The sequence below is a fragment of the Flavobacterium sp. P3_A6 genome, assembly GCF_056403035.1.
On record NZ_JBFUGG010000003.1, the window covers coordinates 346,030 to 403,700 of the forward strand.

Sequence of the window (57,671 nt, forward strand, 5' to 3'; positions counted from 1 at the left end):
TAATAAACCAGGAGGAATGCCAATGCCTATCATAGTTCAAATAACTTATGAAGACGGAACGGTAGATAATTATAAATATCCAGCACAGATTTGGAGGCAAAATAATGAAACAGCAAAGAAAGTATACGCTACTTCAAAAGCAATAAGACAAATTCAGATTGATCCAAAATTAGAAACTGCAGATATTGATGTGACCAACAATTCATGGCCAAAAGGGGAAGCAAAATCAAAGTTTGATTAATTAAGAATGCGATATTAAATTTCTAAGACGCTATGTTTCTATGATTTTGAAAGCTAATAAAGCTTAAAGTCTTAGAAACTTAGAGTCTTAGTTGCTTTTTTTAAGACAATTTTAAAAGACAAAGTTTTAAATTTTAATATCTTTGCTTTTTAAATTCAAAAAATATGTTTGGAATAGGAGGAGGCGAATTAGTTTTTATTTTGTTTATCGTATTGATGCTTTTTGGTTCCGATAAAGTGCCCGAAATGGCGCGGACAATGGGTAAAGCGATGGCACAGCTTAAGAATGCAACCAATGATATCAAAAGCGAAATCCAAAAAGGAGCCGAAGCCAATGGTTTTGATCAAAAAACCTTAAATGATTTAACAGGAGGCATTAATTCCGAGATCAGCAAAGCCAAAAACAGTATTTTGGGCGATACTTCAAATACATTCAACGGAATTACCGATACATTCACTTCCGAATTAAATAAAACCAATGAAAGTTTAGTGAGTGGTACAACAAATCCAGATGGTTCCTCAATTTTGGAGGATATAACTGGGCCAGTAAAACGTCAAATGTAATGCTCGAAAAAATACTTTCGCTAGATACCCAATTATTTATTTATCTTAATGGATTAGGATCCGAGACCTATGATGGGCTTTGGCTTATTATTACTAAGCAGGTCAATTGGATTCCTTTTTTTCTGCTATTGTTTTACCTTATTTATACCAGACTAGGACTGAAGAAGACGGGTTATTTACTGCTTTTCGTTGCTGTTTTAGTATTGGCTACAGATCAAATTACTAATCTGTTTAAATATTCCTTTCAACGAGCAAGACCTTGTAATAACCCCGAAATAAACACCATTATTAGAGTTGTTCAATCACGCTCCTCTTTTAGTTTTTTCTCAGGGCATGCGGCCAATACCATGGCGGTCGCTACATTTTTATTTCTTATTTTTAAAAATCAGTTCAAGTATTTTGGACTGCTGTTTCTTTGGCCATTAATCTTTGCTTACAGCCGTATTTATTTGGGACTGCATTATCCGTTAGACATTCTTTCAGGGTATCTGTGCGGATTAATCACGGGTTATCTTATGTATAAAGGATACCAATGGGCGATTAGAAATAAAAAAATTTAAGAAGAGTAAAGTTATAATAGTAAGAATCTGCAATTTGACTTAAAGCACCCTGCTTACAGTTAATCCATCACGAATAGGCAATAAAACCGTTTCTACTCTTGGGTCTTCTTTGAGCAGTTGATTGTATTCTACCAGTATTTTGGTACTGATGTCGTTGGGATGTATGGGTTCTAAAACTTTACCGCTCCATAACACATTATCCGATAAAATAATGCCTCCCTTATTCATTTTTGGCAAAATCATTTCAAAATAGTTGAGGTAATTTTCTTTGTCGGCATCGATAAAAACCAAATCAAATTTCAAATCCAGATTAGGAATAATGTCAATGGCTTCGCCAAGGTGCTGTACAATTTGTTTGCCCCAAGGTGATTTGTCAAAATGTTTACGCTGAAAATCAACTAATTCTTCCTTGATGTCAATTGTGTGTAACTGTCCATTTTCTTGCATGCCTTCGCATAAACATAAAGCCGAATAGCCAGTGTAAGTTCCGATCTCCAGAATGTTTACAGGCCGAATCAATTTGGAGAGCATGCTTAAAACTCTGCCTTGAAAATGCCCGCTTAACATTCGCGGCAATAATATTTTTTGGTAAGTTTCTTTATTGAGCGCAGCCAGTAATTCGGGTTCTTTTTCTGAATGCTGTTCGATATAATCTTCTAAATCTTGTGAAATGAAATGCATTTTTTGCGTTGTTGAAATTTGCCACAAAGTTATTCATTTAGCATTTATAAAAAAGGAGTTGTATTTGATTTTGAAGAAGAAATTGGATTCGGTTGATTACTTACAGAGTCATTTGATAATATTTTTTTAATCAAAGCCATTCTAAAAACAAAAATACAATATGCATTTGTCTTTAGAATTCGTAATTGCGAAAAGGGATTATTTATAATTTATACAGAACGAAATGAATAACAAACTCATTTTTTACTTTGATGACACCACCCATCTTTGTTGGCGGTTCCAGTCCTATATCAGTAAATTTTACTGCCACAGTTCCTTCGAGTGATTCTTTTGTGTTGGTTAAATTAAGGTTTTGGTATGAAAGTGTTTTGTCAGTTATGCGAAAATTCAAACTGCACTTGTAGTTATTTCCGGAAGGTTTGATGTTGGTTATCGTAACTGTGCTTTTTGGGAATTTGGCCACTTTAATGGTGGTTTTTAGATCTTTATTCATGATTCTATTGCCACAATCAAAATTATCAGTTGAGATTTCGGACTTTAAACTGTTTTTTGTAGCCGAGTTTAAAAAAATAGTGTCTCTGAAAGGATGGGGACAGTTGCAGTTGTATTTGCCTATAGTTGAGTTTCCCAGAATTTCTATTTTTATCTGGTTGATTATTATAGTGTTTGTGTCGGCAAATAAAGAAATAGGTCTAGCACTTCCTAATAAAAGGAAAAGTGCTAAACCCATAACTGTTAATATTATTTTTTTTATCATATTAAAAAGTGATGGCTGCTTCAAACATGACTCCGCTGAAGTTACCGCCATATAAGTCATTTAAACTACTGCCGCTGTACTGGGCGTAGTCAGAATAGTTTTGATTTGTATAGGCTAATTTAGCAATAATATTTTTAGTCATAAACCATCCTAAACTGGATTCGAATCTGTTTACGTTAACTTTATCAGTTGCGTTAGATAATTTTCCGGACACGATATTATATCTTCCGCCAATATAAAATTGTTCAGTATTTCCAAAACGATATACTAAATCGGCAGCGTATTGGTCTACTTTACGGGTTTCGTCACTTCCTTTATGATCACCACCGCTAGTAAATTCAAGAGTTCCGAAAAATTCTAATCCTTTATATTTTATAAAAGGGTTAATCATGAATGCAGTGTACCAGTTTGAATATCCAGGACTGAATCTGTCTGTGGTGGCATTTGTGGCTGGGTCAAAGTTATTTGGAACAGGAACCGCGTTATAATTATAGGCTTGGTGTGACATAACCCCAAAATAACGGCTGCCAGCTCTGTCTGATCCCCATGGATTTGAGCTCATGTTTGCGTTGTGATTGTATGATCCAGTAATTCTTACTCTCAAATCTTTGTCTAATTGTTTGTCATATCCAAGTTTAGCCAATATTGTTGGGCTTACCGTTGTATTCGGATCTGGAGGGGTTGGAGTTGCAGAGCCAAGCACAAACTCGGCAACACCTTGATTTAATTTACCGTTTGTAATTCCTAGCATACTTACTATGCCGTCTCTGTTATAATATACTTCCATTCCCATGTCTGTTTGAAAGGAATCCATGATATTGGCTTCAATAAAAGGATTTAGGAGTGCATTACCATTGTCGGTTCTTCTAAAATGAGAATCACCATAGTTGTTTTCCATTTGGCCGATTTTGATGAAGGTGTATCTCATTATGTCCTCTAAGAATCCTTTTTGGATGAAATCCAGTTTGTCAATTTGTAAATAACCGCCTTTTACCCAAGTTTCATTATGGTGTCTTGAAGAAAGGTAAAGATCGAGATTCACACGTACTCCGTCTGCTAATTGAACTCCAAAAACCAAGTTGGCGGCAGGTAAGTTGAAGTTGTTTTCTAAACCATTAAGTCTGTAATTTGTAATTAATGCACCATTGGAAGCTGTGTATGCACCTTCTTTTTGGTCGTTAAATGATTTTAGCCCTTGGAACTGCATCGCAAATGCACCGCCTAAATCTACACTCATGCCTTCATATTCAATATTACCTTTCTTAACGTCAAACACATTCAATCCGTCTTTGCTTTTTGGTATCTGATTTTGCATTTTTCTAAAAGATACTTGCTGTGCATTAACCGCCACAAGAGATGATGCTCATGCTAATAAGAATACTGTTTTTTTCATAGTTGGCTATTTAAAGTTCAAGTTAAATTTTAATGTCAAATTTTCTCCTGTTTTTATAGTTCCAAGCATAGCTGTTGGCGATTTCATGTCAAAATCTTTGAAGGTTATTTTATTAGACCCTTGTAAATTTATTATTCCGTTGGTTAGGAATATTTTAACTTGGGTCTTTAGTTCTTTGTTTACGCCAGCAATGCTATAGGTTCCTGTTAGATTCCAAGTAGTCTCATTTACTTTTTCGGCAGATTTTAAAACATATTTGATGTTTTTGTTTTTGTCTGATTTTAAAGTTTCATAAGCAATTTTATCCATTTTAGCCTTCTCGCTTTTTATCGTTTCTACAGGTAGTGTAATGCTAATGCTTTTAATAGCAGTTACTTTAGAATCAGTTACGATAAAATTGGCTGTTCCGGTTTTAGATTCGGACTTCATTTCCCAATCATGAAAGGTTGAAGTTCCTGCTACAGAAAAATTTGTTTTAGCGTCCAGAGTATAATTTTTTTGGGCATTTACAGTCAAGATGACTCCAAAAACTGCTATGGCGGTTGAAATTTTTTTAAAAAGTGTTTTCATGATTTTTAAAATAATTAAGTTAGAAATTGAGTTGAAAATATTGTTTAGTTTATAAACTTATCAAATTAACAAATAGAAGCGTTCATGATAAAATTCGAAAGCATAATCCTGTTAATACAAATAAAAAAAATATATTTTATAAAAAATGTAATTCTTCAGCCAGTATTTGTTTTGAAATAATTTTTTATGCTCTCTTATGAATTCTAAAAATAAGAATGACGCTTAAAAATACAATTGTTGTATTGTTATTAAAATGTAATTATATTTTACTTTCAGAAGTTAAAAACATAATTTTACTTTTGGTTTATCAAAAAAAATGATTTGAATATTTTTCTTGATAAGAGTTTCATTTTAATTAATCCGATATGAGGGTTTGTTTTTTCGGATTAGGATTGAAGTAAAATTAATAAAAGAAATGTTAAAAAGTAAAATGTAGTTATAATATTGCTAAATATTTTCTGGGTTTTTAACATTTTTGATCTTTTTTTAATTTTCAGTTTCACCGATTTGCCAGATTTTGTAAAAAAGAGCGAAGATTTTAATATCTAAAATTGTTATAATTAAAATACTATGTGCTAAAGACTTATGATTTTTTGAGATATGCCATTGAAATATTTTGGAGAATTTGCTTTAGAAGGTCAAGTTTTGCAAAATAAGATATGTTTTAAATAACTGTTTTAAAACAAAAAAGTCCTAATAAAAACTTTTGTTTCAATCAGGAGCTGGTAAGAAATAAAATGAAAGATAAATCGAATTATAAAGTATGCAGATTGAAATGAATCACAAATTCATCCTTTACTTTTATAATACCACCCATTTTTGTTGGAGGCTCAAGTGCAATGTCCGAAAAATTTACTGCTACAGTACCTTCTAAAGATTGTTGGGCAGTTTTTAAAATCATATTTTGATAGGAAAGAGTTTTGTCGGTTATGCGAAAATTCAAAACGCATTTATAATTGGTTCCAAATGGTTTTATGTTGGTAATGGTTACGGTGCTTCTTGGGAACTTGGTTGCTTTAACGGTAGTTTTAAGGTCTTTGTTCATGATTCTGTTGCCACAATCAAAATTACTCATTGAAATTTCAGATTTTAAACTGTTTTTAGTATTTGAATTTAAATAGATGGTATCTCGGTATGGAAAAGAATTGGAACAGCTGTACTTGCCTATTGTAGAATTTCCAAGTATTTCTATTTCGAGTCTGTCAATAATGATAATGTTTGGTTCAATTAATGAAGAAATGGGTTTAGCACTTCCTAATGAAAGGAAAAGTGCCAAACCCATTATTGTAATTACTAATTGTCTCATTTGTTAGAATGAAATGCCTTATTAGAATGAAATTGCTGCTTCAAACACTAGGCCGTTGAATTTACCTCCATAAAAATTATTGGCGTTTCCAGTAGGCACGTTTCCAATAAATTGTGTGTAATCTCTATAGTTTTGATTAACATAATCTAATTTTGCTACAATGTTTTTAGTCATGAACCAACCAATGCTTGATTCAAATCTGTCTACAGTAACTTTTTTTGCATCTGCATTAGCCAGTTTCCCAGATACAGTATTGTATTTTCCGGCGATATAGAATTGTTCTGTTTTTCCAAATCTGTAAATAACCTCTCCAGCATATTGGTTAGCAGTACGCTTGTCGTCAACACCTGCTTTATCTCCTCCCGAAGCTAGTTCGGCAGTTCCAAAGAATTCAAGGCCTTTGTATTTTACAAATGGGTTGATCATGATTGAAGTAGCCCAGTTTTTGAAGTTAGGGTTGAAGGTTGCTTCTGGTGTGGAAGTTGAATTATAACTGCCAGCAACATCAACACCGTTATTTTTATAAGCGTTATTGTTTAATACACCCCAAAAACCAAATCCCGATCTAGAAGATGAATATATATTTGAGTTACCCAAGTTTGCATTATGGTAGTAAGAACCTGTAAGTCTAACTCTCAAATCTTTGTCGATTTGTTTGTCATAACCAAGTTTGGCCAATATTGTTGGGCTAACTGCCGTATTTGTATCAGGACCAGCAGTATAAAAAACTTCTTGTGTGCCTTGATTTAAATTTCCATTTGTAGCACCCAACATGCTTACCAATCCGTTTCTGTTGTAATATACTTCAATACCCATCTCAGTACTGAATGCATTCATGATGTTGTTTCCAACGAATGCATTTCTAAGTGTGCTGCCGTTGTCGGAACTTCTAAAGTGAGCATCACCGTAGTTGTTCTCCATTTGTCCGATTTTAATTGTAGCGTATTTCATGATATCTGCAAGGAAGTATTTTTTGATGAAGTCTAGCTTGTCAATTTGTAAATATCCACCTCTTGCATAAGTATCATTGTGGTGTCTTGAAGCTAAATAAATATCTAGATTTACTCTTACACCATCAAACAATTGGGCTCCAATAGTCATATCAGCTGCTGGAAGAACGAAATTATTTTCAGTATTCATTAATCGATATCCTGTAATTTTTGAAGGTGCCGGAAAATTTGCAGGCTGGTCATTGAACGAATTTATTGCCTGGAAATCCATATTGAAAGCACCTCCTAAATCAACGCTGATTCCATTGAATTCTTTATCGTCTTTTTGTACATCAAAAACGTTGATTCCATCTTTGCTTCTTGAAATTTGATTTTGCATTTGCCCAAATGATACTTGAGCGTTTGCTGCGGCCATGGTTAATAGACCTGCGGCTAAGAAATAAATTTTTCTCATGGTTATGGTATTTAATTAAAATTTAAGTTGAATTTTATTGTTAAGTCTTCTCCTGTTTTTATTGCTCCAAACATGGCCGTCGGAGATTTCATGCCAAATTCGGCGAATTTTATTTTGTTTGATCCCTGTAAGTTTACTGTTCCGTTTGTAACAGTTGTTTTTACTTGTGTTTTTAATACTTTGGAAACTCCTGCAATGGTATAGGTGCCGGTAAGATTCCAAGTAGTCTCATTTACTTTTTCAGCAGATTTTAAAACATATTTGATATTTTTGAATTTGTCAGTTTTTAAAGTCTCATAAGCTACTTTATCCATACTCTTTTTTTCGCTTTTAATGCTTTCAGCTGGTAGAGTAATATCGATGCTGTTAATATCTGTTAATTTTGAATCGGCCACGGTAAGATTCGCTGTTCCTGTTTTTGAGGCTGATTGCATTTCCCAATCATGAAGTGTTGAAGTTCCAAGTACTGAAAAATTTGTTTTTGCGTCTAAAGTGTAACTTTTTTGTGCGTTTGCTGATAGGACCATTGCAAGTAATGCTATTGATGCAATAATTGTTTTAAGTGTTGATTTCATAATTTTTCTTTTAAAATAATTGTAATAAAGCATTTCTGTTAACATTTAGATTTTGTATCAAAATCGTTTCTTTATTTTTACTTATACAAATGTATTACGGAATCGAAGCTAAGGATATGATAAAAATCATGTTAATCGAAGTATAAAAATTGTATTTTTCTTAACGATACGGCATAATTGCTAATTATATCGTTTTCTTCTTATTTTTTTTCTTCTTATTTTTAAATGATTAAAATTGCTAACTGCCTGTGTATATGGGAGTTTAAGGTCTTTTAGTGCGTTTGGAACAAAAAAGACATTATTGTCCTTTATATGAATTTTAATCAAGCAGACTTTTTTTGATTTTTTTTGATTTTTTTTTTGTTTTGATTCCAAATTGTATTGTATTTCCTGCATAAGCCTTTAAAGTAAATCAACTGTTTGTTTTTTAACATTTTAAGTTATCGATGTGATTTTTTAGGCATGATTCAAATGAAATTATAAGACATAGTTTTATTGAGGAATCGGCAGATAGATAAAAAAAGTTTAAAAAGGATAAACAGTATTTGAATAGCGTTAATTTAAAATTTTGTTATCAAAACAACATTTCAACAAATAGTCACTAAATTTGCGCCATGCAAATTGAGAAAAAAGACATACGGGCATTATCCAAAGACCAGCTGAGAGATTTTTTTGTAACTAATGGTGACAAAGCATTTCGAGGCAATCAAGTTTATGAGTGGTTATGGAGCAAGGGGGCACATAGTTTTGAGGATATGACCAATGTGGCCAAAAGTACCCGCGCCATGCTGGAAAATCATTTTGTTATTAATCATATCAAAGTGGATACGATGCAGCGCAGTGAAGACGGAACGGTTAAAAATGCCGTTCGGTTACATGATGGATTGGTGGTGGAAAGTGTCTTGATTCCTACCCAAACCAGAACTACAGCTTGTGTATCGAGTCAGGTAGGTTGTAGTTTGGATTGTAATTTTTGTGCTACCGCAAGGTTAAAGCGTATGCGTAACTTGGAACCCGCCGAAATTTACGACCAAGTTATTGCCATCGATAAAGAAAGCAGACTCTATCATAATCATCCTTTGTCAAATATTGTTTTTATGGGAATGGGAGAGCCACTCATGAATTACAGTAATGTTTTGAAGGCTATAGAAATGATTACTTCTCCAGAAGGATTGGGGATGTCTCCAAAACGCATTATGGTTTCGACTTCGGGGATTCCTAAAATGATAAAAAAATTGGCTGATGATGAAGTAAAATTCAAATTAGCAGTTTCGTTGCACTCCGCCATAGACAGCATTCGTTCCAGAATCATGCCGTTCAGCGAAAATTTTCCTTTAGCCGATTTACGTGAAGCGTTGGAATATTGGTACCGAAAAACAAAGTCCAAGATATCTTATGAGTATGTAGTTTGGAAAGGAATCAATGATGATAAAGCTTCGATTGATGCCTTAGTAAAATTCTGCAAATATGTTCCCTGTAAAGTTAACCTGATTGAATATAATCCAATTGACGACGGAGAATTTCAGCAAGCTTCCGAAGAATCGATAAATGCGTACATAAAAGCACTGGAAGCCATCGGGATTGTGGTAAAAGTGAGAAGAAGCCGTGGTAAGGATATTGATGCGGCCTGTGGACAATTGGCCAATAAAGAAGCTTAGATGTCCAACTGACAAATGGTGATAATGCATCTGAACGGAAATAACAATAATTTAATTACACTTAGAATAAATGATTGACGTTTTTTTATTTAAAATAGTATATTTGGCATTCAAATGAATATCACTACACAAATAAAACAGCCAATAGTTAATGAAATGGAACTTTTTGAAAAAAAGTTCTACGAATCGATGACTTCTAAAGTGGCACTTTTAAATCGTATTACTTACTACATTGTCAATAGAAAAGGAAAACAAATGAGACCTATGTTTGTTTTCCTGATGGCAAAAATGGTATCCAAAGGAACTGTCAATGAGAGAACATATAGAGGAGCTTGCGTAATTGAACTGATTCACACCGCAACATTAGTTCATGACGATGTGGTTGATGACAGTAACAGGCGAAGAGGCTTTTTCTCTATTAATGCACTTTGGAAAAACAAAATTGCCGTATTGGTTGGTGATTATTTGTTGTCCAAAGGATTATTGCTTTCCATAGATCATGGTGATTTTGATTTATTGAAAATTATTTCAGTCGCTGTCCGAGAAATGAGCGAAGGGGAATTGCTTCAAATTGAAAAAGCAAGGAGACTTGATATTACAGAAGCCATTTATTATGAAATCATTCGAAAAAAGACGGCTACTCTTATTGCCGCTTGTTGCGCTCTTGGTGCACGATCTGTTGTGGAAGACGAGATTCAGGTAGAGAACATGAGAAAATTTGGCGAACTCATCGGAATGGCTTTTCAAATCAAAGATGATTTGTTTGATTATTCAGAAGAAGCCATTGGAAAACCCACAGGAATCGATATTAAAGAACAAAAAATGACCTTGCCTCTTATACATGTTCTTAATAATTGTACTCCAAAAGAAAAAAGCTGGCTTATCAATTCGATAAAAAACCACAACAAGGATAAAAAAAGAGTTAAAGAAGTGATCACTTTTGTAAAAGACAATCATGGTTTGGCTTATGCCGAAAATAAAATGGTGGAATTTCAGCAGGAAGCACTACAACTGCTAAATGATTACCCCGAATCCGACTATAAAGTGGCACTTATTCTAATGGTTAACTACGTTATCGAAAGGAAGAAGTAATAGCTGTTTCTTAATGCATTTCATTATTCAGTGAAAAGTGATTAGTTTTTTGGTATACTGAAAAGCAATAATCAGCGGTAAAGTAAATTTTTAAAACAAATCCCAAGTTTATTTATTTTATAGTGTAAGCATGAATCCAAGCTAATCATTAATTATTTATTGAAGTTAAGTTTTTGATAAATAGTTGTTTGAGGTATTTGTCTGAATAAATCGTACTTTTATTTTAACTTTTTTTTAAAGCCATGCAACCTTTTTGGTTTAATTCTCGTCTATACTTATAGAAACACTTTATTAAAGATTTTGAAAGTAATTAATTTACATCAGGAAGAAAATGAAATAATTGCATTGGCTGTCAAAAACAACCGACAGGCGCAACAATGCATTTATTCCAAATATTCACCAAAGATGTTAAGCGTTTGCCGACAGTACATAAAAGATTTGCAATTGGCAGAAGATGTTATGATTACCGCTTTCATGAAAGTGTTTGTCAATTTGGGAAGATTTGAAAATAAAGGAAGTTTTGAAGGCTGGATTAGGAGAACGATGATTAATGAGTGCATTTCTTTCATTAGGGTTCAAAAGAAAGTGCATTTTATAGATGATTCAGTAGGTTTTGAAGAAGCAGACGGTGAAACGGATAGTCAGTTTTCTATAGAAGACATTCAAAGTTTAATAGACAGTTTACCGGATGGATATAAAATCATCTTTAATTTATTTGTTATTGAAGGGTATAAACACAAAGAAATCGCAAGTATGCTGAATATTCATGAAGGTACTTCCAAATCGCAATTTGCTCATGCGCGAAGAATTTTGAAAGATCAAATTTGTGTTTTAAAAAATAAAGAGAAGTATTCTTGAGGAAAAAATATAATGCCATGAAAAAAAGTGCCATAGAAAATCAATTTAAAGAAAAGATTAATGCAAGGGAAATTAATCCTTCAAAAGCTTCTTGGGACAGATTGGACGCTATGCTCACTGTTTCGGAAAAACCAAAACGCAATTTTAAATGGATGTATTTTGCAGCAAGTCTTTTTGGTTTTTTGCTAATAGGAAATTTGTATTTTAATCAAAAAAATAAAAATATATTTATTGATAATGATACGATTGCAGTTAATGAGCCCAAAGTTATTCCTGAAATAAAAGCTGCGCCTGCAAAAAATAATTTATCAAAAAGTGTTGAAGTGACAAAAAGAATTGAAAAGCAATTAGCATCAGCAGAAACAAAATCGGAGGTTGATTCCGATAGCGTTTTATCCAATGCAGCAATTCAAGTTGCAGAGAAAGAAATTATTCAGGAACCAATAATACCAATCATCAATCAAAAAGCGGAACAGAAAACAGTTCTGCACAAATCTAGCTATGTTAATGTTGACGAACTATTAGCATCGGTAGATAATACCTCTCCAAAAAAGAGTTCTATGGCCGCCAAATCTAATGTCAAAGTAAATTCGAATGAATTGCTTACTCAAGTTGATGGCGAATTAGATCTTACTTTTAGAGAGAAAGCAATTAAAACTGTAAATCAGAATTTTAAAGCAGTTAAATTAGCTTTGAGCAATCGAAATTCAGAATAAATCATCAATCACATTTAAAAACAAACAAACATGAGAAATTTTAAAATTTACTTAGCAATATTCGTGTGTCTTTTCGTGAAGCAAATGCAGGCTCAGGAATCATTTGAAAGCAAGGCCAAAGACATAGCCTCAAAGATAGAAACCATTGTAAAAGAAGAAAAAAAAGAATTGAAAGCTGAAGTTGAAGCTGTAAATGAGCAGTTAGTCCAAGGGAAGCTTACAAATGAAGAAGCTGATGAAAAGAAGAAAGTTTTGGCAGAAGCCCGTGCAAAACTGATAGAGGAGAAAGTAGCTAAGCTGGAAGAGGAACTGCATGTGTTGGTTCAGGATAAAGTGGACGGAAAAATTAAAAACATAGACAGTTCTAAAACCATTACTGTTCATATCGATAAAGATTTTTTTTCTCATAAGAAGTGTTCTAATGGCGAAAAAAGGACTACTTCCCAGTTTGTATTTGCATTTGGTGCAAATAATTTGGTAACCGACCAACAAGTGGCTCACTCGGATTTCAAATATTGGAAATCGCACTTTTACGAATGGGGGCTTACATACAACACAAGAATTTTGAAAGAAGACAATCTGCTGCATTTTAAATACGGAATGTCCTTGATGTATAATAATCTGCGCCCAACGGGTGACCGTTACTTTGTTAAAAATGGCGCACAAACTGATTTAGTAACAAGTACTGTACATTTAGAAGAGTCCAGGTTTAGAAATGTGTATGTCATGGTGCCTCTGCATTTAGAGTTTGATTTTACAAAGAAAGAAATACGTGATGATGCTAATTATTTTAGAACTCACAAAAGTGTGCGAGTTGGCTTGGGTGGGTATGCCGGGTTTAGAGTGAAATCAAAACAAATACTTTACTTTGACGATGCCAGCGGAAATGATGTGGAGCAAAAAACCAAAGGAAATTATAATGTAAATGATTTTAATTATGGATTGAGTACGTATGTTGGCTACAAGGAGACGAGTATATATTTAAAATACGATTTACAGCCTTTATTTGAAAATAATACCGTTGATCAAAATAATATTTCGTTAGGACTTCGTTTCGATTTTAATTAGTAATTAGTTAAGTTTTTAGTATAAAAAAGTGTTTCAGAGATGAAGCACTTTTTTTTATTTTTAATTATAAAGTTTGATTTATGTATTTTTGTAACTGTTCGAATTTTCGAAGGAAATAGCATTAAATATTCTCATAAATTTTGATATCACAAGCAACCATAGATACTGTTTTTGAAACCGCTCGAGTAGAGGAGGTTATTGGAGATTTTGTACAGTTAAAAAGAGCAGGAAGTAATTTTAAGGGGCTAAGCCCTTTTTCAGATGAGCGTTCTCCATCTTTTATGGTTTCGCCGGCAAAAGGGATATGGAAAGATTTCAGTTCTGGGAAAGGAGGTAATTCCGTTGCTTTCCTGATGGAACATTCACATTTTACTTATCCGGAAGCCATTCGTTATTTAGGCAAAAAATACAATATTGAGATTGAGGAAACCGAACAGACTGACGAAGAAAAATTAAATACGGATGTTCGTGAAAGTATGTATTTGGTTTCTGAATTTGCAAAAACATATTTTCATACGACACTTTTAAACACTGAAGAAGGCAAAGCTATCGGGCTTTCTTATTTTAAAGAGCGTGGTTTTACTAATGAGACTATCAAGAAATTTGCTTTGGGATATTCCCCGGAAATTTGGGATGCTTTTACAAAAGAAGCATTAGGAAAAGGATATAAAATGGAGTTTCTTGAGAGTACTGGATTGACTATTGCAAGAGAGGACCGTCCTTTTGACCGATTCAAAAGCAGGGTGATGTTTCCTATTCAAAGTATGTCTGGAAGAGTACTTGGTTTTGGTGGCCGAATTTTGACCAATGATAAAAAAGCAGCCAAATATTTGAACTCGCCTGAGAGTGAGATTTACCATAAAAGTAAAGTGCTGTATGGTATTTTTCAAGCGAAACAGTCGATCGCCAAACTGAATAATTGTTTTTTGGTTGAAGGGTATACTGATGTTATTCAATTTAATCAGGCGGGTATTGAGAATGTGGTGGCCTCATCGGGAACTGCTCTTACGCCAGATCAAATTCGATTAATCAATAGGCTGACCAAAAATATTACCGTTCTTTTTGACGGTGATGCGGCAGGACTTCGCGCTTCTATTCGTGGAATTGATTTAATTCTTGAAGAAGGAATGAACGTAAAAGTTTGTGCATTCCCTGATGGAGAAGATCCTGATAGTTTTGCCAAGAAAACGCCTTATGAAGATTTAGTAGCCTATCTGGATAACAATGCAAAGGATTTTATTCAGTTCAAAGCGTCTCTCTTGATGAATGATGCAAAAAATGATCCTGTTAAGAAAGCCGATTTGATTCGGGATATGGTACAGAGTATTTCTAAAATTCCGGATAGAATCCAGAGAGAAATTTATATACAGGAATGTTCCAGAATAATGGATATTTCTGAGCAGGTTTTAACGAGTACTTTGGCGCAGTTAGTTCAAAAAGATGTTGCCGAAGTAGGGAAAAAAGCAAAACAAGAGCAGAAAGCTTTTGAAATTGTAAAAAATGAAAATCCTGTTCAAGCTGCAAAAATTGATGTTTTGTATCGTTTGGAGCGTAAAATAATTGAGATTCTTTTATTGTATGGCAATAAAACCGAGGAGTTTGAAGATGATTACCTTAAAACAAATGAATCCGGTGAAATCGAAACTGTAACCGAAAAGAAAGAATATAAGGTTTACCAAAGGATTTATCTGAGTTTGCAGGAAGATGAAGTGGAATTGGCTAATCCTTTATTCCGTGATATTTTTAATGACTTAATTCAATATTTCCTTCAGAATGAAAATTTAGAATTTGAAAAATATTTAATGCATTTAAATTCTGATTTTGCTCAGGAAGTGACAGATATATTAATGGAAGACGAGCGATTGGTACTGCACAATTGGGAAGGGCAAAATATTGTTCCTAAAACCAAAAACGAAACGATCAGCCAATATGTGTCGGAAACTATTTTGACGATGCGTTGGTATTTGGTTGATAAAATTATAGACGAATTAAAAAACTCTGTATCAAATGAACCAGGTTCAGATAATACAGAGTCAATGTCTTTAGCAATGGATTACTACAAACTAATTAATTCTTTTTCAAAAAAATTAGGAAGAGTAATGTCACGCTATAGTTAAACGATTTCTAAAGTTTTAGCTTTATTTACTAAATCTACCAGATTTGTAACGTTTAATTTGGTCAACAATCGTAGTTTGTAAGTACTGATTGTTTTCTCGTTAAGTGATAAGATTTCAGCGATTTCGTGGTTTTTCTTACCATCGCTTAAATAACGCAGTACTTCAACTTCACGATTGGAAAGTTTTCTGTACAAACGTTCGCTTTTGCTTTGTTTTGCAATCAAAGCAATGTTTTTCATAACAGCTTCATTCATGATGATTTTGCCTTGGTTTACTTTGATGATCGACTGACCCAAAGTTTCCAGCTTTTCAGTTTTGTGAACAAATCCAGAAACTCCTGCTTTGATGGCATTTGGAGCGTAAATCTGTTCTGAGAGTCCGCTGTAAAAAACAATTTTTGTTTTTGGAAAATTTTTCAAAACCGATTTGATTTCGAAAATGCTTGAAAGTCCTTCAAGCTCTAGATCTAATACAAGAACATCTATTTCTTTTGTAAGAAGGATGTCTTTTACCATTGCGAAGTTACCAACATTGGCAACAATAGAAATGTCCGAATGGTCTTTGAAGTACGATTTTATTCCAAAATGTACTACAGGATAGTTATCTGCTAAACAAACTTTAATCATGGTATTTAGTTTTAGGATTGTTTTTGAAGATATAAAATTAAAAAAATATTTTTATATAAGTCTAATTTTTCGGACAAATTATTTTTTTTTAACAATTTATTATGCAAACAGGTATTGGATTCATTTTATGCTGGTTGTTTTTATTGAGTTTTTTGTAAATTTCGTAAACATTTTTTTGACGTTCTGTAAATGTATTTGCGTCAATTTTTGACTCATTTGTATTCATTGCCCATTCTAATTCGTCATAACTTGCGCCCAATTGATCTTCATCTGTTCGGTCGTCACCAAATAATCCATCTGTGGGTGAGGCTGTTAATATAGAATCCGGAATTTTTAAATAGGCTCCTAATTGGTATACTTCAGATTTCATTAAATCGGCTATTGGACTCAAATCAACGCCGCCATCTCCGTATTTTGTATAGAAACCTACTCCAAAATCTTCTACTTTATTTCCTGTTCCAGCCACTAATAAGCCATGGATACCTGCAAAATAGTACAAAGTAGTCATTCGTAAACGGGCACGGGTGTTAGCAAGCGATAAATTTACGGCAGCTTCGTTACTAATTGTAGGAACTTCTTTTTTGAATGTTTCAAAAACAGAAGTTAAATCAGCAACGGCATTGGTTACATTTGGGAATCTGTTTTTTAATTGTTCAATATGTTCTTTGGCTCTTGAAACTTGACTTGGAGCTTGATGGATAGGCATTTCAACGCAAATTACTTTCAAACCTGTTTGGGCACAGAGTGTTGAGGTTACTGCCGAATCTACTCCCCCTGAAATTCCAATTACAAATCCGTTGACTTTTGAATTTTCAGCATAGCTTTTTAGCCATTCGACAATATGAGTGTTTACTTTTTCGATTTGAAGGGTTCTTTTTTTAGTCATAATAGTTTAAGTTTTAAAAAGCAGGAATGTATATTTGCAAAAAAAATGAATGCAAGGTCTTTAGAATTCCATTGGTAACAAATTTAAATAAAATAATATAATCCGATAGAATATGTTTGATATAGGATGAAAATGCCTATGAAGATTTACGAATTTCATTCAAAACCTTTTTAAAAATTGATAAATAAATAATTATATATGAAATTTTTTCTATTGCCTGTTGTTTTTTGTCTGCTGTTTGTGTCTTGTGACCAAAAAAGTAAAGTCGAAAAAGCTATTGAAGAAACACCGGCAGATGATGTTAAGGTCGAGCGTTTTGATAAACAGTTTTTTGAAACATCTCCGAAGGATTTGCAGAAATTAAAAAAACAATATCCTTATTTTTTCCCGCAACAGATTAATGACAGCGTTTGGCTGAACAAAATGCAGGCGCCAATTTGGAGAGAAGTATATACTGAAGTTGAAAAAAAATATCCATCAGCCGAAGGTATTCAAAATGAGGTGGAGAAGCTGGTACAGCACATGAAGTATTATTTTCCAAAGACCAAAACTCCAAAAGTTATTACGCTAATTTCGGATATGGATTATAACAATAAAGCAATTTATGCCGATTCATTAATTATAATTTCGTTAGAATTGTACTTAGGAAAAGATCATAAGTTTTATACTTTTCCAAAATACCTGAAACAAAATTTTGAAGAAAGACAAATGATGCCCGATGTTGTGAAGAGTTTTTCATCAGGAAAAATTGCTCCTCCAATGAATAAGAATTTGTTGTCCCAAATGATTTATTTTGGTAAAGAACTCTACTTAAAAGATATTTTGCTCCCGGATTACAGTGACGCCGAAAAAATGGGCTACACACCGGAGCAAATTGTTTGGTGCCAAGAAAATGAATCTTATATTTGGCGATATTTCATTGAAAGGGAAATGCTTTTTAGTGATGAACAAAAGTTAGCTTCCCGTTTTATTGATCCATCGCCGTTTTCAAAATTTTATCTGGAAATAGACAATGATTCTCCAGGACAAGTCGGTTCTTGGATAGGCTGGCAGATTATTAGATCATTTATGGAAAATAATGATATTAAGCTGGATCAGATGTTAAAAATGGATCCTAAAGAAATTTTCGAAAAATCAAAATACAAACCCAAGAAATAATGTCAGATAAAAATACCTCAGAAATTAAATTTTTAGTCGAATTAGACGAAAACCGTGTACCGGAAAAACTTTTTTGGACTGCACAAGACGGCGGAATAGAACTTTCAGAATCCAAAGCTATTATGCTGAATGTTTGGGACAGCAAAGCCAAAGAAAGTATGCGTATTGACTTGTGGACAAAAGATATGCCTGTTGATGAAATGAAAATTTTCTTCCACCAAACATTAGTATCCATGGCCGAAACTTTTAAAAGAGCGACTAATGATGAAAAAATGTCGGATACAATGTTAGATTTTTGTGATTATTTTGCAGAGAAATTAGAGTTGAAGAAATAGCTTTTTAGTTAAAAGTAAGAAATAAAAAAATCTCAAAACTTAAATTTTTTTTGCTTTGGGATTTTTTTGATATTGTAATTATTGTCTTTTTAAAACTCTGAATTATTTCTAAAAACCTCTTGGTTTACCTCGTCTATATAATTTAATAATTCTTCTTTGCCTGTTGATTCGGTTGCAGAAGTGACAAAGTATTGTGACATTTCGGACGAGTGTTGGTAAACATTTATTTTTTGTAAATAGGGCAATGTGAGTGTCGATTTTACCTTACTAATTTTGTCTAGTTTGGTAAAAATAATGCAAAAATTGAATTTCACTTTCTTCCATATAGAACATGAATTCAATTGAGTAAGTCTGTATCATTCAATCGTAACTTTCTGAACTTTGTAAGTGAACTCGAATTCGTTACTTTTTCTTTTGAAGACATGTCTAAAAAGCTGTCAAAATGGGAAAGTTCTACTACTTCAAAGATTGGATACAGTATAAATTGTTTTGAGTAATAAATTCTTGAACATTCGAACGGAACCTTTGCGCACGTCCATTAGTATGGCAATATTTGTTTGTCAACTCATCATAAATTAAGGAAAAATCTATCAAATCATACAATAGAACAGTGTGTTCCTTGAATTGATTTTTTTTGTTGGACCAGTATCTTAAAAGTATTCAAAGATTAGTGTAAGATAAAAAAAGGAGTAGGAAAAATGACTTTCTACTCCTTATTTAGTAATGCTTATGTCTTAATGCATTTTTTTAGTAAACTCCAGTTTTGAGACGACTTCTTGAATTTGAAATTACTTCAATTACATTTAACGGCTCCATGACAATTTATTAACTACAACTCTTAACCGTTGTATCAATGCCAGCGCAAAAATTTCGGCAATCACTAGTGCCACAGGACGATACGGTAGTCGAAGAATTGTCACTGCCATTGCAGAGGCAAGTATGTGAACCTGAGCCACTTCCAGCCATAATATTACGCATTTCGTTTCTTGTAAGGTTGCTAATAATATTAGAAAGACTCATTTTTTTAATTTGTTTCATAAAGTTAAAAATTTAAAGTTAAAATATTAATTTTTAAAAATCTTCGCAATCATGCTCATCAATCAACCACTTAGCTGACTTCTTGTGATAAACATAATTTAAGATCTTTTTGTTAAAGATTGTGAGGGAGTAAAAAAAACTTATACAAATATGAGTAAATTTATTTAAAAAAAATATTTTACAGATAAAAACTTATTAAATATAACCCGTTGGGTGTAATTATTTACTGCAAATAATTACACCCAACGGGTTAAACATATATAAGTTATAGACCAAATTTTACTATAGTTTGATTTGTCTCTTTTCGTTTCTTTTCAAGTTTAAAACGGATTATTGTTTTTACAAACTTCTTGATTGACTTCGTCTATATAGCCTAAAAGTTCTTCTTTTCCTGTAGATTCTGTCGATGAAGTGACAAAGTACTGAGGCATTTCGGCCCAGTTATTGGCAAACATTTGTTTTTTGTAAGCCGCAATATGAGAGTCAATTTTTACTTTACTGATTTTATCAGCTTTAGTGAAAATAATACAAAACGGAATTTCGCTTTCGCCCATGTATGACATGAATTCGATGTCGATTGTCTGCGCTTCATGGCGAATGTCAATTAGCACAAAAGCACAAACCAATTGTTCCCTTCTTTCAAAATAATCGGTGATGAATTCCTGAAAAATTGATTTTGTTTTTTTGGAAACTTTGGCATAACCATAACCTGGCAAATCGACCAGAAACCAATTATTATTGATTAAAAAGTGGTTGATAAGCTGTGTTTTTCCTGGTCTTCCGGATGTCTTTGCTAGTTTCTTTTGGTTAGTCAGCATGTTGATTAATGATGACTTCCCAACATTGGAACGGCCAATAAAAGCATATTCGGGCAAAAAATCCTTTGGGCATTTGCTTACATCTGAGTTGCTTATTACGAATTCGGCAGTATTAATTTTCATGTTTTTGAGTGTAAAATTCTCCGATCGATTAATGTTCTGCCAGATGGGTATGAGTTAGCCAGTCTTCAAGATGTGTGTTAAATTCTTCTGGCTGTTCCATCATAGCGGCATGACCGCATTTGTCAATCCAGTATAAAGTTGAATTAGGCAGTAATTTATGAAACTCTTCGGCTACATCTGGTGGTGTAACCTTGTCATCTTTTCCCCAAATAATACAAGTCTGTACATGCATTTTTGGTAAATCTTTGGCCATATTATGACGAATTGCACTTTTGGCAATAGTCAGGGTTTTGATTAATTTTATACGGTCATTTACTGTAGCGTATACTTCGTCGACAAGCTCTGGAGTAGCTATTTTTGGATCATAAAATACATCTTCGGCTTTTTTCTTAATGTATTCGTAGTCACCTCTTTTTGGATAACTGTCTCCCATAGCGCTTTCGTAAAGACCAGAACTTCCTGTGATTACAAGTCCGGATACTTTCTCTGGGAACATTTTAGTATGGTATAATGCAATATGCCCTCCAAGTGAATTTCCTAAAAGAATTACTCTATCTAATTTTTTGAAAGTAATGAAGTTTTTTACATAGACAGCAAAGCTTTTTACGTTTGTTTTGAGTATGTTTTGAGTATAAATAGGTAAATCGGGGATGATGATTCTGTATCCTTTATTCGAAAAATAACTGGCAACAGCATCAAAATTACTAAGTCCTCCCATTAAACCATGTAAGATGACAATCGGAATTCCTTCGCCTGCTTCGTAATATCCGTATTTGCCTTCTTTTTTGTAATATTTTTCCATGTTTTAAGATAACAATTTCAATTTTTTACAAATATAGGGTTTAAAAAATTAAAAAGAATTTTGGCGGCTATTTTTTAACCTTTTATTCTTACATGTGTGTAAGATGCTTTTTGAGCCTCTTTTTGTTGCTTTTTTAACGATTAAGAAATATTTTTTTCAAGTTTTTATGAATATGTTTTATTAATCAAAAAATGAAGTTTTTTGTCAAATCATAAGCTTTCTTACAAATTATTGATTCTATAGCTAATGTCTTGATAGTGTATAAACTAAGTGTTTTTGGCTAAAAGTGGTTAAACTTATTAACAAAGTGGTATATAGTGGTAAATTGTGGTAAAATTTTATATATTTTTGCTTAATACAATTAATACAATTCACTTGGACACAATTATAGGAACATATGAGTGTAAAGTCGATGCAAAAGGACGGGTATTATTGCCCGCTCCCCTAAAAAAGCAATTGGCTTCCTCGCTTCAAAACGGTTTTGTTTTGAAGCGTTCTGTATTTCAGCCCTGTTTGGAATTGTATCCTATGGAAGAGTGGGATTTGATGATGAAAAAAATCAACAAACTTAATCGATTCGTAAAAAAAAACAATGATTTTATCCGTCGTTTTACCGCTGGAGTAAAAGTGGTTGAAATAGATGCATTAGGCAGATTATTGGTTCCTAAAGATTTAGTGGTTTTTGCCAGTATTTATAAAGATGTGGTTTTTTCTTCTGCAGTTAATATTGTAGAGATTTGGGATAAGGATTTGTACGAAAAATCAATAGATGGTGCAGATGTTGATTTTGCAGATTTAGCCGAAGAAGTAATGGGTAATTTAAATGACGACGACAATGGAATATCATAATCCAGTATTGCTTCACCCTACTGTAGATGGTTTGAATATAAATCCAGACGGAATTTATGTGGATGTTACTTTTGGAGGAGGCGGTCATTCAAAAGAAATTTTGAGAAGGCTGGGGCCAAACGGAAAATTATTTGCTTTTGACCAAGATGAGGATGCTTTGGCAAATGCATTGCCAGACGAAAGATTTACATTAATTAATGAGAATTTTAGATTTATAAAAAGGTTTTTGCGTTTTTATGGCGTAAAGGAAGTGGACGGTATTTTGGGCGATTTGGGTGTTTCTTCCCATCAGTTTGATGTAGCCGAAAGAGGTTTTTCGACCCGTTTTGATGCCGGACTGGACATGAGAATGAGTCAGAAAAATGATCTGAATGCCTATCGGGTGGTAAATGAATATGATGATGCCAATTTGAGAAGGGTATTTTTGGATTATGGAGAATTGAAAAACGCACCAGCTTTGGCAAGAACAATTATCGAGGCTAGGGAGCATAGATCAATAAAAACCACTGATGAATTAAAAGAAGTCTTGGCAAAATATTTGCCCGAAAGAGTCCGAAATAAAATATTGGCTCAAATCTATCAGGCGATTCGAATCGAAGTGAATCAAGAGATGGATGTTTTGAAAGAGTTTTTGGAGCAATCCCTTGAGATTTTGAAACCCGGCGGAAGATTAAGCGTGATTTCGTATCATTCACTGGAAGACCGATTAGTGAAAAGATTTATAAAAAATGGAATGTTTGAAGGAGAGCCTGAGCGCGATTTTTATGGTAATTTTTCTGTTCCTTTTAATACAGTAGGAAAATTGATAGTTCCGGATGATGAAGAAATCAAATTGAATAATAGAGCCAGAAGTGCCAAATTGAGAATTGCAGAAAAAAAGTAATAAATGAAAGGCGGAATTTATAACATATTAAAAGCACAGTTCCTAATTGATGATAATGCTGTCAAAAATTGGCGTTTTATCGTTTTTGTGATTTTACTTGCTATAATAATGATCGCCAATACGCAGCGTTACGAGCAAAAAGTGTTTAAGATAGTTGAATTGACAAATAGAGTAAAAGAATTGCGTTCTGAATTTGTAGACAGACGTTCTGAACTGATGAAACTTAAAATGGAATCTACGGTTTCAGCCAAAATGGAAGAAAGACAAATTTTTCCATCAACTGTGCCTCCTGTAAAAATTGAAGTTAAAGAACCTGAAGAGAAAAATTTCTTAGAAAAGTTATGGCAGTAGAAGATAAATATATATCCTATAGAACCTATCTGGTTGCCTTTTTCATCTTTATGATGGCAATAGCTATTGCTGTGAAATTAACTAATATTCAATGGGTTGATGGAGATCATTACAGAGAGTTAGCTAAAGAAAGAACGGTTAGAAATTTTGTTATTCCTGCTAATAAAGGAAACATTTATTCTGCAGATGGAAGTCTTTTGGCTACATCAATTCCTAATTATGTAATTCGTTTCGATGCAGTTGCTCCAAAAGCGGAAGTATTTGAAAAAAATGTAAAATTATTGTCGGATTCATTGGGAATGCTGCTTAAAAAATCCAGCAGTACAATTCAAAACGAATTAAGAAAAGCCAGAGCACATAAAAACAGATATTATTTAATAGCTCAAGGATTGAGTTTTACTCAATATATGAAAATAAAAGGGTTTCCATTATTCAATTTGGGAGCTTACAAGGGGGGCATTATAGTTGAGCAAAAAACGGTTAGAGAATATCCAATTGGGCAGATAGCCAAGCGCAGTATTGGTTATGAAAGAAAATTGACAGGCTACTCAGACGGTAAAGGAATTGAATGGGCATATCGTGAGTTCCTTAACGGGAAAGACGGTAAGATATTAAAGCAAAAAATAGCCAAAGGGCAATGGAAACCCATTCGTGATGTAAACGAAGTAGAGCCTCAAGACGGTTATGATGTAATTTCGACGATAGATGTTTATATACAAGATATAGCACACCATGCTTTGTTAAAACAGCTGGAAGAATATGAGGCAGATCATGGCTGTGTTGTAGTAATGGAAACTAAAACGGGTCAGGTCAAAGCGATTTCAAATTTAGGAAGAGGTAATGACGGTACGTATTATGAGACTACAAATTATGCTTATGCTGAGTCACATGAACCGGGTTCGACTTTTAAATTGGTTGATTTAATTGCAATATTAGAAGATAAAGTAGCCGATACTAGTACTGTTTACGATAGTCATGGAGGTATAATTACCTATTCTGGCCGCAAGGTGAGAGATTCTCATGAAGGAGGTTATGGTAAAATATCATTAGCCCGCGGTTTTGAGCTTTCTTCGAATACAGTAATGGTTCAGGCGGTATATAATAATTATAAAAACAATCCGACAAAATTTGTAAATCACGTTAATTCATTTGGATTAAATAAAAAATTAGGGTTGGCTTTTAGAGGTGAAGGAGTGCCGTTTATACCACAGCCAAGTGATAAAAACTGGTCTAATATTTCACTTCCGTGGATGGCATTTGGATACGGAGTTTCAGTTACGCCATTGCAGACATTGACGTTTTATAATGCGGTTGCAAATAATGGTGTTATGGTAAAACCAATGTTGGTAACAGAAATAAAAGCATGGGACAAAACCATAAAAAAATACAATACTGAAGTGATGAATCCGAAGATTTGTTCTGATGGAACATTAAATAAAGTTAGGGCTGTTCTTGCAAATGTGGTAAAAAAAGGAACTGGGTCTAAATTATATTCAAAGGATTTTTCTATGGCTGGAAAGACAGGTACAGCTCAAATGAATTATGCTCAAAACGGAGGAATGGATAAGCATTATGCTTCTTCATTTGTTGGTTATTTTCCGGCGGATAATCCTAAGTATTCCTGTATTGTTGTAGTACATAAACCTAATACTTCGGGAAATAATTATTACGGAGCCGATGTTGCCGGGCCAGTTTTTAAAAGAATTGCCCAAAAAATATTTACAGATACGCCTTCAACTAATGTGATTAAGAAATTGGATCGTCCGAATCAAAAACAAGACGGTAATTACAATAGCTATTATGCAAAGGCACAAAAAAAACAAAATGTAATTCCAAATGTCAAAGGTATGGCTGGAATGGATGCTGTTGCTTTATTAGGGAATTTGGGTTTAAAAGTTAAAGTCGTCGGAGTGGGGAAAGTTAAAACACAATCTCTTCAAGCTGGACAGAATATTGTAAAAAATTCATCAATTCTATTGGAATTATCATGAGTGTATTAAAAGACATATTATATAAAGTAGCGATAGAATCTGTAACAGGTTCTACCGAAATTGCTATAAACCAGTTACATTTTGATTCGAGAAAAATTGAAGCAAATGATGCTTTTGTAGCGATTCGCGGTACCATTTCAGATGGTCATGATTTTATTGCAAAAGCAATAAGTCTTGGGGCAACAGCAATTATCTGCGATACGCTTCCAGAAAATCTGATAAATGGGGTAACCTATGTTTGCGTAAAAGATACTAATGCAGCCTTGGCTTTTATGGCAGCCAACTTTTATGGTAATCCTTCGCAAAAATTGAAATTAATTGGTATTACGGGAACAAATGGTAAAACCACTATTGCCTCACTGTTGTATCAGCTGTTTAAAAAAGCTGGTTTTAAAGTGGGACTGCTGTCTACTGTAAAAATTCTAGTTGATGATATTGAACACAAAGCTACTCATACAACACCGGATTCTATTACAATTAATTATTTCCTTAATGAAATGATAGAGGCAGGAGTTGAATATTGTTTTATGGAAGTAAGCTCTCATGGCATTCATCAAAAACGTACCGAAGCATTGTATTTCAGAGGCGGAATATTTACAAATTTATCTCATGATCATTTAGATTATCATCCAACGTTTGCAGAATATAGAGATGTTAAGAAGTCTTTCTTTGATCACTTGCCCAATACTGCTTTTGCATTGACGAATAGTGATGACAAAAATGGTCCGGTAATGCTTCAAAACACTTCTGCCCGAAAATTGACATACGCTTTAAAAACGTATGCCGATTATAAAGCACAAATTCTGGAAAATCAGCTGTCTGGTTTGTTGTTGAAAATAAACGGCAATGAAGTTTGGGTGAAATTGATTGGAACTTTTAATGCTTATAATCTTTTGGCAATTTACGGAACCGCAGTCGAGCTAGGTCTAGACAGTTTTGAAGTTCTCCGACTGATGTCGGAATTGGAAAGCGTATCTGGACGATTCCAGTATATTGTTTCCAAAACCAATATAACAGCTATTGTAGATTATGCTCACACACCAGATGCACTCGAAAATGTTTTGAATACGATTAATGACGTGCGGACAAATAATGAACAATTAATTACGGTTGTAGGATGTGGCGGTAATAGAGATACCGCAAAACGCCCAGTTATGGCCAATATCGCGACAGAATTGAGCGATAAAGTAATTCTAACTTCTGATAATCCTAGAAATGAGGATCCAGAAACGATTATTAAAGAAATGGAAAAAGGGGTTCAGGCTCAAAATTTCAAAAAAGTTTTGTCAATTACCGATAGATTTCAAGCAATTAAAACGGCTTGTCAATTGGCACAACCAAACGATATTATATTGATTGCTGGTAAAGGTCATGAAACTTATCAGGAAATCAAAGGAGTACGTCATGATTTTGATGACATGAAAAATGTAAAAGAAATTTTAGATCAACTATTAAAATAAAAACAATATGCTATACTACTTATTTCAATATTTAGACAAAGTAATGGATGTTCCCGGTACAGGGGTTTTTCAATATATCACTTTTAGATCCTCTTTGGCATTATTGTTATCGTTGTTACTGTCTACTATTTATGGAAAACGCATAATTGGTTTTTTAAGCAGACAGCAAGTTGGTGAAACGGTACGTGAACTTGGATTGGCAGGGCAAAATGAAAAAGCGGGTACGCCTACAATGGGAGGTATCATTATCATTTTTGCAACTCTTGTTCCTGTTGTACTTTTTGCAAAACTGCATAACATCTATATTGTTTTATTAATAGTCACCACCTTGTGGATGGGAATTATTGGTTTTATTGATGATTATATTAAAATATTCAAGAAAGACAAACAAGGTCTTAAAGGTATTTTTAAGGTTTTTGGTCAGGTAGGTTTAGGAGTAATTGTTGGTTCTGTACTTTATTTTAGCCCAGCAGTTACTGTTAGAACGGATACGGGAAAGGTTGACGTTTTTAAACAAACCACCGAAACCGTTGTTAAGCCAGTTTCATTGGAGGAAAAATCAACTGCAACTACAATTCCTTTTTTCAAAAATAACGAGTTTGATTATGCCGAAGTATTAGCATGGACAGGTGAAGGTTACGAAAAATGGGCATGGCTAATTTTTATACCAGTTGTGATTTTCATTATTACTGCAGTTTCTAATGGAGCTAATCTAACCGACGGTATTGACGGTTTGGCTGCGGGAACTTCCGCAGTATCCGTTTTTGCCCTCATGATTTTTACGTTTGTGTCAGGTAATATTATTTTCTCCAGTTATTTGAATATAATGTATATCCCCAACTCTGGAGAGATGACCGTATTTATAGCTTCCTTTCTAGGGGCATTAATTGGTTTTCTTTGGTATAACTCCTATCCGGCTTCTGTTTTTATGGGAGATACAGGAAGCTTAACCATTGGAGGGATTATTGCGGTACTGGCTATTGCAGTACGAAAAGAAATGCTTATTCCTTTATTCTGCGGTATCTTTTTGGTCGAAAATTTTTCAGTCGTACTTCAGGTAAGTTATTTTAAATATACTAAAAAGCGTTTTGGAGAAGGACGCAGGATCTTTTTAATGGCACCGCTTCATCATCACTATCAAAAGAAAGGATATCATGAAAGTAAGATAGTCACACGATTTTGGGTAGTTTCAATTATGCTGGCCATCTTATCTGTTGTCACACTGAAATTGAGATAATATATGAGGCTAGTGATATTAGGAGGAGGAGAAAGCGGTGTAGGAACTGCTATCCTTGGAAAGAAACAAGGTTATGATGTTTTTGTTTCCGATTTCGGAAAAATAAAAGACAGTTACAAAGAGGTGTTGATTATTAATGAGATCCCTTGGGAAGAAGAAAAGCATACTGAGGAATTGATACTGAATGCTGATGTTGTGATGAAGAGTCCAGGTATTCCAGATAAATCACCAATCGTAAAGCAATTGAAAGGCAAAGGTGTTTCTGTAATTTCCGAAATTGAATTTGCGGCAGCTTTTACAAATGCAGTCTGCATCGGAATAACTGGGAGTAACGGTAAAACGACCACTACTATGCTAACATATCATGTGCTGAAATCGGCAGGATTAAATGTTGGGCTGGCTGGGAATGTAGGAAAGAGTTTTGCTTGGCAGGTAGCAGATAATAATTATGATTTTTATGTTATAGAGTTAAGCAGTTTTCAGCTGGATGGGATTGTGGAGTTTAAACCGCATATTGCTATAATAACAAATATAAGTCCGGATCATTTGGACCGCTACGATTATAAATATCAAAATTATATCGATTCAAAGTTTAGAATTACAATGAATCAAACGGAAGAGGATTTTCTTATTTATGATGCAAATGATGAAGCCATTTCAGAATGGTTAAAAAATAATACGGTAAAAGCAAAATTAATTCCTTTTTCATTAACAGATGAATGCAGTGAAGGAGCATATATAAAAAACAACACAATGGAAGTTAAGATCAATCAAGAAGAATTCGCAATGGATACAGAGCACATTTCATTAGAAGGAAAACATAATTTGAAAAATGCTATGGCAGCAAGTTCGGTGGCTAATATCCTGAAAATTAGAAAGACTACTATTCGTGAAAGCATGTCAAATTTTCAAGGTGTTGAACATCGTCTGGAAAAAGTTCTTAAAATCCAAAATGTACAGTACATCAATGATTCTAAAGCTACTAATGTGAACTCTGTTTTTTTTGCTTTAGAGAGTATGAACACACCTACTGTTTGGATTGTGGGAGGTGTTGATAAAGGGAATGACTACCATGAATTAATGTCGCTCGTTCGTGAGAAAGTAAAAGCTATTATTTGTTTAGGGATTGATAATAAAAAAATTATTGATGCCTTTGGAAATGTTGTTGATATTATGGTTGAAGTAAACAATATGAGCGAAGCGGTTAAAATGGCGCAGCGTTTGTCTGAAAAAGGGGATACTGTCTTATTGTCGCCTGCATGTGCGAGTTTTGATTTGTTTGAAAGCTATGAAGACAGAGGAAGACAATTTAAACAAGCGGTTAAAAATCTATAAATTGAAGTTTTAGAAAACAGATTTCAATTTCTGAATTGAAGTTAAGTCTAAAATCTAAAATCTAAAATCTAAAATCTAAATTTAAAATGAAAGAACTAATTAACAAGTTAAAAGGAGATAAAGGCATTTGGTCATTCGTGATCTTATTGGCTCTGTTTTCTTTTATGCCTGTTTTTAGTGCCAGCAGTAATTTGGCTTATTTAGGTCATGGTACTGGTAATACTTTGGGCTATTTGGTTAAACACTTAGCTCATATCTGTTTTGGTATATTGATTATTTATTGGGTTCATAATATCCCTTATCATTATTTCAGAGCAATATCCAAAGCGGGATTGCCTATAGTTTGGGTCTTATTAGGGTATACTTTGATTAAGGGTACAGTAATTGCCGGAGCCAATGCGAGCCGATGGATTCAGATTCCTTTTGTCGGATTGTCATTTCAAACATCTACTCTGGCGGCTATTATTTTATTCATCTTTGTGGCCCGTTATTTGTCTAAAACCAGAGAGACTCCAATTACTTTCAAATCTTCGCTTTGGGAACTTTGGACTCCGGTTTTTATAACTTTAATGTTTATTCTGCCAGCCAATTTTTCAACCACGGCTTTGATTTTTGCAATGGTTATAATGCTTGTGTTTATTGGGAGGTATCCATTAAAATATATCTTTTTTATCATTGGTTCTGGTGTTTTGACTTTGATTTTGTTTTTTCTAATGTCAAAAACTTTTCCTGACTCTAAATTTTTCAGCAGGGTTGGGACATGGGAAAGCCGTATTGAAAATTTTACAAGCAATAAAGCCGACGAAGACGATTATCAAATTGAAAAGGCTAAAATCGCTATTGCTTCTGGGCAAATATATGGTTTGGGTCCTGGTAAAAGTGTTCAGAAAAATTTCTTGCCACAATCCTCTTCCGATTTTATTTATGCCATTATTGTTGAAGAATATGGGCTAGTAGGAGGGTTAGGAGTTTTGGTTTTGTATTTGCTTCTATTATTTCGATTTGTTGTCGCTTCCCATAAAGCGAATACCCTTTTTGGAAAATTAGTGGTAATAGGTTTAGGTTTTCCAATGATTTTTCAGGCCATGATTAATATGGCTGTTGCAGTTGAATTATTGCCGGTAACAGGACAAACGCTGCCTTTAATAAGCAGTGGGGGAAGCTCTATTTGGATGACTTGTTTTGGACTCGGAATTATTTTGAGCGTGACTAAAAAAGAAGAAGAAATAGCCCAAGAAAAATTAGAAAAAGAAAAAAGAGAAGAAATTCTTCAAAAGCTTATAGATAGAGAAATGGAAGCAGATCTCGAAGAGGCAGATTTTAAAAATGTAAATGACAATTTTGACACAGGCAATTATTCAATTACGGATAATTCAAATAACCCAATGAAAGCGGTGTTAAAATAATTGGGTTTATTAGAGTATAATATAATAATGCAGTTCGTTACAGTTTAGTATTAAAAGAAGCAACTTAGAAATTTTCACAATGACAAAGCATAAATTTATCTTAAGCGGAGGTGGTACCGGAGGTCATATTTACCCAGCCATTGCAATAGCAAATGAATTGAAATCCCGTTTTCCGGATGCCGATATTTTGTTTGTCGGAGCCAAAGACAAAATGGAGATGCAAAAAGTGCCTCAAGCAGGTTATGAAATTAAAGGGCTTTGGATAGCCGGTCTGCAGAGAAAATTGACGGTTCAAAACGCAATGTTTCCTTTTAAGCTTATTGATAGTTTATGGAAATCAAGAAAAATCATTAAACAATTCAAGCCTGATGTAGTTATAGGAACTGGAGGTTTTGCCAGTGGTCCATTGCTGAAAATGGCTAATAGCATGAATATTCCAACAGTTATTCAGGAACAAAATTCATATCCCGGGATTACTAATAAATTATTGAGCAGTAAAGCAAATAGCATTTGTGTTGCATACGATCATTTAGAAAGATTTTTTCCTCAAGACAAAATTACGGTTACTGGGAATCCGGTTCGTCAGGATTTATTAGATATTCAGTCTAAAAGAGAAGAAGCTTTAACGTATTTTAAATTAGATAAAAATAAAAAGACGTTATTGGTTTTGGGTGGCAGTCTTGGAGCCAGAAGGATTAATCAGTTAATCGAAAAGGAACTGGATAAATTACTTTCATTAAATGTTCAGGTTATCTGGCAATGCGGGAAATTTTATTTTGATGATTATAAAAAATACAATAAATATAATGTTCAGGTAATGGCTTTTATAGAAAGAATGGATTTGGTTTATGCTGCCGCAGATATTGTGATTTCCCGAGCTGGCGCATCATCGGTTTCGGAGCTGAGCATAGTGGGAAAACCAGTGATTTTTATTCCGTCTCCTAATGTTGCCGAAGATCATCAGACTAAAAATGCTCAGGCAATAGTGGATAAAAAAGGAGCAATTTTACTCAAAGAATCGCAGTTGGAGGAAGACTTCGGTTTGGTTTTTGAATCTCTGATAAAAGATCAGGGAAAGCAGGAACAATTAAGTCAATATATTAAGCTATTGGCTAAGCCCAATGCAACAGCTCAAATCGTTGACGAAATTGTCAAGCTGGTTAAATAAAGAAATCAGTCATTTGACAAAATCTGTTGAATGTAAGAGAGATAATAAAAAATAAAACAAAATGAATTTAAATCAAATACATAACGTCTATTTCATAGGGATCGGAGGAATCGGGATGAGTGCTTTGGCCCGTTATTTTAAAGCCATTGGGAAGCAGGTTTCAGGTTATGATAAAACACCTTCCATCCTTACGAGCGAGTTAATTGAAAGTGGTATTGATATTCATTTTGAAGATGATATCAGTCAGATTCCAAGTAATTATTACGCTGAAAATACATTAGTTATTATAACGCCAGCTGTGCCGTTTACGCATTCAGAATGGAATTATTTCTTGGAACGCGGGTATGAATTAAAAAAGAGAGCCGAAGTTTTGGGGATTATTACCAAGGACACTTTTTGTTTTGCTGTAGCCGGAACACATGGAAAAACAACTACTTCTAGTATTTTGGGTCACATTTTATATGAAAGCGGCGCCGATGTTACGGCTTTTATAGGAGGAATAGTTGAGAATTATGATTCTAATTTAATAGGAAACGGTAAAACAGTTACGGTTGTTGAAGCTGATGAATTTGACCGTTCGTTCTTGCATTTGCACCCAAATATTGCATGTGTTACTTCAATGGATGCCGATCATTTGGATATTTATGGCACAAGTGATGCTATTGAAGCGTCGTTTATAGAATTTGCAAATAAAGTAGAGGATAAAAATAATCTTTTTATAACAAATGAATTGCCTATTGAAGGTGTTGTTTGTGCGGTAAATGAAGAGTCAGTTTTTCAAGCATTCAATGTAAGGATAGAAAACAGCAGTTATGTTTTTGATGTAAAAACCCCAACTGGGCTTATTAAGGATTTACGTTTTGGATTGCCAGGCAAACATAATCTGATGAATGCTTTAATGGCATTGGCAATGGCAGTAACATACGGTACGCCTATTGATAGTATTGCCAAGGCTTTAGATTCGTTCAAAGGAATAAGAAGACGTTTTTCGTATCAGATTAAAGAAGAAAATTTAGTATATATAGATGATTATGCACATCATCCTACCGAAATAAATGCTGTTCATCAGGCAGTTAGGGAATTGTACCCAGGCAAAAAAGTATTAGCTGTTTTTCAGCCGCATTTATTTAGCAGAACAAGAGATTTTGCAGATAATTTTGCTAAAAGCTTATCGGCTTTTGATGAAATTTTTCTGATGGAAATTTATCCGGCGCGCGAATTGCCAATGGAAGGAATTACTTCACAATGGCTTATGGATAAAATTACAAATGAGCATAAAAAAATTGTGAGTAAAGAAGATTTAATTTCTGAAATTGTAGCTAGCGAGGCCACTGTAATTGTAACGATTGGAGCGGGTGATTTAGGTGAAATGGTTCCTTCAATTAAAAAAGCGTTATATGAAAGTCTTTAATTGGAATAATGTAAGATTATTGCTAATGTTTTGTTTGGTAGTTTTTCTTTTTTCGTTTACGTCCAAAAGAAATTCTAAGAGAAAATTGACTAAAGCAGAAGTTGTTTTTGTAGGCGATAACTCTCTTTTTTTAAAAAGCGAAACGGTTAATAAATTGTTGATAGAAAATAATTCGAATGCTAAAAGCATAAGAAAAGATAGGCTAGATTTGAATAAACTGGAGCAAGTATTAAATGCTCAAGAAATGATCGAGAACGCAGATGTTTATGTAAGTATCGATGGTGTTCTAAAAGCAGTTGTAAAACAAAAGACGCCTATTGCAAGAGTCTTTAATGATGAGGGTTCCTTCTATATTGACAGTGAGGGTAATACCATGCCCTTATCAGCGAATTTTACAGCTCGGGTTCCACTTGTTTCTGGGGAGATAAACAAGAAAAATAACAAAGATTTATTTAAATTATTTAAGATAATTTATGATGATGCGTTTTTGAGAAAAAACATCATTGGCATACAGATTATGCCTAATGGTAGCTTATTAATGCTCAATAGAAATTATAATTATCAAATTGATTTTGGAAGTTTGATAAATGTAGAACGTAAATTTCAAAACTATAAAGCTTTTTTTCAAAAAGTAAGTTTGGACAGTTCTTTGTATAAATATAAAAAAATAGATCTCAGATTTACGGAACAAGTAGTTTGCACAAAATAATAGAAAATGGAAAAAGAGAATATTGCAGTAGGTCTAGATATTGGGACGACGAAAATAGTTGCCATGATAGGCAAAAAGAACGAGTATGGCAAACTTGAAATTTTAGGTGTTGGCAAATCTAAAAGTTTAGGCGTGGCTAGAGGCGTTGTAAATAATATTACGCAAACTATCCAATCGATTCAGCAAGCGATTCTTGAAGCTGAAAATAATTCAGGTTATAAAATAAAAGATGTTGTAGTAGGTATAGCAGGTCAACATATTAGAAGTATTCAGCATAGCGATTACATTAGCAGAAATAATCCTGAAGAAGTTATAGGTGGAAGCGATATTGATTTATTGATCAATCAGGTTCATAAATTGGCCATGCTGCCAGGAGAAGAGATTATTCATGTATTGCCTCAAGAATTTAAAATTGACGGTCAATCGGATGTTAAGGAGCCAATCGGAATGTATGGCGGAAGGTTGGAAAGCAGTTTTCATGTTGTAGTAGGACAGGCTTCTTCTATCAGGAACGTTGGCAGATGTATTCAAAGTTCGGGTATAGAATTATCAGGTTTGACATTGGAACCATTAGCTTCTTCCGATGCAGTTTTGAGTCAAGAAGAAAAAGAAGCAGGAGTTGCTCTTATTGATATAGGAGGAGGAACAACAGATTTAGCTATTTTTAAAGATGGCATTATTCGTCATACGGCTGTAATTCCTTTTGGAGGAAATGTAATTACGGATGATATAAAAGAAGGCTGTTCGATTATAGAAAAGCAAGCCGAATTATTGAAGGTTAAATTTGGTTCTGCTTGGCCAGGAGAAAATAAAGACAATGAGATCGTTTCTATTCCAGGTTTAAGAGGCAGAGAGCCTAAAGAGATTTCGTTAAAAAATCTTTCGAAAATAATAAATGCAAGAGTTGTTGAAATTATTGAGCAGGTTTTTACCGAAGTAAGAGCTTACGGTCATGAAGATCCCCGTAAAAAACTGATTGCAGGAATCGTTCTTACAGGTGGCGGTGCGCAATTAAAGCATATCAAACAGCTAGTAGAATATATTACTGGAATGGACACTCGAATTGGTTATCCAAATGAGCATTTAGCCGGTAATTCAGATGAAGAGATTTCAAGCCCGTTATATGCTACTGCAGTAGGTTTGGTAATGAACAGTATCGAGAATAAAACTCAAAGCGCTGTAAAAATGCAGGCAGCAATAGCTCCTGAAAAAGTAAGTTATTACAGAGAACCTGTAGTTGAAATAAAAGAAAAAGAAGAGGTATATGTACAGCCTGAAAAAGTACTCCAAGTAGAACCTGTAAAAGAAGAATCAACAGAAAATAAAATTAGAAGATCGTTTTTTGATAAATATGTGGATAAGATTAAAGAATTTTTAGATAACGCAGAGTAAGTAAATAAATAATAAAACAGAATAAAATAAATTATCCGAATTCCTTTTTGCCCCAAGCCTAGAGTAGTTAGTGATAAAGTTAATAAAAAATTAAAACCCCACATGATGCCAAGCAACACAGAATTTGGAAGTATTTCATTTGATTTGCCAAAAAATCAGTCAAATGTAATCAAAGTAATTGGAGTAGGTGGAGGCGGTAGCAACGCCATAAACCATATGTTTAAACAAGGTATTAAAGGCGTTGATTTCATCGTTTGTAATACGGATTCTCAAGCACTTGAGAATAGTGGAGTGCCTAACAAAATTCAATTAGGAGCAAATTTAACAGAAGGTCTGGGAGCAGGTGCAAACCCGGATGTAGGACACCAATCAGCTATAGAAAGTATTGCTGATATTGAAAAAGTATTGGATATAAATACCAAAATGGTATTTATTACTGCAGGTATGGGTGGAGGAACAGGGACAGGAGCTGCCCCGGTTATTGCTCAATTAGCCAAAGAAAGAGATATATTGACAGTTGGAATCGTAACTTTACCGTTCTTATTTGAAGGAAAAGTTCGTCAGGAACAAGCGCTTATCGGTATCGAAAAATTGCGCAAACAAGTCGATTCATTAATCGTTATCAATAATAATAAATTAAGAGAAGTATATGGAAATCTTGGTTTCAAGGCCGGATTTTCAAAAGCGGATGAAGTTTTGGCAACTGCCTCAAGAGGAATTGCCGAAGTAATTACACATCACTATACTCAAAATATCGATTTACGTGATGCAAAAACAGTATTGTATAACAGCGGTACTGCTATTATGGGATCTTCTGTTTCATCTGGCGAAAACAGAGCTAAAGAAGGTATAATTGCAGCTTTAGACTCTCCGCTTTTAAATGATAATAAAATTACTGGTGCCAAAAATGTATTGTTGCTTATCGTTTCTGGAACTAATGAAATTACTATCGATGAAATTGCCGAAATTAATGAGCATATTCAATATGAAGCGGGTTCAAATGCCAACATTATCATGGGGGTTGGTGAAGACGATTCACTTGGGGATGCCATCGCAGTAACCATTATAGCTACAGGATTTAATGTAGAACAGCAAAACGAGATCGTAAATGTTGAGCCTAAGAAAATAATTCATACACTAGGAGAAGAGCAAAGAGGCGTTTTTGATTTATCAGCAAAACCAGTTGCTGGTTTTAGTTTAAATAATGAAACAGCAGTTCCTCCTGCCGAAGATAGAATAGTTTTTGATTTAGTTGAAGATGTAGTAGCTATTCCAGAGCCTGTAATTTCTTCTATCAATGAAGACGAATTAATTGGCATGACCGAATTTATTAGAAATCTGGATGTGACATTCGAAATTGTGTCTCCTATGAAAGAGATAGATTTTGTAATTACAAACCCAGTGATAGAATCTGTTAGAGAAGTAAAGCCAGAGCCAGTTCGTTTCGAAGAAAAACAAGAACAGACTGCCTTTTCATTTGATCTGCCGATAAGCAAGCCGCAGGCTGTTCAAGTTCAGGAAGAAACTAATAGTTTCTTGTTTGAATTGACAAATGAGACCCGCAATATTAAAGTTGTGGAGCCTGTTCAGTTTGTGCCTGTAACCGAATTATCAGATAACGGTGTTATTAAATACTCGTTGGAAGAATATATGGAAGCAGAGAATGACTTAGTGGAGTCTAAACCTGTGGCCAAAATTGAGAAGGAAGAGATTCCCGCTGAATTGAATATCACTATGAAACAAGTGGTAAATCCAGTTGCTGAAGTAACGCCAACTTTGGAAAACAACTCTCCGATTGATATGACGATCGAAGAAACGCTAAGATTCAGAGCTGAAGAAAGAAGAAAAAAATTAAAAGATTTTAATTATAAATTTCACGATAGCGTGTCAAGAGTTGATGAATTAGAAAGAGAACCTGCCTATAAAAGATTTGGCATAGACCTAAATAATTCACAAACTAATAATTCGACATCAAGAATATCAGTAGGAACAGACAGTAATAATGACCTGCAATTGCGTTCCAATAATTCATATCTGCATGACAATGTAGATTAACAATGCCATTTTTTTTAAAATAGCCCGAAAATTCATTTCAATTTTCGGGCTGTTTTTTTGAATATAAAGCATCAAACAAGTAGTTGTTAATACCAGTAAAATTTTCTAAATTTGTCGGGCCTCATCCAGCTGTACATTACAAGCTTTTTGTTGTAACTCTTTTTTTCTAAGAACAGGAAAGAGCTTCCTTCGGTCGCTTTTCCAGTTCAAGAAAAAAATAGAGTTTCTCCCAAAAAGGCTTTTCATTTCCATCTGGGGCATTTTTTTAAGTATTCAGTCTTGCAGTTTTCGGTCTGCAGTTTGAACCGTTAATCAAGAATCTAAAATTTAAAATATATTATGAGTTTATCAATTCAGATCATGGACGAAATCAAAACCGCCATGAGAGCCAAAGATACAGTTGCATTAGAAGCATTAAGAGCTATAAAATCAGAACTTTTATTAGCGCAGACTGCTTCAGGATCAAAAGAAGAAATATCTGCTGATGATGAAATTAAACTGCTTCAAAGATTGGTTAAAACCCGCAAAGAAAGCGCTAGAATTTTTACGGAGCAAAACCGTTTGGATTTAGCAGAACCAGAATTGGCACAAATCGCAGTAATCGAAAAATTCTTGCCAGCTCAATTAAGCGAAGCTGAAGTAGAGGCGGTAATCGCAAAAATCATTGCCGAGACTGGCGCATCAGGAATAGCTTCTATGGGGAAAGTAATGGGATTGGCATCAGCTCAATTGGGTGGAACTGCCGAAGGAAAAACTATTTCTACCATCGTAAAAAAATTATTGACTTAAGTAAAACAGATTTCTGATTTTAAAAGCTAAATTCTAAAATCAGAAATGTAAAATTAGTACTGACCACGTAGTTCAACTGGATAGAATATCAGATTTCGGCTCTGAGGGTTGGGGGTTCGAACCCCTCCGTGGTCACTTGATTTTGTAAAAATCCCTATGTATCAAACACATAGGGATTTTTTTTGTACTAGAATTACAACTTCATCCTCTTAAAAACAAATAAAAACCCGAAATTCAACAGCTTAAAGCTAATGCTAAAAAAGTACTTTTAGGCATTGATCATAATTATGTAAATCAACACTATGTTCAGAATCATCTTGACGAGTTCTTTTACAAATTCAACAGGAGATATTTTAAAGAAAAACTATCCGATAGGATTATGATTGCTGCTTTAGAAACAACTTGGCATTAGTAACGGATAATCATATTAATTAATATCTTATTTTTGAGTTTAAATCTACTTTTGGAATTGGAATGCATACTAAAGAATTATGAATATTTATCTTCGCCGTTATATTTTACTCTGGTCGTGTTTGTGTTTTGGAGTAATTACTACTGCGCAGCAGCACTTTGTATTTACATCAGTCGATTGTAAAAATGGACTTTCAGAAAATAGGGTACGCAATATTTTGCAGCTTCAAGATGGACGAATGGTAATTACCACCGAGGGAGTTACCAATATTTATGATGGAACTTCTTTTAAATACCTACACCTAAAGGGAAATAATATTTCTCGACTAAAAAGCTATTCAGGGTTTCATCATGGGTATGTGGATAAAGAATATGTATGGATAAAAGATAAAGGAAAGTTGATGCTTATTGATATAAAGCAGGAACATTTTGTATTGAAACCAGATAGTGTATTATTTTCTATGGGTATTCGTGAGCCAATTGCTGACTTTTTTCTTGATGCTTCTCAGAATTATTGGATACTTACTTCTTCAGACAAGCTGCTATTTAGGGATGCCCAAAAAGGGAAAACTTCTGTTTTTCTTAAACATGTTTCTACTCCCAACGGAATAAAAGACCAACTTTATGATATAGCAGTCATCCGGCAACAGCTTTTTTTGTTTTATCGCTTTGGATTGATCGTTTGTTACGATTTGAATACTGGTAAAGAGTTGTATAAGACCAGTTCTTTGTCAAAACAAGATCAAATGAAATATGATAACACGCTCATGGTGGTTCAGTCGGAAAACTCATTGTATCAGATACGAAACGGAGCAGGTGGTGTGATGTTGGCTTATGATATTCAAAAACGAGCATATACAACAATACTTCAAACAAACTATTGGCTGAATACGGTATCTGTTGATAATAAAGGTGATTTATGGGTGACTTGTGCAATGGGTTTGTGGTTTATTGATAAAAACCTGAAACAAAAACAATTTATTCCATCTTTTAAGTTGGTTGATGGATCTAAGGTAAAGACCGAAGCAAGTACGCTTTATAACGATTCGCAAGGTGGACTCTGGATTGGCACCTTTAACCATGGGTTATTGTATTATCATCCCGATCGATTTAAATTTAAGAATGTAGGAAAAGCGTTTTTCGGAACACAGCCGAAAGATATTGATGTGACCTGCTTTGAGGAAACGGAACAGCATACGATTCTGGTTGGAACAAAAAATGGGGTGTACAGCTATTCACCAGCAACCTCGAAACTTTCCACTTTTAAAGAATTAGCAGCCGATGTGGATTGTATTTCGATGACAAAAGATTCCCGAAACCGAATATGGATATGCACAAGGAATAAAGGAGTGTATTATRTGCAAAACAATCAGATTAAACATGTTGATCAGCCAGTCGCTGATTGCCGATACATTGTGGAGAATCCAGTTGGACATCTGTTAGTGGCTACATCAGGTGGATTAGCTGTTTTTAATCCCGTGAATGGAGTCTTTCAGCCAATACAATTGGTATTAAACGGAGAACCCTTACATTCCGTTTCTCAATTGATCCCTTTTGACAAGCAATCTTTTATCGGAAGAAGTAACGCTGGATTGTTTGTTTATAATTATAGAAAGAATACTATTAGTCAGCCTATGAAAGAACTCCTGAAGAATGAAAACCAACAATATACCTGTATTTATAAGGACAGACGTGGTATTGTGTGGATTGGAACTCAGGATGGACTAAGTGTTTGGCAGCCGCCTAAGGCAGAACTGCATACGCTTTTTGCAGATGACGGTCTGGTGAATAACAGCATTAAAGGAATTGTAGAAGACAGACAGGGTCTGATATGGGTTACTACTTCGGGAGGTATTTCCCGTATTGCAGTGAATACGAAAGAAAAACATCTTCGTTTTTCTATTGCTAATTTCAATCATTACGATGGGGTGATTGAGAATGAATTTACATCTTCTGCTACTTTTGCATCAGATAAGGGCCAGCTGTTGATGGGTGGTGTTAATGGATTCAATATCATTGACCTGCATAAGCCTTGGTCCTTTAAACGATTGCAAAAACCATTGTTTACCGGTTTAATGCTTTTCGGAGGTAAAGTGAAAGCGGGTGAATCTTATGATGGCAATACAATATTGAAAAAAGCAGTCGCTGCGACCAATCGGCTAGAGTTAAATTACAATCAGAATTTTATAAGTGTTGACTTTTCGGCGCTTAATTATATCAATCCTACGCAGACTTATTACCGCTATCGTCTTGAGGGCGTTGATGATAATTGGCGTGAAATAGTGGCTCAAAACGGCACTGGAAGTGCTACATATACCAACTTGGCTCCGGGGACTTATGTGCTAAAAGTGAAGGCAGCCAGCAATAGTAAAGAATGGTCGAATGAGTATGCCAAAATGATTATACTTATTAATCCTCCTTTTTGGAAAAGTCCAATAGCCTATGCCTTGTATCTGGCAATCGTCTTGCTGTTGCTGTATTTGTCGCTGACGTATTATAAACGATGGACAAATCAGCAATTAATGCGGAAGAACGAAGAAAAACTGAACCAACTGAAGTTTAGTTTCTTTACGAATGTCAGCCATGAATTCCGTACACCGCTAACGTTGATTATTACACCGCTTGAATCGATATTGAAAGAAATAAAAGAGACTGCTATAGAATCAAGAATTCAGTTAGTTTACCGTCATGCACTAAACCTGCAACATTTAGTGAATCAGTTGTTGGATTTTCGACGGTTGGAAATTTCTGGTGAGAAACTGAATCTGACTTTTGGCGATTTGGTAGATTTTGTAAAGCAGTTTGAAGACTTATTTGGCAAGCTGGCACAGGAAAATCAGATTGATTTTTCGATACAATCCGAAAAGCCGGAGTTATTCATGTATTTTGATAATGATAAATTGTACAAGGTAATCAATAACCTGCTATCGAATTCTTTTAAGTTTACTCCAACACGAGGAACTATTATGGTACGACTTTCAGAACCAATAGAGAATCAAAATTCTGGTATAGTTCAATTAGAGGTTATCGATTCGGGCTCGGGAATCTCAGAAAAAGATTTGCCTAATGTGTTCAATCGTTTTTATCAGGCTTCGACTACCCATGGAGGAAGCGGTATCGGCTTACATCTTGTGAAAGAGTATGTGGCATTGCATTCGGGAGAAATAGCTGTTGAGAGTGAGCCAATGGTAAAAACAGTATTCGCCGTTAAAATTCCAATTAATCTTGCCCCTCAAAAAGTAGAGTACGAAGCTCTTGTCTCTGTTTCTGAGGGTATAATCGATAATCAGGTCATTATAACAACATCAAAGAAAGAAAAGCTTCTGGTGGTGGAAGACAATGATGATTTGAGACGTTTTCTGGTAACGGAGCTATCCCATAGATATGATATTTATGAAGCGCCTGATGGTGAAGTGGGAGAAGTATTGGCTTTATCAGAGGCTCCTGATTTGATTATAAGTGACGTGATGATGCCTAAAGTCAATGGATTTGAATTGTGTAAGCGCATAAAATCGAATTTACAGACTTCGCATATCCCGGTGATATTACTGACTGCCCGTACATCGGAAGAACACAAACTGACTGGGTATCAATCTGGAGCCGATGAATACTTGTCGAAACCGTTTAATTTGGAAATGCTGTTGCTTCGAATAGATAAACTTATTGCACAGAAAAATCAACGGCAATCTGTCTTCTCGCATAAATTAGAAGTGAACCCAAAAGAGATTACCATTACCTCAATTGACCAACAGTTGATAGAAAAGGCACTTGCCTGCATGGAAGAAAACATGGATAATCCGGATTATTCTGTTCAGCAGTTTAGTCAGGATTTGGCAATGGATCGAACGGTTTTATATAAAAAAATGCAATCCATAACCGGACTTGCCCCTTCGGAATTTATTCGTTCCATTCGGTTGAAACGTGCAGCGAAACTTTTAATTCATGGGCAATATCCTGTTGCCGAAGTTGCCGAAAAAGTTGGGTTTAATACCCAAAAATATTTCAGTAAATATTTTAAAGAAGCTTTTGGAGTCACTCCTTCAAAGTATGCTCAAAATGAACGAAATGCTGATAATGAGCTATTATAAGAACATAAACAACTAAGTGTACCTATAAAAACAACATAATGTACCCATTCATTTAAGCGGATATAAATAGTTTTGGTTATTATTGATTAACTTAAATTAAACCAAATGAAAAATGCATTTCTGAGTAGAAATCACCAGTACATTCTGTTGCTTATGTTGTTTTCTTTTTCGTCACTAGCAGCTCAAAATTATCAAAAAACAGCTTTAGGTGTAAAAACCAAACTTAAGTCAATGGATGTTGAAGTCCAGTTTTACAGTCCGAGTATTGTCCGTGTTTTGAAATCGCCTGAGGGAGTCGATTTCAAAAAAGAAAGTCTGTCAGTGAATAAAAAACCGCAGGAGACAAAATTTACAATCAAACAGCAAGGAGATATCGTTTCGATGAAAACCGACAGGATTGAAGTTGATTTAAACGTAATAACCGGAAAAGTAACATATCTTGATTTGAACGGGAAAATTGTGTTTACCGAAAAGGATTACGGAACACTATTTACTCCCACTATGGATGTGAAGAAAAAAAGCTTTACCGTTCGTCAGGCATTCCAATTGGATCAAGACGAGGCAATATATGGCTTGGGGCAATTACAAAATGGAAAGTTGCAACAAAGAAACCAAAGTGTTGTGCTGAAAAACGGCAATATGCAGGTTGCTTTTCCATACTTTTTGTCAAGTAAAGGATATGGTTTTTTTTGGGACAACTACGCAGCAACGACTTTCACGGATAATGTACAGGAAACTTCTATGGAGTCTTTGGGAGATTGTTCCGATTATTATTTTATGTATGGCGGTTCTGCTAATGGTGTGGTGGGTCAAATGCGCGACCTTACAGGACAAGCGCCTATGTTTCCTTTGTGGTCTTATGGGTATTGGCAATCGAAAGAACGCTATAAAAATCAGCAGGAACTTATGGATGTGGTGGCGAAGTATCGTGCGTTGAATGTTCCCTTGGATGGAATTATTCAGGACTGGCAATACTGGGGGAAAGACAGCCTTTGGAACCAGATGGCATGGGATCCAATTACCTATCCTGATCCAAAAGACATGGCTGATTTTGTCCATAAAAACAATGCCCATCTGATGGTGGTGGCCTGGCCTGGATTTGGTCCAGAAACAAAACAATTTATAGAGTTTAAAGAGAAAAATATGCTAATTGATTTTGATACCTGGCCCCCAAAATCTGGTGCAAAACCCTATGACCCATACAATCCAACTGCCCGTGGTATTTACTGGAATTACCTGAATAAAGGGGTCTTTTCCATAGGTGTTGACGGATGGTGGCTCGATTCATCCGAGCCGGATCATATCAATGTCAAAGATGCAGACTTTAATCAGCCAACTTTTCTTGGTTCCTATCGCTCGGTGGTGAATGCTTTTCCATTGACGCATGTGAGCGGGGTGTATGACCATCAGAGAGCCACGACTTCTGATAAACGTGTTTTTATTCTAACCCGTTCGGCTTTTGTAGGTCAGCAACGTTATGGTGCCAATACATGGTCTGGTGATATTCAGTCAACATGGGAAACACTTGGTCTCCAGATACCTGCTGCATTGAATTTCTCACTTAGTGGCGTACCCTATTGGAATGCCGATATCGGTGGTTTTTTTGCCGGACGTTGGAAAAAAGATGGAGGTGAAAATAATCCTGAATTTCGCGAGTTGTATGTGCGTTGGTTACAATTCGCAACATTTACTCCAATGATGCGTTCGCATGGAACCGATATTCCTCGAGAGATTTATAATTTTGGAAAATCAGGCGTATGGTCATATGATGCCATTGAGAAAAATATCAATCTTCGATATAGTTTATTACCTTACCTCTATTCCACTGCATGGGAAGTTACCAGTAAGTCTGCATCTATCATGTATGCTCTTCCTTTGATGTTTGAAGATGACCTAAAAGTACGCGATACCAACGATGAGTTTATGTTTGGGCGCTCATTCCTTGTAGCACCAGTAGTAACACCGATGTACACAGGTAAAAAAGAGGATAGAGTATTTGAAGATTTCAGTAAAACTGGAAGCCGCGAAGTGTATTTGCCTAAGGGTGCCAACTGGTTCGATTTTTGGTCTGGAGAGAAATTAAATGGAGGACAGTCTGTAATCAAAGAAACTCCAATCAACATTATTCCGCTTTATGTGAAACAGGGAACCATTTTGCCTTGGGGACCTAAAGTACAATATGCTGAGGAGAAAAAATGGGATAAACTCGAAATCCGTATTTACCCTGGAGCTGATGGTGAATTCTCTTTATATGAAGATGAAAACGATAATTATAACTACGAAAAAGGGGCATATTCAATCATTAAATTAGAATGGAACGACCAATCAAAGACGCTAACAATTGGTAAAAGAATAGGCAGTTTCAAAGGCATGATTAGAAACAGAACATTCAACATAGTACTTGTAGATAAGGAAAAAGGAACTGGGGTAAGTAGTACTGCTAAATTCAATAAAACAATTATTTACAATGGAAAAGCAAAATCATTAAAACTATGAAGAACTAAATATAGACTCCTGAATCCATAAATTGATTGATTTTAAGAACAAAAGTTGAATCTAAATACAAATTATCAAATTCATAAACTAAATCAAAATATTTAAAGGGAACTAAACCACTCTGCTAGGAGGCCGCTTAAAAAAGAGGCCTCTATTATTGGCGATAAGACATTCGAATTCTAATAATTTACAACCTAACATTCCTAATTCAATATCCTGACAATACCACTTTCATTTTTTTTGCATTAAGAAATAGATTATAATTTTAAAGAGCTACCATTAATCTATTTATCTTTAATTTTATATCTTGATACAAAAATATATAGATCTATTTTTTGTGTTTTCGTTAAAACATTGTCTTCAATAGTATAAATTATGGTTTCCGTTTACTGAGTACAAATATTTTTTGAATTCAAATCTGCGTATTTTAATATAGCAATTCTATTTGATGGATATTCATCAATGTCATCCAGGCATTAACATTATCCTACATAGCCCGGAGGAGTCTGTTTTTTTATGCTGATCGTGTACCTTTTTAATTGTCTTTTAATTTTTCCTTAAGGATTTTAAAAGCCTTGCTGATTTGTGCCTCAACAGTTTTAATAGAAATATCAAGATGTTCTGCTATTTCAATATTGGTAAGTCCTTCCTTTTTACTAAGGATAAAAACCTCCTGGCATTTAGGCGGTAAATTTTGTATTTCTTTATTAATAATGGCAAGCATTCGTTCTATTGAACCCTCATCTGTAGTTTCGACTACTTGATGCATTGACTCTACGTATTTTTGCTGTAGCAGCATCATAGCTTTATTTTGCTGATAACTATTTATAAATTCATTATAGATAGATTTATACAAAAAGCTTTGTATAGAAAATTCAGGATTAAGTTTGTTTCTGGTTTTCCATGTTTTTAAAAATACATTCTGAACAATGTCCTGAGCCATTGAATGATCATTGATCAAGGTAAGCGCATAGGCATTTAATTTTCTATGAAACTTATTCAATAGAAACTCATAAGCTTTTTCTTCCCCGTTTATGAGGCTTTTCATTAAAACAGCATTATCATCAAAACCCATAAAAGTAATTATTCGGCAAAATAAAGAAAAAAAAAATATGAATATAAAAAAATATTAACAAAAAGTTAGGGTATTATAATTCTGTCTTGTATTATATAAAAAACACAAGGAAATGGATTTCAAAGAAATTGAAATTATAATTATAAAGTATTTTTCTCAGTCTGCAAACATGGACGACCTGGATATATTAAACAACTGGATAGAGAATCCGGAAAATCAATTGATTTTTCAGGAATATGTTAAAACGCATTTTGCTATAACTTTAGCGATTAACGATCCGGATATCAAAACTGTTAGAAAAGCACTTTTAAAGGAAATCAGGAAAGAAAAGAAAAAGACATATAAATACAGATTTACTGCTGTAATGAAATTTGCTGCTATTGCCATTCTGTTTATAGGAATTGGTTTTCTATTGCAGAAAAATATCTTTAATGACACTAGTGACAAGCAGGTGATTCTACCTGGAAAAGATGAAATTACCCTAAAACTGGGAAATGGTAATATTAAAATTGTAGCTGTAGACGGGACTTCGAAGGTATATGATGAGAATGGAAAAATAATCGGACAGCAGAATGGTAAGGAATTGGTCTATGCGGCCAATGGAGAATCTGGAAAATTAGTCTACAATACCTTAAATATTCCCAATGGAAAACGATTTAACATTACACTTTCAGACGGGACACTTGTGCATTTGAATGCAGGAAGTTCAATTACTTTTCCTGTACAGTTTCTAAAAAACAGAATCCGTAAAGTTTTTCTATCGGGTGAAGCTTATTTTGAGGTGGCACACGATAAAAAAAATGCATTTGTAGTAAATGCTAACAAACTTGATGTACAGGTATATGGTACAAAATTTAATGTAACCAACTATCCCGAAGATAAAGCTACAGATGTAGTATTAGTGGAAGGCTCAGTAAGTCTGGCGCAATCCGGATTATCTGCAAAGAATAATAATGAAGTCTTCTTGACACCTGGCTATAAGGGAACTTTTAATAAAGCTGATAAGAAAATTTCAGATGAAAAAGTAAATACCGCTTTATATACTTCCTGGATTAACGGTAACCTTGTATTTCGTCAGGAACCTTTTGAAAATATTATTCAAAAACTTGAAAGACATTATAACGTAGTTATTATCAATAATAATGAGAATCTGGCAAAAGAAACATTTAATGCTACTATTGAAACGGATAATGAAAGCATTGATCAGGTGCTTAGGTACTTTAAAAAGGTCTATCAAATTGAATACAGTATAGTAGAAAATAAAATAATAATCCATTAAAAACAATGCCAATGAATTGAAATCCAAATTAACTAAGTATTAACTGTCACTTCTTACCATATTGTAATATCAGAACAAAAAAAAATCGGAAAATGCTCGAACATTTCCCGATTAGGTAAAGTGATCAAACCAAAAGATTAATCACTAATTAACATTCCAAAATTATGAAAAAACCACCAAAGTCGAATGGATTATTTCCATGGGACTTAAAATTTGATTTAAAAATGAAGTTATCACTGTTATTTTTTGTCACCGCAAGTTTTGTCATGCATGCAAGCATATCTTATTCTCAAAAAACAAAAATCTCTTTAAATAAAGAAAATGTTACCGTAAAGGAGGTTATCGACGAAATTGAGACAACTACTGAATTTAAGTTCCTGTTTAATACCAAAGCAGTAGATTTAAACCGTAAAGTTTCTTTAAAAGTTAAAAAGGTCTCAATAAATGTTATTCTGGAATTACTTTTTAAGGATGTCGATACTAAATATGAAATTGATGACCGCAAGATATTGTTAACCAAAAACAAAGAGAATAAAGTCATTATGATGACTTCACAAAATCTAATTGATTTGCCTCCAAAACAAATCACAGGTACTATCACAGACTCAAAAGGACAGCCTTTGCCAAGTGCCAATATTGTTGAAAAAGGTACTGCCAATAGGGTAACTACAGATTTTGACGGAAAATTTTCCATTACAATTTCAAATGAAAATGCCACACTCGTAATATCTTTTATAGGTTTTGATACTAAAGAGGTACGCATAAATGGGCAAAGCAGCATCAATGTAGCCTTAATGGAAAGTGCTGCAGGTTTAAATGAAATTGTGATTATTGGTTATGGTAAACAAAAAGCCGGCGATGTAACAAGTGCAGTAGCCAGCATAAAGGCTGAAAAATTTACGCAGGGACAGAACAGGGATGCCGGACAGCTAATTACAGGAAAAGTTGCAGGTCTGAGTGTAACTAATGCTACGGGAGACCCTAATGCTACAACTTCAATTAAATTGAGAGGTAATAATACACTTTCGGGAGCCTATACAAACCCTCTGGTTCTAATTGACGGCATACCTGGATGGCTCGATACGGTAGCTCCCGAAGATATTGAAAGTATAGATGTGCTTAAAGATGGATCTGCAGCTGCTATTTATGGTGTACGAGGTACCAACGGGGTAATTTTAATAACCACCAAAAAAACTAAAGGCGGTGCACAGATAAATAATGTGGAGTATACAGGTTATATTAGTACTGCCCAAATATCAAGAAAACTTGATTTTATTGGCGCTGACCAGTTTAGGAAATTATATCCGGGAGCAGATAACGGCGGAGATGTGGACTGGCTTAAAAAAATTACCACCTCACCTATAATCCATGTTCACAATCTTTCATTACAGGGAGGTAATTCGCAGACAAATTATATTGCAAATATCAATTATAACAGTCAGGAAGGCGTATTTATAGAATCAAACAATAAAACATTCAGGGGACGTATTGAGGTAAACCATAAAATGTTTGATGATAAGCTAAAACTTCGTTTTTCAATATTGGGAAGAGAGTCATATACTGAGGGTAATTTTTCAAACTGGACATATTATCAGGCACTAAGACGCAACCCTACAGATCCGATTAAAAATGCTGATGGCACGTGGCATGAAAACTTAAATAAACTTGGATATGAAAACCCCCTGGCACTTATTTACGAGGCCGATGGAAATACAAAAACCACAGAGATGCGTTATGTGAGCACACTTACATACAACCCGATCAAAGATCTTACTTTGAATGCCAATTTCTCTTTCAGACGCCAGCCGAGCACCAACGGAAATTCAACTACATTAAACCACATTTCAAATATACGCGATAACTCTGGTGTTAATGCATGGATCGGTGGATATACCGATACCGAAAAACTTATGGAGTTAACCGGCACTTATGAAAAAAACATCGAAAAAAATAAATTTACAATTCTTGGCGGCTACAGTTATATTGAAAATGGCAGTGAAACCTGGAATATGTTTAATAAGCAGATTCAGGATGATGTGTTCGGAGGATGGCACAATATTGGTTCAGGTTCTGGTTTACAGGAGGGTTTTGCAACTATGGGTTCTGGAAAATGGAAGACCAACCTTATCAGTTTCTTTACCAGAGCAACATACGCTTACGATGATAAATATCTTTTAATGGCAAGTGTAAGACATGAAGGAGCAAGCCAGCTTTGGGGAACTGACAATGCATGGGGGACATTTCCGGCAGTCTCTGTTGGATGGAAGCTTACAAAGGAATCTTTTATGCAAAACCAAAAAATATTTGATGAACTGAAACTACGTGCAGGTTATGGTATAACAGGTTCTCAGCCATCTGCATCTTTTTTGGGTGTGGCAATGCTGCAATATGGGGATTATGCCTATGTAAACGGACAATGGATACGAACAATAATACCAGCATCTAATCCAAATCCTGACCTTAAATGGGAAGAGAAAAGAGAAACAAACATTGGTCTGGACTTTAGTTCATTAGGCGGGCGTCTTTCCGGGTCTATAGATCTTTACACCAGAGATGTTGTAGGGCTTTTGTATAATTATACCGTACCGGTTCCGCCAAATCTTTACCCTAATATCATGGCAAATGGTGGTAACATGGTAAACCGCGGTATTGAAGTCCTAATTAATGCAGCCCCTATACAAACCACTGATTTCAAATGGGATACTTCAATTACCTATTCTACAAACGACAACACCCTTAAAAGCCTGAATGGAAGTACATTCAAAACTGATAATGACTATTTTGATACAGGATCGGTAGCTTACGAAGGACAGGTAACAAGTTCCCACAGAGTTCAGGTAGGTGAAGCAATTGGTAATTTTTATGGTTTTAAAGTAGTAGATGTAGATGATAACGGCAAGTGGATTTATGAAAATCGTAATGGAGAAAGAGTTCCTTATGATAACTTTACCCATGCTCCCGAAGACAGACATTATCTTGGTAATGGTCTGCCAAAATGGTATGCGGGATTTAACAATACTTTAAAATACAAAAAATTAGATTTTACTGTAAACATGCGTGGTGCCTTTAATTATCAAATTATTAACGAAGCACGTATGAACTTTGAAGGAACACAGAATGGATACAGAGATAACCGTTTGACTTCAGTAAATGACAAAGTGTTTGGAAAAACAACCCTGAATCCTTCTGTTGCGGCTGAATTTAACAGTTATTATATTGAAGACGGTGATTATTGGAAGATAGATAATATTACTATGGGATATACTTTTGAAAAATTTTCTAAAAGTTTTAAATCCATAAGAGTATATGGTTCTGTAAACAATGCTTTTATTTTTACTTCATATAAAGGTATTGATCCCGAAGTTAGTACCTCAGGTTTGAATCCCGGGGTTGACAGACGCGAGAAATTCCCCACTGTACGCACATTTGCTCTTGGTTTAACAGCTAGATTTTAATTTTAAAATTACTGAAATGAAAACAAAAATAATATTATTTACCGCTTTTTTAGTTTGTCTATTAAGCGCTATCTCTTGTAATGACCTGTTGGATGAAAGTTACGGAAGTGTACCTATTGCAAATTTTCATCCAAAAACAGATTTAGAAATAAGTGCACTTGTCAACGCCGCCTATATTCCATGGCGTAAAACTATGCTTTTGTGGAATGGTGTAGTGCGTACCCAGGAACTTTCCGCAGACCAGGATGTCATCCCGGCACGCATCGGTATTGGATGGGTTGACGGTTATATTTATAAAAGATGGCACCAGCATACCTGGACCACCAATGATGATGGAATGTATCAGCCATGGAGCAGAACATTTGAAGGCATTAATACTACCAACAGGATTATTGCGCAAATCGAAGAGGGTGGTATTGTGCTTCCTTCCGATCAGGCAAAAAACGCTTTACTGGCAGAACTTCGCGTATTAAGAGCTTCGTACTATTATATTCTTATTGATCTTTATGGAAACGTTCCTTTGGTTACAAATTTTCGTGATACAGCACTCCCAAAACAGTCAACAAGAGCTGAAGTATTTGACTTTATCGTCAAAGAAATAACAGACAATATCGATCAGCTTTCACCACAAGCAAGAGGTTACTACTACGGCCGTATGAATAAATGGGTTGCCCACACTTTACTCGCAAAAATGTATCTCAATGCCGAAGTATGGCGCGGACAGGCAATGTGGCAACAGTGTATTACCCAATGTGATATCGTCTCAACATCAGGTTTTTATTCACTCGAGCCAAATCAAAAGAATGTTTTTGTAACAGAAAATCAAAATTCTAATGAAATCATATTTGCCCTGCCAATGGATGAGAAATATGTTTCAGATTGGAATGCTTTCGATTTTCACATGCAGACTCTTGCCCAGGAAAGCCAGAAGACCTACAATATGACATTTGCACCATGGGGAGGTGTGTGTGCCACTCCGCAGTTTATTCAATCTTTCAACCCCGAAGATAAACGTCTGCAGCAAAACTATATTCAAGGGCCACAGTTTGCCCGCAATGGTGATCCTTTGAGTATAAATTATACTATTTCGGTTCCTTCTATTGACGAGTCAGACAAAGATGACGGCTACCGTTGGGGCAAATTTGAAATAAAAATTGGTGCCCAAAACCGTCTTGGAAATGACTTTCCTGTATTTAGATATGCAGATATACTGCTAATGAAAGCTGAAGCACTTATGCGCTCAGGTAAGCCTGGGGCAGGTAATTTAGTTACACAGGTGCGTCTGAGAAACTTTGACAATGCCAGTGTTGCAATTGTAACAGACCAACAGCTTATTCTTGGAAGTAATTATGATTATGGCCGAAGAGATACTTATTCCCAAACTCATGAAGGTTCAAATAATTTGATATATGGACGTTTTTTAGATGAACTTGGCTGGGAATTCTGTCAGGAAGGGCACCGTCGTCAGGATCTGATCAGATTCAATGTCTTTACAACAAGAGCATGGTTCTCGCACGATCCTTCAAATTCTGATAAAAACCTATATCCAATACCGCTGCAGGCTATACAGACTAACAGCAATCTTGTACAAAATCCAGGTTATGGTAATTAAAATCCAGGTTTGTAACTTTTGCATGCCTGCTGACTTAGTAAAATAAGATTTCAATCCTAATAATTACAGATTTGGTAAAATAAAAAAACCTGCAAATTCATTTGAATTTGCAGGTTTTTGATTATTGGATGGCAATACGGAGCTGGTTTTCCTCCCACAAGCTGTCTGCTTATGCATAAGTTAAAAAAGCTATGGAGGACTTGAAATTTTAATTATCTTGGTTATTGAATCTTATAACTCTGCTAACATAAATCACGGAATGCAATACAATATAGTCATTTTGTAATTAGTTTTATTAAAGTTAAATTTTATTTAATAAGCATTAAGAAATCAAATGATTTTCTTTTTAAAGCTCCGTCTACTCGCATAAAATTTGGAAATATTCTAGTAAAAGGTTCGAATTTTGCACCTAGAAGTCACGATAAAATTAAAAAGCCTGTAAAGTATTGATTTTACAGGCTTTTTTTGGTTCGATAAAATTAACAATAGATTTTATAAATCGGTAACCCCCTTGTTTTTATTGAGTTTACTGGTTCGAATCCTTTAATATTTTTTAACTTATTGGTTGAATTTTTAAAAGTAATTGAGATTATCATATAGTTGTCCAAGAAAAAAAACTAGGTTAAGTTTTGATTTTTCTTAACTCGCTGTCCATTTTTGTTAACATATCCAGGCTGACCAAATAGATTCACGGGTAACTAAGGATTTGATGTCAATGGGTCATCTTAAGGGAGTTTTGATAACAATAGCTTGATATTCTCCAAAACAAGTTTAGGTTCATCAAGTTGGATAAAATGTCCTGACTTTATTGTCGTTACATGTGTGAAATCCGTTACTCCAGCCTTAAGTGATTCCTTAGAGTCGTACCATAGTTGTCTATCGGCCGAATCATGTTCAGCATCAATTTTCATACTCGTTATTGCGATAACCGGAACGTCAGGCAAATTAGGTAATCCTTCCATATATTTAAAATCCTCGATTAATTGCAGGGTTTCTAATGCTATTCCCGAATTTGCACCATAATCTGTTTTAAAAGTGTTATAATATGAGTCTATCTGCTTTTGCGTATAATGGTTGTATTTTTCGTGAGAAGCATCAACAAATACTAAACCGGCAGCTTTTTTTGGATTTTTTATAGCATAATCCCTAATAATCAATCCGCCTAATGAATGCCCTACAAGCAGTACTTTTCTGCCGTTTGCAAATTTATTTATAACTGTTTCAAGCTCACTCCTTAGTTTATTGATATTTCTAGGTTCAGTGTCAGATTCTGATTTTCCATAACCAGCTCTATCATATAATAAAACGTCAGAATCTAAAAAATTAGCTATAGATAAGATTTCTGAGGATTTTCCAGTACTGTACCAGGATGTATGATCATTACCATGACCAGATTCAAAAACAACCAAATATTTTGAATTTTTAGATACTGAGTATGCCATAAGTTTGTGTGTTCCTAAGTCTGCCTCAGTTTCAGGATATTCTAAAGTACGATTTTTATCATCGTCTGAGCAGGAGGTAAAATTGAGTGCAGAAATAGTGGCTATGAAAAGATATAATAATCTAATTGTATCAGCTTTGTTTAGATTTAATTTTTGTGTTGCATTTTTTAAAATCATCAGTACTGTTTTAGTTTTTTAAAATAAAATTCGGCACAAATATCAGTATTACCTAGCATCCTAAAGTTCTGATTTATGAATCCGAACCTATTTTAAAAATAAACTCTAAACTGCTAATTTGCTATTTGAAAAAAAACAAAATATTATAAAATAATTTGCTCCAAAGCGAGATTTGCTTTTTTAAATTGAGATGGAGTTTGATTCGTTATTTTCTTAAAAGTAGTATTAAAGACTGTTTTAGAATTGAAGCCAACTTCAAAAGCAATTCCTATTAAACTTAAATGTTTCATGTTAGGATCCTGAATCATTTTTTTTGCTTCTTCGATGCGGTATCTATTAATAAATTGATAAAAATTTTCACTACAACCTTTATTAATGATGTAAGAAAGCATATGTGATGAAACATCTAATTGAGAAGCCAATTTGAATAAGCTTAATTCAGGATCCAAAAAAGGTTTTTTATTTTCCATTACTTGAATTAAGCTAGATTTTATTTCTTGTAAATACACATCAGAGATTAGTTTTTTCTGATTTATTTCTGAATTCGAAGTCTCAATTATAATCGCATCAATTTCTTCTTTTTCTTGTTTATTAAGCTGAAAAATTCCTTCTTGTTTTAAAGAAAAATAGGCAATAAAAAAAATCCCGCCTAGATAAATCAGGCTGGCAAAATGGTCAAAAAGCACATTGGTTTTTGCTAATTTAAAGAGATTGTCAATTAACCAAAGGGCAGTTATGATCAATACACAAATGACAACTTTCTGTAACCATTTTAAGTTGATTGCATCAGTATTGGAAGTATGCAGAAACAGTTGCTTTTGATGGGCAACAATTTTTCTATAAGCCGCAATACAATATGAAATAACCTGAAGACAAAAAATTAAGTCGAAAACTGTAATAATTATAGCTGCATTTTTTTGATTCGCAGCCGTAGGGGGTGGTGCCTCAATCTGGAGTGAAAGGACAAGTAAAAGTAACATTATAAAAGCAAATGCAAAATGAAAGTTATCTCTTGCTCGCCATTTTCTATTAGGTTGAATAAAATAAATTACACTAAAATAAAAAATGGGGGCGACTATAAAATCCGTTATCCCCAGAAAATCATTTATGGGCATTCTTGTTTTCAAAAATTCAGTTTTTTCTAATAGATCATTAAACTGAATAAGGAAAATACACAAAATAAAAGAACCAAACCATCGATTAACCTTACTGTTTACCTGATTAATATTTGCAAAGATTAAAAATGCAAGTAATAAAGTTGTTCCCGCAACAAAGAAGCTGATTAGTTGATCCATTAAAAAGAATTAAGATATATATGTTTAATGTATTTTTGAGAATGATAAAATTACCATATTCTATATATAAACAAAAGTATTTTCTTTTGAATCGGGACTTTAATCAAAAATTAGCCTAAAATATCAAAAGTGCAGCCAAAAATCCCTGAGAGACAATATGGATTACATTTAAGTTTAATTTTTACAGAGAATAAAAACAAAAAAAGCGCGCGCTATTTAAACAAAACTGTACTAACGGGAAAATTTCGATATTTGTTTTAATAAATCAAATCATTAGATCAGTTTGATTCAGGTTAATGTTCGATTTGTAAACTTTACCCTTAATCAAATACTTTTTTTTAAACCTCTGTCAACTGGTTCAAAATATGAAAATCTTCTGGAAAAAGGTTCGGATTTTGTACCAAGTAATTTTATAAGTATATTGTAAAATCCTGTAAGAATTTGGTTTTACAGGTTTTTTATGGTTCGACAAAATCATCGATAGATTAATGATCCCTATGTTTGTCGAGTTTACCGGTTCGAATCCTTTAATGTTTTTTTAACTCATATGGTAGACTTTTTGAAAGCAAGTAATTTTACTATGTTAAAGAAAAAAATCTTAGCTTTAATTTGTCTTAATTTATCGTCCTCTTTTATTAGCATATCCAAGTATTTGATTGGTTCATGTTTGGCATTGTCGGCTATATCTTTCAATTTTGGACTCTGCAAAAGTATTTGTTTTTAATTTTTAAGTAGGGTAGAAGCAAAGTAAATTGTTTTATTGAGTTATATATTTTCGTTATGTAAATCTTTTTGGTTTATTTAAAATAAAAAATTAATCGTTGGCTTATGACTTTAAAGAATCAAGTTGAGGCGCAGCTGCCTACTGATTGGGGAATTTTTAAGATTATGGCATATTCTGAGGATGCAGATGATTGGATGCCGCATATCGTTTTAGTGCATGAAAACACTGATTTTAAAAAACCGGTTGCAGTTCGTTTACACTCGGAATGTTTAACGGGAGATATTTTTCATTCTTTGAAATGTGAATGTGGTAAGCAGCTGCATGTTGCTATGGATTATTTTAGCAGCAATGGTGGTATTTTGATTTATTTGCGTCAGGAAGGACGCAATATTGGAATTATTAATAAGCTTAAAGCATATAAACTTCAGGAGGAAGGTAAGGATACTGTTGAGGCTAATCTGGCACTTGGATTGTCAGCTGATGGACGTTCTTTTGATGAAGCCATAGCTATTTTGGAAGATTTGGATGTGAAATCTATTGTGCTTTTGACAAATAATCCTGAAAAAATGAAAGCTTTTGAGGATTCCAATGTAGTATTGGTAGATTGTATTCCCATTGAGATTGAATCAACAAAAGAAAGCGAAGGTTACCTGCGTACAAAAAAAGATTTTTTTAAGCATTTTCTGAATTTGGATCCTGTTTAATAATAGCATTTTGAGTGTATATGTATTTGATTTTATGAAAAGAAAAGAATTTACGGTCGACTGGTTGTTTTATCACTCGGTTTTTATTTTGATCGGGTTGTTTATTGACATAGTCAATGGTATCGTATGTTTTTGTCCTATTGCAGGCGCTTTAGTTTTTTTGATCTTTCTGATTAAAAATTGGTCCGGATTTACAGAAAAGAAATATTGGGGCGGTGTGCCTAATGTGGTGACATTATTTCGGCTGATGTTGCTTTTTACGGCGCCATTTATCATGAATGATCGTTTCAATATAGCTGTTTTGGGTACTGTTTTTGTAATGTTGGATGGTGTTGATGGCTTTTTGGCGAGACGACTTGATCAGATTACGCATTTTGGAGGGGTGCTTGATATGGAAGCTGATGCTTTTTTCTGTTTGATGTTTTCGTTGCTGATCGGATCTGAATATCCAGAAATGCAATGGGTTTTGGTTGCGGGATGTATGCGGTATTTTTATAAAATTATTACGACAGTATGGAATAGAAAAGCTTTT

General features: G+C 34.3%; 46 protein-coding genes, 1 tRNA gene and 1 pseudogene (2 of these 48 only partly in view). 33 read left to right on the top strand and 15 right to left on the bottom strand.

Features of this window, described 5'->3' with window-relative positions; all coding sequences use genetic code 11:
- The 3 genes from AC1DVP_RS05050 to AC1DVP_RS05060 all read left to right on the top strand — a co-directional run.
- A protein-coding gene (locus tag AC1DVP_RS05050; protein ID WP_477182445.1) for a M1 family metallopeptidase crosses the window boundary here: on the top strand, positions 1-241 show its final stretch. The gene continues 2,009 nt to the left of window position 1, outside the view; only the last 241 of its 2,250 coding nucleotides appear in the window; its start codon lies beyond the left edge, outside the window; the stop codon is at positions 239-241.
- Between the two features lie 164 nt (positions 242-405).
- Positions 406-804 carry a Sec-independent protein translocase subunit TatA/TatB gene (locus AC1DVP_RS05055; protein ID WP_477182446.1) on the top strand — a complete coding sequence of 133 codons (399 nt, stop codon included), beginning with the start codon at positions 406-408 and terminating at the stop codon, positions 802-804.
- Complete coding sequence (locus AC1DVP_RS05060; RefSeq protein WP_477182447.1) at positions 804-1,364, top strand: phosphatase PAP2 family protein; 561 nt, start codon at positions 804-806, stop codon at positions 1,362-1,364. Before AC1DVP_RS05055 ends, AC1DVP_RS05060 begins: the two co-directional genes overlap by 1 nt.
- A 39-nt stretch (positions 1,365-1,403) precedes the next feature.
- Here the strand turns inward: AC1DVP_RS05060 and AC1DVP_RS05065 are convergent, their stop codons facing one another.
- From AC1DVP_RS05065 to AC1DVP_RS05095, 7 genes are all read right to left on the bottom strand, one after another.
- Positions 1,404-2,045 carry an O-methyltransferase gene (locus AC1DVP_RS05065; RefSeq protein WP_477182448.1) on the bottom strand — a complete coding sequence of 214 codons (642 nt, stop codon included), beginning with the start codon at positions 2,043-2,045 and terminating at the stop codon, positions 1,404-1,406.
- A 202-nt stretch (positions 2,046-2,247) separates the two neighbouring features.
- A complete protein-coding gene (locus AC1DVP_RS05070; RefSeq protein ID WP_477182449.1) occupies positions 2,248-2,802 on the bottom strand; it encodes a YceI family protein in 555 nt (184 codons plus the stop codon).
- A 1-nt stretch (position 2,803) separates the two neighbouring features.
- Positions 2,804-4,117, bottom strand: coding sequence for a hypothetical protein (locus tag AC1DVP_RS05075; RefSeq protein WP_477182450.1), 1,314 nt, complete (start codon positions 4,115-4,117; stop codon positions 2,804-2,806).
- A gap of 84 nt (positions 4,118-4,201) precedes the next feature.
- The gene (locus AC1DVP_RS05080; RefSeq protein WP_477182451.1) at positions 4,202-4,765 is read right to left on the bottom strand and encodes a YceI family protein; all 564 of its coding nucleotides are present in this window, start codon (positions 4,763-4,765) and stop codon (positions 4,202-4,204) included.
- 754 nt (positions 4,766-5,519) lie between these two features.
- Positions 5,520-6,071, bottom strand: a complete 552-nt coding sequence (locus AC1DVP_RS05085; protein WP_477182452.1) for a YceI family protein — start codon at positions 6,069-6,071, stop codon at positions 5,520-5,522.
- A gap of 21 nt (positions 6,072-6,092) precedes the next feature.
- Positions 6,093-7,475, bottom strand: coding sequence for a hypothetical protein (locus AC1DVP_RS05090; RefSeq protein WP_477182453.1), 1,383 nt, complete (start codon positions 7,473-7,475; stop codon positions 6,093-6,095).
- An 11-nt stretch (positions 7,476-7,486) separates the two neighbouring features.
- A complete protein-coding gene (locus tag AC1DVP_RS05095; protein ID WP_477182454.1) occupies positions 7,487-8,050 on the bottom strand; it encodes a YceI family protein in 564 nt (187 codons plus the stop codon).
- A 614-nt stretch (positions 8,051-8,664) separates the two neighbouring features.
- Between AC1DVP_RS05095 and rlmN the strand changes: the two genes are divergently transcribed.
- From rlmN to dnaG, 6 genes are all read left to right on the top strand, one after another.
- On the top strand, positions 8,665-9,708 hold the full coding sequence (gene rlmN / locus AC1DVP_RS05100) for a dual-specificity RNA methyltransferase RlmN (protein WP_477182455.1): 1,044 nt from the start codon (positions 8,665-8,667) through the stop codon (positions 9,706-9,708).
- Between the two features lie 114 nt (positions 9,709-9,822).
- A complete protein-coding gene (locus AC1DVP_RS05105) occupies positions 9,823-10,800 on the top strand; it encodes a polyprenyl synthetase family protein (RefSeq protein ID WP_477182456.1) in 978 nt (325 codons plus the stop codon).
- A 300-nt stretch (positions 10,801-11,100) separates the two neighbouring features.
- Entirely contained in the window at positions 11,101-11,658 is a 558-nt protein-coding gene (locus tag AC1DVP_RS05110; protein ID WP_477182457.1) for an RNA polymerase sigma factor, read from the top strand.
- Between the two features lie 17 nt (positions 11,659-11,675).
- Entirely contained in the window at positions 11,676-12,374 is a 699-nt protein-coding gene (locus AC1DVP_RS05115) for a hypothetical protein (protein WP_477182458.1), read from the top strand.
- Between the two features lie 30 nt (positions 12,375-12,404).
- On the top strand, positions 12,405-13,442 hold the full coding sequence (locus AC1DVP_RS05120) for a hypothetical protein (protein ID WP_477182459.1): 1,038 nt from the start codon (positions 12,405-12,407) through the stop codon (positions 13,440-13,442).
- A gap of 140 nt (positions 13,443-13,582) precedes the next feature.
- Positions 13,583-15,559 carry a DNA primase gene (dnaG, locus tag AC1DVP_RS05125; RefSeq protein WP_477182460.1) on the top strand — a complete coding sequence of 659 codons (1,977 nt, stop codon included), beginning with the start codon at positions 13,583-13,585 and terminating at the stop codon, positions 15,557-15,559.
- Here the strand turns inward: dnaG and AC1DVP_RS05130 are convergent.
- Complete coding sequence (locus AC1DVP_RS05130) at positions 15,556-16,185, bottom strand: response regulator transcription factor (protein ID WP_100432021.1); 630 nt, start codon at positions 16,183-16,185, stop codon at positions 15,556-15,558. The two genes, dnaG and AC1DVP_RS05130, sit on opposite strands and share 4 nt — an antisense overlap.
- A gap of 88 nt (positions 16,186-16,273) precedes the next feature.
- Positions 16,274-17,071 carry an NAD(+) synthase gene (nadE, locus tag AC1DVP_RS05135; RefSeq protein ID WP_477182461.1) on the bottom strand — a complete coding sequence of 266 codons (798 nt, stop codon included), beginning with the start codon at positions 17,069-17,071 and terminating at the stop codon, positions 16,274-16,276.
- Positions 17,072-17,269: 198 nt separating this feature from the next.
- Between nadE and gldB the strand changes: the two genes are divergently transcribed.
- A complete protein-coding gene (gene gldB / locus AC1DVP_RS05140) occupies positions 17,270-18,229 on the top strand; it encodes a gliding motility lipoprotein GldB (protein ID WP_477182462.1) in 960 nt (319 codons plus the stop codon).
- Positions 18,229-18,564, top strand: coding sequence for a gliding motility protein GldC (gene gldC, locus AC1DVP_RS05145; protein ID WP_100432018.1), 336 nt, complete (start codon positions 18,229-18,231; stop codon positions 18,562-18,564). Before gldB ends, gldC begins: the two co-directional genes overlap by 1 nt.
- A gap of 340 nt (positions 18,565-18,904) precedes the next feature.
- On the opposite strand, the pseudogene AC1DVP_RS05150 reads toward gldC, so the two are convergent.
- From AC1DVP_RS05150 to AC1DVP_RS05160, 3 genes and pseudogenes are all read right to left on the bottom strand, one after another.
- A pseudogene (locus AC1DVP_RS05150) lies at positions 18,905-19,161 on the bottom strand (transposase); the annotation flags it as partial.
- Between the two features lie 761 nt (positions 19,162-19,922).
- On the bottom strand, positions 19,923-20,543 hold the full coding sequence (yihA, locus tag AC1DVP_RS05155) for a ribosome biogenesis GTP-binding protein YihA/YsxC (protein ID WP_477182463.1): 621 nt from the start codon (positions 20,541-20,543) through the stop codon (positions 19,923-19,925).
- A 28-nt stretch (positions 20,544-20,571) separates the two neighbouring features.
- Positions 20,572-21,345 carry an alpha/beta fold hydrolase gene (locus tag AC1DVP_RS05160; protein WP_477182464.1) on the bottom strand — a complete coding sequence of 258 codons (774 nt, stop codon included), beginning with the start codon at positions 21,343-21,345 and terminating at the stop codon, positions 20,572-20,574.
- 375 nt (positions 21,346-21,720) lie between these two features.
- On the opposite strand from AC1DVP_RS05160, the gene AC1DVP_RS05165 reads away from it, so the two are divergent.
- From AC1DVP_RS05165 to AC1DVP_RS05245, 17 genes are all read left to right on the top strand, one after another.
- Positions 21,721-22,194, top strand: a complete 474-nt coding sequence (locus tag AC1DVP_RS05165; RefSeq protein WP_477182465.1) for a division/cell wall cluster transcriptional repressor MraZ — start codon at positions 21,721-21,723, stop codon at positions 22,192-22,194.
- Positions 22,169-23,077 carry a 16S rRNA (cytosine(1402)-N(4))-methyltransferase RsmH gene (gene rsmH / locus AC1DVP_RS05170; RefSeq protein ID WP_477182466.1) on the top strand — a complete coding sequence of 303 codons (909 nt, stop codon included), beginning with the start codon at positions 22,169-22,171 and terminating at the stop codon, positions 23,075-23,077. The genes AC1DVP_RS05165 and rsmH overlap by 26 nt, the downstream gene beginning before the upstream one ends.
- Positions 23,078-23,080: 3 nt before the next feature.
- Complete coding sequence (locus AC1DVP_RS05175) at positions 23,081-23,428, top strand: FtsL-like putative cell division protein (RefSeq protein WP_477182467.1); 348 nt, start codon at positions 23,081-23,083, stop codon at positions 23,426-23,428.
- Positions 23,419-25,419 (top strand): peptidoglycan D,D-transpeptidase FtsI family protein, encoded by a 2,001-nt coding sequence (locus AC1DVP_RS05180; protein WP_477182468.1) that lies wholly within the window; start codon positions 23,419-23,421, stop codon positions 25,417-25,419. The genes AC1DVP_RS05175 and AC1DVP_RS05180 overlap by 10 nt, the downstream gene beginning before the upstream one ends.
- Positions 25,416-26,879, top strand: coding sequence for a UDP-N-acetylmuramoyl-L-alanyl-D-glutamate--2,6-diaminopimelate ligase (locus tag AC1DVP_RS05185; protein ID WP_477182469.1), 1,464 nt, complete (start codon positions 25,416-25,418; stop codon positions 26,877-26,879). Before AC1DVP_RS05180 ends, AC1DVP_RS05185 begins: the two co-directional genes overlap by 4 nt.
- Before the next feature lie 7 nt (positions 26,880-26,886).
- Positions 26,887-28,116 carry a phospho-N-acetylmuramoyl-pentapeptide-transferase gene (gene mraY / locus AC1DVP_RS05190; RefSeq protein WP_477182470.1) on the top strand — a complete coding sequence of 410 codons (1,230 nt, stop codon included), beginning with the start codon at positions 26,887-26,889 and terminating at the stop codon, positions 28,114-28,116.
- A 3-nt stretch (positions 28,117-28,119) separates the two neighbouring features.
- Entirely contained in the window at positions 28,120-29,451 is a 1,332-nt protein-coding gene (murD, locus tag AC1DVP_RS05195) for a UDP-N-acetylmuramoyl-L-alanine--D-glutamate ligase (RefSeq protein WP_477182471.1), read from the top strand.
- Between the two features lie 86 nt (positions 29,452-29,537).
- Positions 29,538-30,857, top strand: coding sequence for an FtsW/RodA/SpoVE family cell cycle protein (locus AC1DVP_RS05200; RefSeq protein WP_477182472.1), 1,320 nt, complete (start codon positions 29,538-29,540; stop codon positions 30,855-30,857).
- 79 nt (positions 30,858-30,936) lie between these two features.
- On the top strand, positions 30,937-32,025 hold the full coding sequence (gene murG, locus AC1DVP_RS05205; protein WP_477182473.1) for an undecaprenyldiphospho-muramoylpentapeptide beta-N-acetylglucosaminyltransferase: 1,089 nt from the start codon (positions 30,937-30,939) through the stop codon (positions 32,023-32,025).
- 61 nt (positions 32,026-32,086) lie between these two features.
- A complete protein-coding gene (gene murC, locus AC1DVP_RS05210; RefSeq protein WP_477182474.1) occupies positions 32,087-33,436 on the top strand; it encodes a UDP-N-acetylmuramate--L-alanine ligase in 1,350 nt (449 codons plus the stop codon).
- Positions 33,423-34,145: a cell division protein FtsQ/DivIB gene (locus tag AC1DVP_RS05215; RefSeq protein WP_477182475.1), complete on the top strand. Its 723-nt coding sequence runs from the start codon at positions 33,423-33,425 to the stop codon at positions 34,143-34,145. Before murC ends, AC1DVP_RS05215 begins: the two co-directional genes overlap by 14 nt.
- A 6-nt stretch (positions 34,146-34,151) precedes the next feature.
- Positions 34,152-35,537 (top strand): cell division protein FtsA, encoded by a 1,386-nt coding sequence (ftsA, locus tag AC1DVP_RS05220; protein ID WP_477182476.1) that lies wholly within the window; start codon positions 34,152-34,154, stop codon positions 35,535-35,537.
- A gap of 105 nt (positions 35,538-35,642) precedes the next feature.
- A complete protein-coding gene (ftsZ, locus tag AC1DVP_RS05225; RefSeq protein ID WP_477182517.1) occupies positions 35,643-37,592 on the top strand; it encodes a cell division protein FtsZ in 1,950 nt (649 codons plus the stop codon).
- Between the two features lie 339 nt (positions 37,593-37,931).
- Positions 37,932-38,381, top strand: coding sequence for a GatB/YqeY domain-containing protein (locus AC1DVP_RS05230; RefSeq protein ID WP_100432003.1), 450 nt, complete (start codon positions 37,932-37,934; stop codon positions 38,379-38,381).
- A gap of 61 nt (positions 38,382-38,442) precedes the next feature.
- Positions 38,443-38,516, top strand: a tRNA-Arg gene (locus AC1DVP_RS05235).
- Positions 38,517-38,872: 356 nt separating this feature from the next.
- Positions 38,873-42,880: an ATP-binding protein gene (locus tag AC1DVP_RS05240; RefSeq protein WP_477182477.1), complete on the top strand. Its 4,008-nt coding sequence runs from the start codon at positions 38,873-38,875 to the stop codon at positions 42,878-42,880.
- A 105-nt stretch (positions 42,881-42,985) separates the two neighbouring features.
- The gene (locus tag AC1DVP_RS05245) at positions 42,986-45,376 is read left to right on the top strand and encodes a glycoside hydrolase family 31 protein (protein ID WP_477182478.1); all 2,391 of its coding nucleotides are present in this window, start codon (positions 42,986-42,988) and stop codon (positions 45,374-45,376) included.
- A 535-nt stretch (positions 45,377-45,911) separates the two neighbouring features.
- On the opposite strand, the gene AC1DVP_RS05250 is transcribed toward AC1DVP_RS05245, so the two are convergent.
- Positions 45,912-46,424, bottom strand: coding sequence for an RNA polymerase sigma factor (locus tag AC1DVP_RS05250; RefSeq protein ID WP_477182479.1), 513 nt, complete (start codon positions 46,422-46,424; stop codon positions 45,912-45,914).
- A gap of 139 nt (positions 46,425-46,563) precedes the next feature.
- Here AC1DVP_RS05250 and AC1DVP_RS05255 point away from each other — a divergent pair, with 139 nt between their 5' ends.
- The 3 genes from AC1DVP_RS05255 to AC1DVP_RS05265 all read left to right on the top strand — a co-directional run bounded on the left by AC1DVP_RS05255 (position 46,564) and on the right by AC1DVP_RS05265 (position 52,797).
- The gene (locus AC1DVP_RS05255) at positions 46,564-47,730 is read left to right on the top strand and encodes a FecR family protein (RefSeq protein WP_477182480.1); all 1,167 of its coding nucleotides are present in this window, start codon (positions 46,564-46,566) and stop codon (positions 47,728-47,730) included.
- Positions 47,731-47,894: 164 nt separating this feature from the next.
- Positions 47,895-51,185: a SusC/RagA family TonB-linked outer membrane protein gene (locus AC1DVP_RS05260; RefSeq protein ID WP_477182481.1), complete on the top strand. Its 3,291-nt coding sequence runs from the start codon at positions 47,895-47,897 to the stop codon at positions 51,183-51,185.
- Between the two features lie 16 nt (positions 51,186-51,201).
- The gene (locus AC1DVP_RS05265) at positions 51,202-52,797 is read left to right on the top strand and encodes a RagB/SusD family nutrient uptake outer membrane protein (RefSeq protein WP_477182482.1); all 1,596 of its coding nucleotides are present in this window, start codon (positions 51,202-51,204) and stop codon (positions 52,795-52,797) included.
- 725 nt (positions 52,798-53,522) lie between these two features.
- Here the strand turns inward: AC1DVP_RS05265 and AC1DVP_RS05270 are convergent.
- Together AC1DVP_RS05270 and AC1DVP_RS05275 are read right to left on the bottom strand one after the other, a co-directional pair.
- A complete protein-coding gene (locus tag AC1DVP_RS05270) occupies positions 53,523-54,416 on the bottom strand; it encodes an alpha/beta fold hydrolase (protein ID WP_477182483.1) in 894 nt (297 codons plus the stop codon).
- A 143-nt stretch (positions 54,417-54,559) separates the two neighbouring features.
- Complete coding sequence (locus tag AC1DVP_RS05275) at positions 54,560-55,711, bottom strand: helix-turn-helix domain-containing protein (protein WP_477182484.1); 1,152 nt, start codon at positions 55,709-55,711, stop codon at positions 54,560-54,562.
- Between the two features lie 828 nt (positions 55,712-56,539).
- On the opposite strand from AC1DVP_RS05275, the gene ribA reads away from it, so the two are divergent.
- A complete protein-coding gene (ribA, locus tag AC1DVP_RS05280; RefSeq protein WP_477182485.1) occupies positions 56,540-57,139 on the top strand; it encodes a GTP cyclohydrolase II in 600 nt (199 codons plus the stop codon).
- A 34-nt stretch (positions 57,140-57,173) separates the two neighbouring features.
- Positions 57,174-57,671, top strand: partial view of a CDP-alcohol phosphatidyltransferase family protein gene (locus AC1DVP_RS05285; RefSeq protein WP_477182486.1) — the 5' portion only. The gene runs 177 nt beyond the window's last position; 498 of the gene's 675 nt are visible here — the first part of the coding sequence; it begins with the start codon at positions 57,174-57,176; its stop codon lies beyond the right edge, outside the window.

Excerpts from the sequence above, each read along its gene's own strand:
- AC1DVP_RS05055 (WP_477182446.1), top strand. The coding sequence starts at position 406 with ATGTTTGGAATAGGAGGAGGCGAATTAGTTTTTATTTTGTTTATCGTA.
- AC1DVP_RS05060 (WP_477182447.1), top strand. The coding sequence starts at position 804 with ATGCTCGAAAAAATACTTTCGCTAGATACCCAATTATTTATTTATCTT.
- AC1DVP_RS05065 (WP_477182448.1), bottom strand. The coding sequence starts at position 2,045 with ATGCATTTCATTTCACAAGATTTAGAAGATTATATCGAACAGCATTCA.
- AC1DVP_RS05070 (WP_477182449.1), bottom strand. The coding sequence starts at position 2,802 with ATGATAAAAAAAATAATATTAACAGTTATGGGTTTAGCACTTTTCCTT.
- AC1DVP_RS05075 (WP_477182450.1), bottom strand. The coding sequence starts at position 4,117 with ATGCAAAATCAGATACCAAAAAGCAAAGACGGATTGAATGTGTTTGAC.
- AC1DVP_RS05080 (WP_477182451.1), bottom strand. The coding sequence starts at position 4,765 with ATGAAAACACTTTTTAAAAAAATTTCAACCGCCATAGCAGTTTTTGGA.
- AC1DVP_RS05085 (WP_477182452.1), bottom strand. The coding sequence starts at position 6,071 with ATGAGACAATTAGTAATTACAATAATGGGTTTGGCACTTTTCCTTTCA.
- AC1DVP_RS05090 (WP_477182453.1), bottom strand. The coding sequence starts at position 7,475 with ATGAGAAAAATTTATTTCTTAGCCGCAGGTCTATTAACCATGGCCGCA.
- AC1DVP_RS05095 (WP_477182454.1), bottom strand. The coding sequence starts at position 8,050 with ATGAAATCAACACTTAAAACAATTATTGCATCAATAGCATTACTTGCA.
- rlmN (WP_477182455.1), top strand. The coding sequence starts at position 8,665 with ATGCAAATTGAGAAAAAAGACATACGGGCATTATCCAAAGACCAGCTG.
- AC1DVP_RS05105 (WP_477182456.1), top strand. The coding sequence starts at position 9,823 with ATGAATATCACTACACAAATAAAACAGCCAATAGTTAATGAAATGGAA.
- AC1DVP_RS05115 (WP_477182458.1), top strand. The coding sequence starts at position 11,676 with ATGAAAAAAAGTGCCATAGAAAATCAATTTAAAGAAAAGATTAATGCA.
- AC1DVP_RS05120 (WP_477182459.1), top strand. The coding sequence starts at position 12,405 with ATGAGAAATTTTAAAATTTACTTAGCAATATTCGTGTGTCTTTTCGTG.
- AC1DVP_RS05130 (WP_100432021.1), bottom strand. The coding sequence starts at position 16,185 with ATGATTAAAGTTTGTTTAGCAGATAACTATCCTGTAGTACATTTTGGA.
- nadE (WP_477182461.1), bottom strand. The coding sequence starts at position 17,071 with ATGACTAAAAAAAGAACCCTTCAAATCGAAAAAGTAAACACTCATATT.
- gldB (WP_477182462.1), top strand. The coding sequence starts at position 17,270 with ATGAAATTTTTTCTATTGCCTGTTGTTTTTTGTCTGCTGTTTGTGTCT.
- gldC (WP_100432018.1), top strand. The coding sequence starts at position 18,229 with ATGTCAGATAAAAATACCTCAGAAATTAAATTTTTAGTCGAATTAGAC.
- yihA (WP_477182463.1), bottom strand. The coding sequence starts at position 20,543 with ATGAAAATTAATACTGCCGAATTCGTAATAAGCAACTCAGATGTAAGC.
- AC1DVP_RS05160 (WP_477182464.1), bottom strand. The coding sequence starts at position 21,345 with ATGGAAAAATATTACAAAAAAGAAGGCAAATACGGATATTACGAAGCA.
- rsmH (WP_477182466.1), top strand. The coding sequence starts at position 22,169 with ATGACGACGACAATGGAATATCATAATCCAGTATTGCTTCACCCTACT.
- AC1DVP_RS05175 (WP_477182467.1), top strand. The coding sequence starts at position 23,081 with ATGAAAGGCGGAATTTATAACATATTAAAAGCACAGTTCCTAATTGAT.
- AC1DVP_RS05180 (WP_477182468.1), top strand. The coding sequence starts at position 23,419 with ATGGCAGTAGAAGATAAATATATATCCTATAGAACCTATCTGGTTGCC.
- AC1DVP_RS05185 (WP_477182469.1), top strand. The coding sequence starts at position 25,416 with ATGAGTGTATTAAAAGACATATTATATAAAGTAGCGATAGAATCTGTA.
- mraY (WP_477182470.1), top strand. The coding sequence starts at position 26,887 with ATGCTATACTACTTATTTCAATATTTAGACAAAGTAATGGATGTTCCC.
- murD (WP_477182471.1), top strand. The coding sequence starts at position 28,120 with ATGAGGCTAGTGATATTAGGAGGAGGAGAAAGCGGTGTAGGAACTGCT.
- AC1DVP_RS05200 (WP_477182472.1), top strand. The coding sequence starts at position 29,538 with ATGAAAGAACTAATTAACAAGTTAAAAGGAGATAAAGGCATTTGGTCA.
- murG (WP_477182473.1), top strand. The coding sequence starts at position 30,937 with ATGACAAAGCATAAATTTATCTTAAGCGGAGGTGGTACCGGAGGTCAT.
- murC (WP_477182474.1), top strand. The coding sequence starts at position 32,087 with ATGAATTTAAATCAAATACATAACGTCTATTTCATAGGGATCGGAGGA.
- AC1DVP_RS05215 (WP_477182475.1), top strand. The coding sequence starts at position 33,423 with ATGAAAGTCTTTAATTGGAATAATGTAAGATTATTGCTAATGTTTTGT.
- ftsA (WP_477182476.1), top strand. The coding sequence starts at position 34,152 with ATGGAAAAAGAGAATATTGCAGTAGGTCTAGATATTGGGACGACGAAA.
- ftsZ (WP_477182517.1), top strand. The coding sequence starts at position 35,643 with ATGCCAAGCAACACAGAATTTGGAAGTATTTCATTTGATTTGCCAAAA.
- AC1DVP_RS05230 (WP_100432003.1), top strand. The coding sequence starts at position 37,932 with ATGAGTTTATCAATTCAGATCATGGACGAAATCAAAACCGCCATGAGA.
- AC1DVP_RS05245 (WP_477182478.1), top strand. The coding sequence starts at position 42,986 with ATGAAAAATGCATTTCTGAGTAGAAATCACCAGTACATTCTGTTGCTT.
- AC1DVP_RS05250 (WP_477182479.1), bottom strand. The coding sequence starts at position 46,424 with ATGAAAAGCCTCATAAACGGGGAAGAAAAAGCTTATGAGTTTCTATTG.
- AC1DVP_RS05255 (WP_477182480.1), top strand. The coding sequence starts at position 46,564 with ATGGATTTCAAAGAAATTGAAATTATAATTATAAAGTATTTTTCTCAG.
- AC1DVP_RS05260 (WP_477182481.1), top strand. The coding sequence starts at position 47,895 with ATGAAAAAACCACCAAAGTCGAATGGATTATTTCCATGGGACTTAAAA.
- AC1DVP_RS05265 (WP_477182482.1), top strand. The coding sequence starts at position 51,202 with ATGAAAACAAAAATAATATTATTTACCGCTTTTTTAGTTTGTCTATTA.
- AC1DVP_RS05270 (WP_477182483.1), bottom strand. The coding sequence starts at position 54,416 with ATGATTTTAAAAAATGCAACACAAAAATTAAATCTAAACAAAGCTGAT.
- AC1DVP_RS05275 (WP_477182484.1), bottom strand. The coding sequence starts at position 55,711 with ATGGATCAACTAATCAGCTTCTTTGTTGCGGGAACAACTTTATTACTT.
- ribA (WP_477182485.1), top strand. The coding sequence starts at position 56,540 with ATGACTTTAAAGAATCAAGTTGAGGCGCAGCTGCCTACTGATTGGGGA.